The organism is Butyrivibrio sp. CB08, from assembly GCF_003625485.1.
GTDB lineage: Bacteria > Bacillota > Clostridia > Lachnospirales > Lachnospiraceae > Butyrivibrio.
This window is the reverse complement of sequence record NZ_RAIR01000004.1, coordinates 1-57,671: the sequence shown is the minus strand read 5'-3', so window position 1 is coordinate 57,671 and position 57,671 is coordinate 1. Positions and strand designations below refer to the sequence as shown.

52 protein-coding genes and 1 riboswitch (1 of these 53 running past the window's edge) are annotated in these 57,671 nt (G+C 46.0%); of the genes, 47 read left to right on the top strand and 5 right to left on the bottom strand.

Annotated features, from left to right (window positions below; translation table 11 throughout):
- From D6855_RS08350 to D6855_RS08265, 18 genes are all read left to right on the top strand, one after another.
- On the top strand, window positions 1-174 hold the final stretch of the coding sequence (locus tag D6855_RS08350; RefSeq protein WP_120739954.1) for a lipopolysaccharide biosynthesis protein. 1,356 nt of this gene lie to the left of the window's left edge; 174 of the gene's 1,530 nt are visible here — the last part of the coding sequence; the start codon falls outside the window, past its left edge; the stop codon is at window positions 172-174.
- Window positions 175-178: 4 nt separating this feature from the next.
- Window positions 179-1,291, top strand: a complete 1,113-nt coding sequence (locus tag D6855_RS08345; RefSeq protein WP_120739952.1) for a glycoside hydrolase family 88 protein — start codon at window positions 179-181, stop codon at window positions 1,289-1,291.
- A gap of 19 nt (window positions 1,292-1,310) precedes the next feature.
- A complete protein-coding gene (locus tag D6855_RS08340; protein ID WP_120739950.1) occupies window positions 1,311-2,681 on the top strand; it encodes a sodium-dependent transporter in 1,371 nt (456 codons plus the stop codon).
- Window positions 2,682-2,811: 130 nt separating this feature from the next.
- Complete coding sequence (locus D6855_RS08335; RefSeq protein ID WP_120739948.1) at window positions 2,812-3,069, top strand: hypothetical protein; 258 nt, start codon at window positions 2,812-2,814, stop codon at window positions 3,067-3,069.
- 112 nt (window positions 3,070-3,181) lie between these two features.
- Window positions 3,182-3,574, top strand: coding sequence for a pyridoxamine 5'-phosphate oxidase family protein (locus D6855_RS08330; RefSeq protein ID WP_120739946.1), 393 nt, complete (start codon window positions 3,182-3,184; stop codon window positions 3,572-3,574).
- Window positions 3,575-3,837: 263 nt separating this feature from the next.
- Window positions 3,838-5,289 (top strand): ABC transporter permease, encoded by a 1,452-nt coding sequence (locus D6855_RS16920; protein ID WP_243111841.1) that lies wholly within the window; start codon window positions 3,838-3,840, stop codon window positions 5,287-5,289.
- A gap of 14 nt (window positions 5,290-5,303) precedes the next feature.
- Window positions 5,304-6,230, top strand: coding sequence for a carbohydrate ABC transporter permease (locus D6855_RS08320; protein WP_120739944.1), 927 nt, complete (start codon window positions 5,304-5,306; stop codon window positions 6,228-6,230).
- Window positions 6,231-6,310: 80 nt separating this feature from the next.
- Window positions 6,311-7,957: a DUF3502 domain-containing protein gene (locus tag D6855_RS08315; protein WP_158589494.1), complete on the top strand. Its 1,647-nt coding sequence runs from the start codon at window positions 6,311-6,313 to the stop codon at window positions 7,955-7,957.
- Window positions 7,958-8,021: 64 nt separating this feature from the next.
- Complete coding sequence (locus D6855_RS08310; RefSeq protein ID WP_120739941.1) at window positions 8,022-9,023, top strand: LacI family DNA-binding transcriptional regulator; 1,002 nt, start codon at window positions 8,022-8,024, stop codon at window positions 9,021-9,023.
- On the top strand, window positions 9,023-10,360 hold the full coding sequence (locus D6855_RS08305) for a glycoside hydrolase family 30 protein (RefSeq protein WP_120739939.1): 1,338 nt from the start codon (window positions 9,023-9,025) through the stop codon (window positions 10,358-10,360). Before D6855_RS08310 ends, D6855_RS08305 begins: the two co-directional genes overlap by 1 nt.
- Before the next feature lie 12 nt (window positions 10,361-10,372).
- Window positions 10,373-11,410 (top strand): 16S rRNA (cytosine(1402)-N(4))-methyltransferase RsmH, encoded by a 1,038-nt coding sequence (rsmH, locus tag D6855_RS08300; RefSeq protein WP_120739937.1) that lies wholly within the window; start codon window positions 10,373-10,375, stop codon window positions 11,408-11,410.
- Entirely contained in the window at window positions 11,407-12,747 is a 1,341-nt protein-coding gene (locus tag D6855_RS08295) for an MATE family efflux transporter (RefSeq protein ID WP_120739935.1), read from the top strand. Before rsmH ends, D6855_RS08295 begins: the two co-directional genes overlap by 4 nt.
- A 105-nt stretch (window positions 12,748-12,852) precedes the next feature.
- Window positions 12,853-13,731: a ParB/RepB/Spo0J family partition protein gene (locus tag D6855_RS08290; protein WP_120739933.1), complete on the top strand. Its 879-nt coding sequence runs from the start codon at window positions 12,853-12,855 to the stop codon at window positions 13,729-13,731.
- A gap of 83 nt (window positions 13,732-13,814) precedes the next feature.
- A complete protein-coding gene (gene cysK / locus D6855_RS08285; RefSeq protein ID WP_120739931.1) occupies window positions 13,815-14,756 on the top strand; it encodes a cysteine synthase A in 942 nt (313 codons plus the stop codon).
- A gap of 252 nt (window positions 14,757-15,008) precedes the next feature.
- Window positions 15,009-15,437 carry a hypothetical protein gene (locus D6855_RS08280; protein WP_120739929.1) on the top strand — a complete coding sequence of 143 codons (429 nt, stop codon included), beginning with the start codon at window positions 15,009-15,011 and terminating at the stop codon, window positions 15,435-15,437.
- 48 nt (window positions 15,438-15,485) lie between these two features.
- Complete coding sequence (locus D6855_RS17130) at window positions 15,486-16,157, top strand: J domain-containing protein (protein WP_120739927.1); 672 nt, start codon at window positions 15,486-15,488, stop codon at window positions 16,155-16,157.
- A 375-nt stretch (window positions 16,158-16,532) separates the two neighbouring features.
- Window positions 16,533-17,294 (top strand): inositol monophosphatase family protein, encoded by a 762-nt coding sequence (locus D6855_RS08270; protein WP_120739925.1) that lies wholly within the window; start codon window positions 16,533-16,535, stop codon window positions 17,292-17,294.
- A gap of 3 nt (window positions 17,295-17,297) precedes the next feature.
- On the top strand, window positions 17,298-18,419 hold the full coding sequence (locus D6855_RS08265; protein ID WP_120739923.1) for a galactitol-1-phosphate 5-dehydrogenase: 1,122 nt from the start codon (window positions 17,298-17,300) through the stop codon (window positions 18,417-18,419).
- Between the two features lie 43 nt (window positions 18,420-18,462).
- Here D6855_RS08265 and D6855_RS08260 read toward each other — a convergent pair whose 3' ends face one another.
- Window positions 18,463-19,602 (bottom strand): GGDEF domain-containing protein, encoded by a 1,140-nt coding sequence (locus D6855_RS08260; protein WP_120739921.1) that lies wholly within the window; start codon window positions 19,600-19,602, stop codon window positions 18,463-18,465.
- Window positions 19,603-19,802: 200 nt separating this feature from the next.
- On the opposite strand from D6855_RS08260, the gene D6855_RS08255 reads away from it, so the two are divergent.
- The 24 genes from D6855_RS08255 to D6855_RS08140 all read left to right on the top strand — a co-directional run bounded on the left by D6855_RS08255 (window position 19,803) and on the right by D6855_RS08140 (window position 46,123).
- Complete coding sequence (locus D6855_RS08255) at window positions 19,803-20,900, top strand: TRAP transporter substrate-binding protein (RefSeq protein ID WP_120739919.1); 1,098 nt, start codon at window positions 19,803-19,805, stop codon at window positions 20,898-20,900.
- A gap of 92 nt (window positions 20,901-20,992) precedes the next feature.
- Window positions 20,993-21,517 carry a TRAP transporter small permease gene (locus tag D6855_RS08250; protein WP_120739917.1) on the top strand — a complete coding sequence of 175 codons (525 nt, stop codon included), beginning with the start codon at window positions 20,993-20,995 and terminating at the stop codon, window positions 21,515-21,517.
- Window positions 21,517-22,812: a TRAP transporter large permease gene (locus D6855_RS08245; protein WP_120739915.1), complete on the top strand. Its 1,296-nt coding sequence runs from the start codon at window positions 21,517-21,519 to the stop codon at window positions 22,810-22,812. Before D6855_RS08250 ends, D6855_RS08245 begins: the two co-directional genes overlap by 1 nt.
- A gap of 22 nt (window positions 22,813-22,834) precedes the next feature.
- A complete protein-coding gene (locus D6855_RS08240) occupies window positions 22,835-23,305 on the top strand; it encodes a YcxB family protein (RefSeq protein ID WP_120739913.1) in 471 nt (156 codons plus the stop codon).
- Window positions 23,306-23,382: 77 nt separating this feature from the next.
- Window positions 23,383-24,891 carry a histidine kinase gene (locus tag D6855_RS08235; RefSeq protein WP_120739911.1) on the top strand — a complete coding sequence of 503 codons (1,509 nt, stop codon included), beginning with the start codon at window positions 23,383-23,385 and terminating at the stop codon, window positions 24,889-24,891.
- 28 nt (window positions 24,892-24,919) lie between these two features.
- A complete protein-coding gene (locus tag D6855_RS08230) occupies window positions 24,920-25,720 on the top strand; it encodes a response regulator transcription factor (RefSeq protein WP_120739909.1) in 801 nt (266 codons plus the stop codon).
- A complete protein-coding gene (locus D6855_RS08225) occupies window positions 25,720-26,733 on the top strand; it encodes a TRAP transporter substrate-binding protein (protein WP_120739907.1) in 1,014 nt (337 codons plus the stop codon). The genes D6855_RS08230 and D6855_RS08225 overlap by 1 nt, the downstream gene beginning before the upstream one ends.
- A gap of 27 nt (window positions 26,734-26,760) precedes the next feature.
- Window positions 26,761-26,964, top strand: a riboswitch (cobalamin riboswitch).
- Between the two features lie 671 nt (window positions 26,965-27,635).
- Entirely contained in the window at window positions 27,636-28,766 is a 1,131-nt protein-coding gene (locus tag D6855_RS08220) for a sirohydrochlorin cobaltochelatase (protein WP_442861348.1), read from the top strand.
- Window positions 28,753-30,360 (top strand): ABC transporter substrate-binding protein, encoded by a 1,608-nt coding sequence (locus tag D6855_RS08215; RefSeq protein WP_158589493.1) that lies wholly within the window; start codon window positions 28,753-28,755, stop codon window positions 30,358-30,360. Before D6855_RS08220 ends, D6855_RS08215 begins: the two co-directional genes overlap by 14 nt.
- A gap of 10 nt (window positions 30,361-30,370) precedes the next feature.
- Window positions 30,371-31,888: a cobyric acid synthase gene (locus D6855_RS08210; protein WP_120739903.1), complete on the top strand. Its 1,518-nt coding sequence runs from the start codon at window positions 30,371-30,373 to the stop codon at window positions 31,886-31,888.
- 1 nt (window position 31,889) lies between these two features.
- Window positions 31,890-32,513 (top strand): precorrin-8X methylmutase, encoded by a 624-nt coding sequence (locus tag D6855_RS08205; protein WP_120739901.1) that lies wholly within the window; start codon window positions 31,890-31,892, stop codon window positions 32,511-32,513.
- Window positions 32,514-32,527: 14 nt separating this feature from the next.
- Entirely contained in the window at window positions 32,528-33,724 is a 1,197-nt protein-coding gene (gene cbiD / locus D6855_RS08200) for a cobalt-precorrin-5B (C(1))-methyltransferase CbiD (protein WP_243111839.1), read from the top strand.
- Between the two features lie 25 nt (window positions 33,725-33,749).
- Window positions 33,750-34,511, top strand: coding sequence for a precorrin-4 C(11)-methyltransferase (gene cobM / locus D6855_RS08195; RefSeq protein ID WP_120739897.1), 762 nt, complete (start codon window positions 33,750-33,752; stop codon window positions 34,509-34,511).
- Complete coding sequence (locus D6855_RS08190) at window positions 34,511-35,533, top strand: FecCD family ABC transporter permease (RefSeq protein ID WP_120739895.1); 1,023 nt, start codon at window positions 34,511-34,513, stop codon at window positions 35,531-35,533. Before cobM ends, D6855_RS08190 begins: the two co-directional genes overlap by 1 nt.
- Window positions 35,520-36,518: an ATP-binding cassette domain-containing protein gene (locus D6855_RS08185; RefSeq protein ID WP_120739893.1), complete on the top strand. Its 999-nt coding sequence runs from the start codon at window positions 35,520-35,522 to the stop codon at window positions 36,516-36,518. Before D6855_RS08190 ends, D6855_RS08185 begins: the two co-directional genes overlap by 14 nt.
- A complete protein-coding gene (locus D6855_RS08180) occupies window positions 36,505-37,551 on the top strand; it encodes a cobalt-precorrin 5A hydrolase (RefSeq protein ID WP_120739891.1) in 1,047 nt (348 codons plus the stop codon). The genes D6855_RS08185 and D6855_RS08180 overlap by 14 nt, the downstream gene beginning before the upstream one ends.
- Before the next feature lie 4 nt (window positions 37,552-37,555).
- Complete coding sequence (gene cobJ / locus D6855_RS08175) at window positions 37,556-38,302, top strand: precorrin-3B C(17)-methyltransferase (RefSeq protein WP_120739889.1); 747 nt, start codon at window positions 37,556-37,558, stop codon at window positions 38,300-38,302.
- Between the two features lie 9 nt (window positions 38,303-38,311).
- Window positions 38,312-40,300 (top strand): precorrin-6A reductase, encoded by a 1,989-nt coding sequence (cobK, locus tag D6855_RS08170; protein WP_120739887.1) that lies wholly within the window; start codon window positions 38,312-38,314, stop codon window positions 40,298-40,300.
- Between the two features lie 7 nt (window positions 40,301-40,307).
- Window positions 40,308-41,648, top strand: a complete 1,341-nt coding sequence (locus tag D6855_RS08165) for a cobyrinate a,c-diamide synthase (protein ID WP_120739885.1) — start codon at window positions 40,308-40,310, stop codon at window positions 41,646-41,648.
- 2 nt (window positions 41,649-41,650) lie between these two features.
- On the top strand, window positions 41,651-42,709 hold the full coding sequence (gene cobT, locus D6855_RS08160) for a nicotinate-nucleotide--dimethylbenzimidazole phosphoribosyltransferase (protein WP_120739883.1): 1,059 nt from the start codon (window positions 41,651-41,653) through the stop codon (window positions 42,707-42,709).
- Window positions 42,709-43,278, top strand: coding sequence for a bifunctional adenosylcobinamide kinase/adenosylcobinamide-phosphate guanylyltransferase (locus tag D6855_RS08155; RefSeq protein ID WP_120739881.1), 570 nt, complete (start codon window positions 42,709-42,711; stop codon window positions 43,276-43,278). The genes cobT and D6855_RS08155 overlap by 1 nt, the downstream gene beginning before the upstream one ends.
- A complete protein-coding gene (locus D6855_RS08150) occupies window positions 43,265-44,044 on the top strand; it encodes an adenosylcobinamide-GDP ribazoletransferase (protein WP_158589492.1) in 780 nt (259 codons plus the stop codon). Before D6855_RS08155 ends, D6855_RS08150 begins: the two co-directional genes overlap by 14 nt.
- Window positions 44,045-44,067: 23 nt before the next feature.
- Window positions 44,068-45,078, top strand: a complete 1,011-nt coding sequence (gene cbiB, locus D6855_RS08145; protein WP_442861347.1) for an adenosylcobinamide-phosphate synthase CbiB — start codon at window positions 44,068-44,070, stop codon at window positions 45,076-45,078.
- Window positions 45,062-46,123, top strand: a complete 1,062-nt coding sequence (locus tag D6855_RS08140; RefSeq protein ID WP_120739875.1) for a pyridoxal phosphate-dependent aminotransferase — start codon at window positions 45,062-45,064, stop codon at window positions 46,121-46,123. The genes cbiB and D6855_RS08140 overlap by 17 nt, the downstream gene beginning before the upstream one ends.
- A 1-nt stretch (window position 46,124) precedes the next feature.
- On the opposite strand, the gene rhaD is transcribed toward D6855_RS08140, so the two are convergent.
- From rhaD to rhaB, 3 genes are read right to left on the bottom strand one after another with little or no spacing between them, the layout of a single operon-like run.
- A complete protein-coding gene (gene rhaD / locus D6855_RS08135) occupies window positions 46,125-46,949 on the bottom strand; it encodes a rhamnulose-1-phosphate aldolase (protein WP_120739873.1) in 825 nt (274 codons plus the stop codon).
- A gap of 25 nt (window positions 46,950-46,974) precedes the next feature.
- A complete protein-coding gene (locus D6855_RS08130; RefSeq protein ID WP_120739871.1) occupies window positions 46,975-48,237 on the bottom strand; it encodes an L-rhamnose isomerase in 1,263 nt (420 codons plus the stop codon).
- Between the two features lie 18 nt (window positions 48,238-48,255).
- Complete coding sequence (rhaB, locus tag D6855_RS08125) at window positions 48,256-49,704, bottom strand: rhamnulokinase (RefSeq protein ID WP_120739869.1); 1,449 nt, start codon at window positions 49,702-49,704, stop codon at window positions 48,256-48,258.
- Between the two features lie 141 nt (window positions 49,705-49,845).
- Between rhaB and D6855_RS08120 the strand changes: the two genes are divergently transcribed.
- Entirely contained in the window at window positions 49,846-50,814 is a 969-nt protein-coding gene (locus D6855_RS08120) for an AraC family transcriptional regulator (RefSeq protein WP_120739867.1), read from the top strand.
- Here D6855_RS08120 and D6855_RS08115 read toward each other — a convergent pair.
- Window positions 50,806-51,450 carry a phosphoribosyltransferase gene (locus D6855_RS08115; RefSeq protein ID WP_120739865.1) on the bottom strand — a complete coding sequence of 215 codons (645 nt, stop codon included), beginning with the start codon at window positions 51,448-51,450 and terminating at the stop codon, window positions 50,806-50,808. The two genes, D6855_RS08120 and D6855_RS08115, sit on opposite strands and share 9 nt — an antisense overlap.
- A 169-nt stretch (window positions 51,451-51,619) precedes the next feature.
- Here D6855_RS08115 and D6855_RS08110 point away from each other — a divergent pair, with 169 nt between their 5' ends.
- The 4 genes from D6855_RS08110 (at window position 51,620) to D6855_RS08095 (ending at window position 57,553) form a co-directional block, all read left to right on the top strand.
- Window positions 51,620-52,606 carry a diaminopimelate dehydrogenase gene (locus D6855_RS08110; RefSeq protein ID WP_120739863.1) on the top strand — a complete coding sequence of 329 codons (987 nt, stop codon included), beginning with the start codon at window positions 51,620-51,622 and terminating at the stop codon, window positions 52,604-52,606.
- Between the two features lie 79 nt (window positions 52,607-52,685).
- Window positions 52,686-53,963 carry an O-acetylhomoserine aminocarboxypropyltransferase/cysteine synthase family protein gene (locus D6855_RS08105; protein ID WP_120739861.1) on the top strand — a complete coding sequence of 426 codons (1,278 nt, stop codon included), beginning with the start codon at window positions 52,686-52,688 and terminating at the stop codon, window positions 53,961-53,963.
- A gap of 32 nt (window positions 53,964-53,995) precedes the next feature.
- A complete protein-coding gene (locus D6855_RS08100; protein ID WP_120739859.1) occupies window positions 53,996-55,114 on the top strand; it encodes an aldo/keto reductase in 1,119 nt (372 codons plus the stop codon).
- Window positions 55,115-55,630: 516 nt separating this feature from the next.
- Window positions 55,631-57,553, top strand: coding sequence for a carboxylesterase/lipase family protein (locus tag D6855_RS08095; RefSeq protein WP_243111838.1), 1,923 nt, complete (start codon window positions 55,631-55,633; stop codon window positions 57,551-57,553).
- Window positions 57,554-57,671 lie beyond the last annotated feature (118 nt).

The window sequence follows — 57,671 nt, the reverse complement described above, 5'->3', positions numbered from 1 at the left end:
TGCAGATATATTTCAGGCATCGTTCTTTCAGAGCTTAATTTTGTGAACTTCTTTATAATGGTAATTGTAATAACTGTCATCTTTAACGGCGTGTATTTTATCCTCTACGGCAGATCTGAAGAGTTTAAGTATGTTTACGCAAGGGTAAAGGACAAGCTTTCAAAAAGAGGGTGAGCATATGGATGAGCGCTATATTGGACTTGTAAAAGAGACTATTGCAGAGCTTGATGACATCATGAATGTCTCCATAAAGAATCAGGTTAAGGACGTAATAAAGAGTGCCATGGGAAGGTCTGTAAGGACCAAGGATCCCATGTTCTGGCCTGCAGGAATGCTGATACTGGGCCTTGTGGAAGCAAGGAAAAGACTTCTTGATGAAAAGGCAGTACTGGATTGTGCTCCGGAGCCGGAAACAGAAGAGATAAGCGCCCTTGTATCTGAGATCGACGCTTCGATTTCCAGGCATATCTCTCTTTGGAATGACAAGTATGGCAGCAGGATAGATTACATAGACGATGCTCTTTCAGGAGCTGCTCTTGTTAAGCTTTATCAGCAGCTTGAGGGCGAGGGCAAGTCTGGTGGAGCACTGGCTTCTGCCTGTAAGACAGCCTGCAACAGGATATTTGGGTATCTCACCACAGCTCCAAGAGACAGAATGGGCTCCGTGGTTTATAACGCTGAGCGAAGCAGCAGTGTCTTTGCAGACGGTGCTGGTCAGGTTGCCATGTTCCTGGGACTCTATGGAAGATGCTTTGGAGATAAGAGCGGAACAGGCTTTGGAGAGCTTCAGCTTCTAAACTTCATGAAGTACGGCTGTGATATCAGAAGCGGTCTTCCTTACCATGGATACACCATCACTGAGGATGACAGCGAGGGAGCAGGCTATTCCATAGAAAAGAAGGGAGTCCTGTCCTGGGGAAGAGCCGCAGGATGGCTTCTTATGGGACTTGGTGAATGCAGGACTGTACCTGAACTTAGGATATGGCATGAAGAACTGTCGAAGATTCTTTTGACCTATCAGAAGGCTGACGGCGGGTATGCGTGGCAGATTCAGGCCACAGACGGCCCCCTTGATACATCTGCAACAGGTATGATAGTATACGGACTTTGGGACCAGGAGCTTGAAGGAGATTTTAGTCACACTATAGATGCCCTTTGGGCAAGCATTAAAAATGATAAGGTTATGAACTGCCTGTCATCCTGCGATGACTTTGGAGTTCATTATCAGAGCTATGGGCACTACCCATGGGGACAGGGTGCAGTTCTTGCGGCTCTGTCAAAAATAAAATAGATTTTGGAGGCATTTAGTTTTGGAACATAATAAAAAGAGAGGTTCCTTCTCAGGAAGAATTGGTTTTGTATTATCTGCGGCGGGAGCCTCTGTAGGACTGGGTAATATATGGAGATTCCCTTATCTGTGCGCTAAGTACGGTGGGGGAATTTTTCTTGCGATCTATATTATTCTGGCACTGACATTTGGTTACACCATGATCATGGCGGAGACAGCCATCGGAAGAAACACCAAGAAGAGTCCTGTAGGCGCATACAATGCGCTCACCACAAAAAAGCATATCCGTATTGGCGGCTGGATCAATGCAATTATCCCTATTCTCATCGTGCCTTACTATTCAGTAATTGGCGGATGGGTATGTAAGTATCTGTTTGAGTACATCACTAATGATGTTAATTCAATCGCTTCAGAAGGTTTCTTTACTGACTTTATCACCAACGGTTCAGAGTCAGAGTTGTGGTTTTTGATATTTGCCATGATGGTACTTACCATCATCTTCATGGGAGTAAGAAGAGGAATTGAGTCTGTATCCAAGATAATGATGCCAGTTCTTGCAGTCCTGGCAGTTATTATCTGCATCTATTCAGTGACAAGACCTGGAGCGTTAGAGGGAGTTAAGTACTGCCTTATCCCTGACGTATCAAGGTTCTCAATGATGGCCTTTGTGTCAGCCATGGGGCAGATGTTCTACTCTCTGTCAATCGCCATGGGTATCCTTATCACCTTTGGATCCTATGTAAAAAAAGATGTCAGCATCGAGCAGTCAACAGAGCACGTTGAGATCTTCGATACCGCCATCGCTATCATCGCCAGCCTTATGATCATTCCTGCTGTGTTCGCGTTCTCCGGCGGCAGCGCAGATACCCTTAAGGCCGGTCCATCACTTATGTTTATTACAATGCCCAACATCTTTGCCAGCATGGGCTTTGGTAAGATAATTGGAATCCTGTTCTTCCTGCTTGTGTTATTTGCAGCTCTTACCAGCGCTATAGCACTCTTGGAGAGTGCAGTTTCAACCTTCTACGATGAATTCAAGTGGTCCAGAGCTTTTGGAACCAGCGTAATGGGTGTGATCATGGTAGTCCTTGGATCCCTGTCCTCTCTTGGATATGGTCCCCTTGCAAACATGACTATCATCGGAATGCAGTTCCTTGATTTCTTTGACTTCCTTACCAACTCAGTGATGATGCCAATTGCAGCGCTCTTCACCTGTATTCTTGTAGTCCGCTACATGACTATTCCGGTTCTGGAAGAAGAAGTGCAGGCAGGCGGTCACCCCTTCAAGCGCAAGAAGATGTTCAGCTTCATGATCCAGTACCTCTGCCCAGTGTTTGTACTGATTATCCTTGTAAGTTCCATCGCCAACGTATTTGGCCTTATTCAGTTCTGATATAGTAAACGCGAAGCCCTGGCCCAGACCCTTGCAATCCAGATAGTAACGTGGTATATTATATGTAGTAATTAAAACTACATGCGACGAATTACAAAACTACGTCGAGCATATAACTGGAGGTTTGGGGATGAATACAAAAGAGCTTAAGAAGTATTTTAAGGAGCATCTGGTTCCTTCAAAACTTTATAAGATTGGTGGCTCACACAAGAACAGGATCTGCCTTGATAAGACAGAGAATGGATGGGCTGTATACTTCCAGGATAAGAAGGAAAAGATCGGTGTTATGAACTTTGTAGATGAGGCTTCTGCTTGCAGCCGTATGAAGGATGAGCTCAGAAAGCTTATGGAGCAGATGTACGGAGTAACATGGGCACCAGCAAGATAAGGGTTGAAAAGAGTCTCATAGAAATATAAACTTTAAGAGGAACCGTAAGGCTCCTCTTTTTCTATGGTGGGGCGTGATAGCATAAATTGTTTAATGAAAGGATGGGACAGATATGGAGAGAGTTACTCAGTTTCTTAAGGATGCAGGAACATACTTTTTAGCAACAGTTGATGGGGATCAGCCAAGGGTAAGACCTTTTGGTACAGCTCATATCTTTGAGGGTAAGTTATATATTCAGACTGGTAAGGTTAAGGATGTTTCCAAGCAGATCCACGCTAATCCAAAGGTTGAGATTTGTGCTTTTAAGGATGGTCAGTGGCTTAGGGTGGCAGGAGAGCTTGTAGAGGATGATCGCATTGAGGCTAAGCAGTCCATGCTCGATGCATATCCATCACTTCAGGGAATGTACAAGGCTGATGATGGCAATACAGAAGTGTTCTACTTCAAGAATGCCACAGCTACATTCAGTTCATTTACAAGTGCACCAGAGACAGTAAAGTTCTAAGGCTTATTGAGAATAGTTATGTGAAATAGTAAGAGATGCAGGTTCAGGTTTGAATCCGCATCTCTTTTGTTTAGCTAGAAATAGTTTATGTTAAAATAAAAACGTTTTTGTGGATTTTGGAGATTTTTTATTTGTTTAAATGTGGAAAATGCCAAAAATGACCGGAACATATTGTCAAAGTTGTATGCATTATGCTAGTATCTGTTTACAACATAATAAAAACGTTTTTATTCACGAGTTTACTAGTCTTCGGGAGGATATATATGAAAAACAGATGGATATCTGGTAATCGATGGATATCGGGAATAAGTGCTTTCATTCTTATTTTTTCTCTCCCATTTATGAACTGGATAAAAGTAGTCAATCTGGTTTCTCTCTTTTCCAGGATTGGCGTGACAAAAGAGATGGCAGGAGACCTGCTTACAGGTTACAGCCTGTACAATCTTTTGTCCTTTGTCCAGTATGCAAACCAGGGTGTTCTGGGACTGCCAGCGATGGTACTTCTGATCCTTATGGCTGCAGCAATTTATTTCAATGTAGCCTTCATCATCAGAACCTTTATGGCAGGCAGGAATGGAAGAGGAAAAGGTGAGCTTTCGTATTTAGCTGCTGCTAAGTGTGCTTTTCTTTTTAGCTTTATCACAGCACTTGCAACAATAGCATTTGTTATCTTTTCTAACATCAGATTTAAGATGACGGGATTTCTTCCCTCTGCAGTGGTGTTTATAGTGCTGGCCATTTCTCTGGCAGCGTATATTTACATCAAGATCCTTGAGAAGAAGGAGAGGGAGAAATACAGAGAGCATGGACTTTTAGTGGAGCTTAAGAGAAACTGGGTACTGTTTGTCATGCTGATACCGACCTTTATCTACTTCATGATAAACAACTACCTTCCAATGCTGGGTGTATACTTCGCATTCACTTCTTTTAACTTCAGAGACGGTCTCTGGTCCAGTCCTTTTACCGGATTTAAGAACTTCGAGTTCCTGATAAAGGCAGACCTTTTCAGACTCACCAAGAACACAGTCCTCTACAACGTTGTGTTTATTGGTATTGGCAATGTACTTCAGATCATTTTTGCGATACTTGTCAGCAGAGTCACAGTGAAATGGTTCAAGAAAACCTCACAGACACTGATGTTCATGCCATATTTCGTATCGTTTGTTATTTTAAAAGTTATTGTCTACAACGTATTTGAGTACCAGTACGGACTTATCAACAACATAATCACAGGTTTTGGTGGTGACAGGATCGACTTTTACAACACCCCATCCTACTGGCCATTCCTCATAACCTTCTTCTATCTCTGGAAGAATATCGGATACGGAATGGTAGTTTATCTGGCAACTATCATGGGTATCGACAATGAGATCTATGAGGCAGCAAGAGTTGATGGAGCCAATGACCTTCAGCAGATCTGGTACATTACACTGCCACACATCAAGCCAACCTTCATAATCCTCCTTCTGTACGCACTTGGAAGCATCATGAAGGGCCAGTTCGAGCTGTTCTATCAGCTCATTGGTAACAACGGAGTACTGTTTAACGCAACGGATATCTTTGACACCTATGTTTACAGGATCACCATGACACAGCCACTTTCCATCGGTCTTGGAACTGCAGCAGGTCTTTATCAGTCCCTGTTCGGATTCCTTATCATCGTTCTTGTGAACTACGTTGTTAAAAAGAGAAATCCTGAGTACGCACTGTTCTAAGAAAGGAGGAAGATATGGCAAAAGATTTAGACTACGAACCATCATCGCCAAAGACCATTAAAAAGTCCACAGGGACCAAGGTCTTTGAAGCAATAGCATACATACTTCTTGCTATCGGATCCTTAGTGTGCGTGCTCCCGTTCATAATCATCGTTTCAGGATCCTTCACGGACAACTCAACGATCCTGATAAAGGGTTATTCACTACTTCCTAGGGATTTCACATTTTCTGCCTATGAGACGATTTTTAGGTCTCCCAAGGATATACTTCAGGCCTATAAGATGACCTTCTACTATACGATTGTGGGCACAGGCCTTGGACTTATGATGATAACTTTAACGGGCTATGTCATCTCAAGAAAAGAGTTTAAGTACAGAAACACAGTATCATTCCTTATTTACTTCACCAGCATATTTGGCGGAGGAATGATCCCATGGTATCTCATGTATGCCAATGTACTTAATCTGAAAGGCTCAACACTGGCTATCTGGTTCCCTGCTCTTATGAGCCCCTTCCTCGTAATCCTGATGAGGACCTTCATTGTTGGAGCGGTTCCAGATGCCATCACAGAGTCTGCCAAGATAGACGGCGCGGGTCACTTTACGATCTTCTTCAGAATCGTTCTTCCTGTCCTTAAGCCGGGACTTGCTACAGTAGGCTTGTTCCTTGCTCTTGGTTACTGGAACGACTGGTACAGATCATCAATGTTTAGCACCAATTCATCCACCTGGCAGCTTCAGTTCTATCTGTACGACCTGTTAAATGCAACAACAGCCATGAAGCAGATGGCAAGTAACGTCAGCATGAAGACAGCTGACCTTCCAACTGAGTCAGTTAAGCTTGCGATGGCAGTTGTAGCTACAGGACCTGTACTTTTGTTTTATCCGTTTGTTCAGAGATTCTTCGTTTCAGGAATCACTGTTGGTGCAGTAAAAGGATGATAAGTGCCTGGTTTTTACCAGGTATTTACCCAAAAATAAAAACGTTTTCATTTTCATATTTATCAAAAAGGAGGCAAAATATGAAGAAAAAAGTTTTAAGTATGTTATTGTCAATGGCAATGGTTGCCGGGGTTATCACAGGTTGTGGTTCAGCAGCGCAGTCAGCAGCTGATCAGCTCGAGGCTGAGGGAGTAACAGAGATCCCACAGACTGAGGCTACAACAGAGGCTACTACAGAAGAGGCAGCTCCAGCTGAGGCAAAAGAGCTTGACCTCTCCGAGCAGGTTGACCTGGTATTCTACGTAATGGGCGATGCTCCACAGGATGAAGAGCTTGTAGAGGCAGCTCTCAATGAGAAGCTTCTTGAGAAGTGCAACGCTACAGTAGATATGCAGTTTTCAACATGGACAGATTTCCAGCAGAAGTATGCTAACGAGATCACAGCTCAGAGCGCAGACCTTATCTACATCGCTAACTGGCTCAACTATGGACAGCTTGCAAGTAGCGGCGCTTTCGAAGAGCTTGATGAGATGCTTGACAGCGTAGCACCAGAGCTTAAGGCTACTGTAGGTGATGGCGCTCTTAACATGTGCAAGGTTGATGGCAAGATCTATGCTGTTCCTAACACATGGGCTGAGTATGTATGTAATGGTGTTAAGTACAGAGAGGACCTTCGCGCTAAGTATGATCTTCCTGTACCAGATTCCCTTGAGAACCTTGAGGCTTACCTTCTTGGAATCAAAGAGAATGAGCCTAACCAGGGACTTCTTACAGTAACAACAGAAGAGAGCCAGGGACTTAAAACTGGTTTCGACGCAGCTTGGGCTCTTAACTTCAAGTATTCATGGGTAGCTAACAACGGTCTTGATTACGGTCTTGCAGCTAACTATGACACACCTACAGATGTATATGATTACTGGTATTCAGACGATTTCGTAGACGACATGAAGCTCATGAAGAAGTGGGCAGATCTTGGCTTCTGGAGCAAGAGTGCACTTTCTGATACAAACAACTCTGATGCTTACAAGAATGGTCTTTGCGTAGCAGAGGTTGCTGGTCAGAACCCTAACAAGCAGGTTACAGCTATTGCAGACTTTGAGAATGCTGGACAGGGCTGGGAGTCAGCATATGTAGCTTACGGTGAGACAAACGGAATCATCTTCCCTGGACATGCAACACAGAACGGAACAGCTATCGTAAGAGGTTGCAAGAATCCTGAGAGAGCACTTCTTGTACTTCAGACACTTCTTTGTGACGACGAAGTTAACTCTATCCTTCAGTATGGTATCAAGGGCACACACTACGACGTAGTTGATGGCATTTACAAGAACCTTCAGGAAGAAGCTGGTGAGACACCTACATTCCCTTACGAAGGATTCAACACATGGAACATCAGAAATGGCGAGACCAAGCTTCCTCAGAAGACAGACGTGGCTCTTCAGGAGATGTTTGATAAGTACGCTGTTCTTGGTGAAAAGACAAAGTTCCCTAACGTAAACATTTATGACGGCTTTGCTGAAAACTATGATTCTTACAGCGCTGAGAGATCAGCAGTAAGTAACGTAATGAGACAGTACCTTGCTCCTCTTGAGGCAGGTCTTGTAGACGATGTTGATGCAGCAGTAGATGAGTTCAGAAACAAGATGAAAGAAGCTGGCATCGACAAGTGCCGTGAAGAGTACACCAAGCAGTGGGTAGCATACTGCGAAGAGTACGACTACAAGTAATAATGAAGCCTCTTCTGAGAATTGTTGTGTGGTATAATATCAGAGTGAAAGAGGTAAAAACGTTTTGGAAAATAAAAAAATCACAATAAAAGATGTGGCTAGAGAAGCGGGAGTATCCATTTCTACTGTTTCCAACGCCTTAAATAACGTGAATGTCCTTCATCCTGATACCAAGGAGAGGATCCTTGAGGTGGCTAAGCGCCTCAACTACACTCCAAACCTCAATGGAAGAAACTTAAAGGCCCAGGCAACTGGTGTTCTGGGCCTGTTTCTTGGAGCTATAAGAGGTCCTTACTATGGAGAACTTTCAGACTCCATATACAATGCCTGCAAGGACAAGGGATACGAGCTGGAGATCTTCCTTAGCTCAGATCCCAAGCACATCATGCAGAATATTATGGGATACAGGGTTGATGGTGCCATAATCTTAAACTCAGCAATTGCAGGAGAGCAGGAGGAGATCCTTAAAAATCAGGGAATTCCTACTGTTTACATAGACAGGATCCTTATTGGTGACAAGTCCTCCAGCGTTGTGTTTGATTCCTACAACGGCGGACAGAAGGCAGCCAAGTTCCTATTAGAGCTTGGGCACAAGAGATTCATGTTCATTGAAGGTGAACTTTCAAACTATGATGCCAATGAACGTAAGAAGGGCTTTTTTGACGAACTTAAAAAAGCCGGAATTACTATAGATGATGACTATATTTTAAGAGGTGAGTTTGAGCGAAATGCAGCTTACAACTCAGTAACTGATTTCCTTGAATCAGGCAAACCTCTTCCGGATGCATGTTTTGCAGCCAACGACCTCAGTGCCATAGGTGCTTCAGAGGCCTTCAGGGACGGAGGAGTAAGCGTACCTGATCAGGTAAATGTCATAGGCTGTGATGATATTGAGCTCACCAGGCTTGTGAGCCCATCTATCACCACTATCCGCACCTTCTTTGAAAAGCAGGGTGTCATAGCAGTAGATAAACTCGTCAAGATGATCAATGGAGAGTCAGGCGAACTTATAACCTTAAATGGAAGGATAATACCGCGCGAGTCCACAAAAGCAAAGGATTCGTAATGAAAAATATAACAATAATCGAGACAGATACCAGCAGAGGCCTTTTCTGGGCCAAAAGAGATGCTGGAGAAGTCACTGCTGCTAAGGAAATGAAGCAGCTTGTCATCTATCCCGATGAGAAGGAGACCACCATAAGGGGCTTTGGCGGCGCTTTTACAGAGGCTGCAGCCCACACCTACATGGGTCTTACCGATGAGAACAAAGATAGTCTCATTGCCGACCTTTTTGGAGAGGATGGTCTTCGATACAACATGGGCCGTATTCACATGAACAGCTGTGATTTCGCCCTCGGTAACTACACCTATATCGAAGAAGGGGATGAGACCTTAGAGACCTTTGATATCTCCCATGACAAGGAAGAGATCATTCCCATGATAGAGGCAGCTACTAAAAAGCTTGGCAGACAGCCAGTTCTTATGATGGCTCCCTGGTCACCACCACCTTTTATGAAGACCAATGGTGAGATGAACCACGGAGGCAAGCTCAAGGACGAGTACAAAGAGCTATGGGCAAGATACTTCGTTAAGTTCATTGAGGAGTATCGCAGTATCGGCTTTGAAATCTCTTTTACCTCCATACAGAATGAGCCCATGGCCACACAGACCTGGGACTCCTGCGTATATACAGCCAAGGACGAGGCGGAGTTTGTAGTGGACTACCTGGGACCAGCTCTTGAGAAGGCGGGTCTTCTTGATAAGATGAAGATCTTTGTCTGGGATCACAACAAGGAGATCTCTTACGTGAGACTTAAAGAGATCCTTGAAAGGGAAGGAGCAGACAGGTACGTTTCAGGCTGCGCAGTTCACTGGTACACAGGAGATCACTTTGAAAACCTGGGACTTATAAGGAAACACTTTCCGGGAAAAGAGATCTTTTTTACCGAAGGCTGTGTTGAGTATTCAAGGCTTTCAGATGCCAGCGACGTGCACAACGCCGAGATGTACGGTCACCAGATGATCGGCAATTTAAAGGGCGGATGCTCAGCAATACTGGACTGGAACCTGATAGTTGACTATCTTGGCGGCCCAAACCACGTAGGAAACTATTGCGATGCGCCCATCAAAGCTTTAGAATCGGGTAAGGAATACGAGAAAAAACTGTCCTACTACTACATTGGACATTTGACCAGATATATCAAGGAAGGCGCAAGGCTCATCTGGAGCAGCTGCTATACAGACAAGCTGGACACAGCAGCCTTCTTAAATCCAGACGGAGAGCGTGTGGTAGTGGTTATGAATAAGAGCGATCAGGAGCTTCCTGTTGATCTTAGGGAAGGGGACGAGACAGTAGGGCTTAACTTGATGCCTCACTCGATCCAGACAGTAATCTTATCTTGAGAGGTTAAGGCTTTGGAAGAGCACAAGAGAAGAGTTCATTACTCTGGTAAGTACCCGAGAAAATTTGAAGAGAAGTATAAAGAAAAGGACCCTTTGAAGTATGCGGACACAGTAGCCCGTGTTATTTCCAAGGGTTCTACTCCTGCCGGGATGCATATTTCCATAATGGTAAAAGAGATCCTGGAGGTACTTAAAATACAGCCCGGAGAGCAGGGGCTTGACTGTACGCTGGGATACGGCGGACACACAAGAAAGATGCTTGAGGCGCTTGACGGAAAAGGCTGTGTTTACGGCCTTGACGTCGATCCAATTGAATCGAAAAAGACAGTGGAGAGACTTAGGGAAGCTGGATTTGGTGAGGACATCTTCAGATTCAGGCTCATCAACTTCGCAAACATAGATCAGGTCGCTGCTGAAGCTGGCAAGTTTGATTTTGTCCTTGCGGACCTTGGAGTTTCTTCAATGCAGATAGATGATCCTTCGAGAGGCTTTTCATACAAGATTGATGGGCCTCTTGATCTGCGCCTTGACCCTGAACACGGGGAGTCAGCTGCAGAGAGGCTTCACAAGATAACCAGGGATGAGTTTAAGGGTATGCTTATAGAAAACTCAGATGAGCCATACGCCGATGAAATCTCTGACAAAGTATTTAACCTGATGAAAAAGGGAGATCCCATGGACACAACAACAGCCCTAAGAAAGGCTGTTGAGGCAGCTCTTTGGAAGGTTCCCAAGGAAGAGAAGGCAGACGCTGTTAAAAAGAGCTGTGCCAGAGTATTCCAGGCTCTCAGAATAGATGTTAACAGTGAGTTTGAAGTGCTGTATTCATTTTTGGAAAAGCTTCCGGATATCCTTAATTCCGGAGCAAGAGTAGCGATCCTCACATTCCACTCAGGAGAGGACAGGCTTGTTAAGAAGTCCTTTAAGGCTCTTAAAAAAGCCGGAATTTACAGCGACATCTCAGATGATGTCACAAGACCTTCAGGGGAAGAGATAAGACTTAACCCAAGAAGTAAATCAACAAAGCTTAGATGGGCAGTTAAGGCATGATAGATAATAAGCAGTTTTACAAAAACTTAATCAGAATAGCGCTGCCAATTGCGCTCCAGAGCCTTATGCTGGCGCTGGTTGCAGCCTGTGATGCTCTGATGCTTGGAAGAGTGGCTCAGGCCCAGATGACGGCGGTTTCTCTGGCTACTCAGATTCAGTTCGTTCAAAATATGATTCTTTCTTCTGCTACGGCAGCAGGGGCCATTCTTGGAGCCCAGTATTGGGGCAAGGGTGACAAGCATACCCTGGAGAATATCTTTAACCTGATGCTGATGTTCTGCGGAGCAGTTTCTATTCTTTTCTTTGTGGCGTGCGAGTTTTATCCCGGATTTCTCATGAACATATTTGCGGGGGACGCTGAACTTATCAGTATAGGATGTACCTACCTTCGTATAGCTGGATGGTCATATCTTATTACTGGTATTTCCCAGTGCTACCTCACTATCATGAAGGTAACAGAGAATGTAAAGGCCGGCGCTGCTATAAGCTCTGCAGCGGTAGTAATAAATATCATTTTCAATGCAATCTTCATCTTTGGTCTTTTTGGAATTCCCAAGATGGAGGCAAAAGGAGCAGCCCTTGCAACGACCATAGCAAGAATAGCGGAGCTTCTTCTCTGCATCGGTCTGTCTTCAAAAAGCGGATATATACGCCCTGCACTTCAGAGATTCTTTAAAGTCCCAGGAGTACTTATTGGAGACTTCTTTAAGCAGTGTCTTCCTCTCATGGGAGGAGCTATGTGCTGGGGTGTTGGATTTACCTCATATACAGCCATAATGGGACACATGGGTGTGGACGCTGCAGCAGCCAATTCGGTGGCGGCTGTAGTTAGAGACCTGGTGTGTTGCATGTGTAACGGTATTGGAAGCGCAGCCGGAATTATTGTTGGGAACGAGCTTGGAGCAGGAAAACTTGAGCTTGGCAAAAAGTATGGACTTAAGCTCACAAAGATCTCTTTTGTCATTGGCTTTATCTCAACGGGAATCGTCCTTGCAGTTACACCTGCTGTAGTTCACGGAGTAATCCTTACTGACAAAGCAAGATATTACCTCATTTGGATGATGGTGATCATGTCCTTCTACATGATAGGAAGGAGCGTAAATACAGTAACTATAAATGGAGTCCTTGACGGCGGAGGAGATACCATTTTTGACCTTTATAGCCTTGTGGTGTGCATGTGGATGATAGCTATACCATTGGCTCTATGCGGGGCATTTGTTTTTCACTGGTCACCCCTTGCGGTGTACGCCTGCACCTGCCTTGATGAAGTTGGCAAGATTCCCTGGGTTATGATAAGACTCAGGAAATATAAGTGGGTCAAAGACCTTACAAGATAGAATATAAGCCACTTTATGGCTCATAAGTGGAAAGAGTAACGACTATGGGATATAATCAATTCATAGTCGTTATTTTGTTTGTTTGTATCTGTGAAAGGAAACGTTATGGCAAAAAAGACAGAGTTCGAAGAGTGGTTGCAACAAGAGATAGAGAGTCAGAAGGGACTTTACGTTCCTGTGACTGCAAGCATTTTTGAAAGACTGCTTATAACGAAGCTCCCATGCACGAGCATTCATCCAAATCCTGAGGATGAGTTCTGCTTCCCTGAAGTAGGACCAAGTTTCAGGATCATTTCAGAATATGTAAATGAGTTCAGAGAAAACAAGGATAAGGGCCTTCCTCCTGTGCAGGAGCCTCTTATGGTTGGAAAGGTTCATCCAAGTGGATATATGCTGATCAACGGACATCACAGATGGGCAGCTGCCATGAAGTCTGACATCAAAAAGGTGCCTGTAAAGATCATCAACATGACTACAGATGCAGATATCAAGCGCATGATCGAGGACTCCAAGCACGACAAGAGAGTTACGCTGGACCTTGATGAGGTTGTATTTAGAGATGCCAATGACCCTTATATCGAGAAAGTTCCGGGCCTTCGAGGAAAAGGTAAGAACAAGAAGCGCATGAGACTTGGTATACCAGCTCTTTTCCGCCACTTCAATACCCACGGCTACGATATATGGGTTTACTCAGCTAATTACTATTCAATTGACGACGTTAAGCGCTACTTCCGCAGATACTCTGTAAACGTTGACGGTATCATCACCGGTACTTCCAAGAAGAAGGTTACAGAGTCAGAAGCTGAGAAGACAATGGCTAAGCTTATCGCCAACAAGTACGGCCAGACGGTTCACATTGATAACGATATGGTTCTTGTGACCCACAGCCAGTCCAAGGACTTTGAGGAGATCCCTCTTGAGGCCACTGGCGCTGACTGGTCAAAAGAGATAATGGATAAAAGCAAAAGTTATATCAGCCTATAAGTATTGGTTTATTTTGCTCTTTGTGATGCCGTGCTATGATTACATCATCAAAACAAAAACAAATTGTTTGGGAGGAATACATTATGGCAGACATCAAACAGAGCTCACTTGAACTTATCGGTGGAACACCACTTCTTAAATTAAACGGATACAGCAAGAAGGCAGGAGTAACAGGTGCAAACATCCTTGCAAAGCTTGAGTACCTCAATCCTGCTGGATCAGTTAAGGACAGAGTTGCACTTAGCATGATCGAGGATGCTGAAAAGAGTGGAAAGATCAAACCAGGCGCAACAATCATTGAGCCCACAAGTGGAAATACAGGAATCGGACTTGCAGCAGTTGCAGCAGCAAAGGGTTACAGAGCAATCCTTACACTTCCTGATACAATGAGCGTTGAGCGCAGAACAATCCTTAAGGCTTACGGCGCAGAGCTGGTACTTACAGAAGGTGCCAAGGGCATGAAGGGCGCCATCGCCAAGGCTGAGGAACTTGAAAAAGAGATCGAGGGAGCAGTTATCCTCGGACAGTTTGTAAACCCAGCTAACCCAGCTATCCACAAAGCTACAACAGGTCCAGAGATCTGGAAGCAGACAGATGGAAAAGTTGATATCTTCATCGCAGGTGTTGGTACTGGCGGAACCATCACAGGTGTTGGCGAGTACTTAAAAGAGCAGAATCCTGACGTTAAGGTTATCGCAGTTGAGCCAGCTACAAGCCCTGTTCTTTCACAGGGAACAGCAGGTGCACATAAGATCCAGGGTATCGGTGCAGGATTTGTTCCAGATACACTTAACACCAAGGTTTATGACGAGATCATTCCTATCGAGAATGAGGATGCATTTGCAGAGGGCAAGAGATTTGCAGTATCAGAGGGAATCCTTGTAGGAATCTCATCAGGTGCAGCACTTAAGGCAGCTACCATCGTAGCAAGCCGCCCAGAGAACCAGGGCAAGAACATCGTAGTTCTTCTTCCTGACTCAGGTGACAGATATCTCTCAACAGCTCTTTTTGCAGATCCAGAGTGATAAGAAGCCATAAGGTTACCCTACCTACCATTATAAAAGCCAAAGTTTTTGCCAATTTACACGTGTAAAGAATACTCCGGGGCTCATCCGCTCCGGAGTATTTTTGCGTGCAGGATTTAGGTTGTTTTAAGGTGAACCTGATAACATGTTCAAATCAGCAAAATAAGACACACTTTTTTGCGAAATAAATCATTTATAGTTTGGCCATAATAAGGTAGAATTTGGGAAAGGAATTGAAACAGAGGCATGAAAATGAAGAATAATTTAAAACAGATACGATTTGTCCTTCAGGGCTTTATGATGAGACTTCTGTATGGACGAAATGGGTTTGATAATCTCGCAAGACTTTGCTATGGTTTATCCATGATCCTTCTGGTAGTAAATATATTTGCTTCAAGCGTTATAATTTACTTTACCTGGATCGGACTATTTGCATATTCGATGTTCAGGACTTTTTCAAAGAACATTACAAAGAGATATGCAGAGAATAAAAAGTATCTGGAGATGACAAATGGCATCAGAAAAAGAGCCGGGCTTGTAAAGCTTCAGTGGAGAGACCGCAAGACAAGCAGGTATTATATCTGCAAGAGTTGTCATCAGCAGATAAGAGTTCCAAAGGGAAAGGGCAGGATAGAGATCAGATGCCCTAAGTGCAGCGAGAGATTTATTAAGAGGACATGATAAGAGCCTCGAGGTGATGTATATGGCCTTTGGCCATGGGGGAAGGAAATGGTACGAGATCCTTACAAGGTGCTGGGAGTAGCTCCTGGCGCATCAGACGAAGAAATTAAAAAAGCATATAGAACGCTGGCTAAGAAATACCACCCAGACTTAAATCCAGGGGATGAGGTGGCAGCAGAGCGCATGAACGAAGTTAATGCGGCTTACGACATCCTGTCAAAGCCCCACACAGCAAGACATGCTTCGGGTTATGGACCAGGATCAAGCTACGGATCTGGAACAAGCTATGGCCCTGGATCAAGCCGTGGAACAGGATATGGTTCTGAAACTGGTTATGGTTCAGGCTATGGCAGCGCTACGGGTACAGATGGCTATTATTCAAGCAGTAATACTTCCGGATCAGGCTATGGCGGTAACGGTGGCTATGGCTTTGGCGGAAATGGCTATGGCAACTGGCAAACCAGCGGCGAGAATCCTTTCGAGGACTTTGGAACCTTCTTCGGTTTTGGCCCATTTGGATTCTTCCGTTTTGGTAACTTCAGTAACACCAGAAATGGCCACTACTATGGCAATGGCTACAACAATGGCAGCAATGGGGCCAATGGAAATAGTAACTGGAACACTCCTGCAACAGGCAGCAGCATCTTTGGTAAGCTCTTTAAGTGGTTCCTGATATATGAAGTTATATCGATTCTCCTGAAGTTTGTATTCTTCTTCTAAGAGTTTTTTTCATTAAATATTTTGGCAGTTCTCTGCCTGGAATGGGACCAAAAAAGTCATTACAGACCAGAAAGCTAGTTTCTTGCTTCTGGTCTGTAATTTTTTTACTCTGAAAAATTGAAATATCGATAAAATCAGACCAATTACTGTTATATTGTCGTCTGGTCCGTAATATAATAGTGATAGACGGTGGTTCTCAACGTCAAAAAAGTGATTTTACGGACCAGGAGAGACAAAACTGCGGATTGGTCCGTAAAACAATAAAATAACAAGTGTTATAGGGCGAAAAACTACGGATCAGAAGACATGTTTTGAGTATTTGGTCCGTAAACAGGCCTCAAAGATACAATCAGAACATGGCAAAGCGAGGAAAATATGAGCAAAAAACTGCTAGAAGATATCTGCAGCATAGTCAGATCCTGCGGAGAGATAATAAAAAACGCTGACAGAGAGCACATAGCCATTGATGAAAAGACAGGGCTTGCGAATTTTGTCACAGAGTATGACAAGAAGATAGAGGCTATTCTTAGAAAAGAGCTCCTGGCCCTGGTTCCAGATGCCAGGTTTATTGGGGAAGAGGGCGACCAGGCGGAGTTTGATAAGGAGCATAAATTCTTTATCGTGGACCCGATTGATGGAACCACGAATTTCATCAAGGACTACAGGATGAGCTGCATCTCAGTGGCGCTCATTGAGGGCGGCGAGGCTAAGATCGGCGTAGTTTATAACCCATACTCAGATGAGATGTTTACTGCTATAGCCGGAGAGGGCGCTTACTGCAACGGAAAGAGGATTCACGTTTCCGATGAGCCTCTTGAAAATGGACTGGTGCTCTTTGGAGCGGCTCCATATTATGAAGAACTCTACGAGGAGACTTTCAAAAGAGCCTTTGAATACTTTAAGAGAGGACTGGATCTTAGAAGAAGCGGTTCCGCAGCCATCGACCTTTGCACCATCGCGGCTGGAAGAGCAGAGCTTTACTTTGAGCTAAGGCTCTATCCATGGGATCACGCTGCTGGTTCCCTCATGGTAAAGGAAGCCGGAGGAGTAGTGACAACCGTAGATGGAGAGCCACTTCCCTATGACAGACCATCATCAGTTCTTGCTACCAACAAACGTATAGCAAAGGAGCTTTGAGCAATGAAAGCACAGGTTTTATACGGAATAGACAACTTAAAATATGCGGAGGTGGATATCCCGGCCCCCAAGGCAGGCGAAGCCCTTATTGAGCTTAGCTGCTGCGGTATCTGCGGATCTGACGTTCCAAGGATATTTAAGACCGGTGCTCACAATATGCCACTTATCCCAGGCCACGAGATGACAGGCAGGGTAAAAGAGTGCGCGGACAGACCTGAGCTTGTGGGCAAAAGAGTTGGAATCTTTCCTCTCATACCTTGCAAGGAATGCCCTCAGTGCAAAGCAGGACACTATGAAATGTGCGAAAACTACAACTACCTGGGCTCAAGGTGTGATGGTGGCTTTGCAGAATATGTCACAGCTCCTGTATGGAATCTTCTCCCTATACCTGAGGAGGTATCAGATGAAGACGCCGCTATGTTAGAGCCCATGAGCGTTGCAGTTCACGCCATAAGAAATGTGGGACTCATAGAGGGCGGTCTTGGTGACAAAAGCGCACCTGAAAAAACGCAAAAAGAAAACATCAGTATCGTTGTCTGCGGTCTTGGAACTATAGGGCTTCTGACAGCTCTTTTCCTAAAGGATGCAGGATACACGAAGGTTTATTGTATTGGCAACAAGGATATCCAGAAGAAAAAGCTTCTGGAAATGGGATATAAGGAAGAACAGTTCTTTGACGTAAGATATGGAGATCCTGTAGCCTTCATTAAGAAAACTACAGGGGCAGGAGCTGACTACTACTTCGAATGTATCGGAAGACCAGAGAGCTATGAGCAGGCAATCAAGTGCACAGCGCCTCTTGGCCGTGTTATGCTGGTTGGTAATCCTGCTTCAGATATGGACCTTACCAGAGAGACTTACTGGAAGATCCTGAGAAACCAGATGAGTCTTACAGGAACCTGGAACTCTGCATTTAGCGGAATTGATGGTGATGAATCTGACAAAAATGCCATGGACGACTGGCGCTATGTGATCAGCCGTCTGGAAGACTTTGCAAAAGAGAAATCGGCTTTCCATCCAGGAAACCTTGTAACCCACAGCTTCTCCATTGCTGACATGCCAAAGGGCCTTGATATCATGCACCGCAAGTCAGAAGACTATATTAAGATCATGATAAAATACTGATACAAATAGAAAACGGAGCATCTCGATGGGATGCTCCGTTTTTTTAACTCTTTGCAAGTTCTGCGATATGGTTCTTTTGCTTTTCTTCGTACATGTTGTCGTCCATGTGTTTTAAGAAATCATCCAGAGTTTCGATGTTCTGGTCGAATAAGCTGTAGCCCATGGAAAGCGACAGTTTGTACTGTCTTCCCTCTGTTTCGTTGAACAGATCAACCTCGTCGTGGAGGCTCTTTAGGATGTTGTTCATCTCTTTTTCAGAAGTATCAGTTACAAGGATGATGAACTCATCGCCGGCAAACCTTGTAGCTATGGCCTTGTCAGGCTTGGCAAAGGTGATGACTCTCGCTACATCGATAAGGGCTTCGTCTCCTGCGTGGTGTCCGAAGTTGTCGTTGATGCTCTTGAAATAGTCAACGTCTATCATGATTCCGCCGACCGTCTTCTTCTCCTTAGACAGGTTCTCCAGCTGGTAATCCAGATAGGCTCTGTTGTACAGGCCTGTCAGCTTATCAAGATATGAGAACTCGTTTTGAAGCGACATGTAGATCGCTGTAAGTCCAACTGAAATTGAAACCCAGATAAGTGATATGCCGTAGAAAATAACCTGAAGGGCACATCCAATAACTATGGGGCCAACCATGAGGTAAAGCGGGAAGAAGCGAACCTTTCCGTAACGTTCCTCGAATTTCTTTAAAATATACACGCTAAAGATAATATAGCCGGTGTCTACGATGTAATACAGATAGCTGGCTGGAAGCCGTGAGTAAACGTTGTTGGCATCGATTGTATAAATGATAGGAACGAAGTTGTTTACGAGAGCAATCACTGCTAGAAGTACAGCAGGAATAAAAGCGTAGGTGTAGATCTTCTTTACCCTTACCTTGGAACGGTAGAGCTTAAGGTCTTCATAGAGACACCAGGATGCTATAAAGAATGGGTTGGCCATAAAGCAATAGGTGTTGCCGATCATGTTGATGGCTTTCATAAGCTTTCCTGGTTTTCCGTCACTGTAAAATACAAAGAAGTCCACGACACAGGCAATCATTGTAAGAAAGGTGATCGCTGAAAATATCTTGTATTCTGAGTGGGTTGAATCTGCTCTTCTGATGCGGCTTGATATAAGCATGGCCACGAGAAGCATAAGCCCGATATAATCCGAAGTTGCTACAGCAAGTATGTTCATTTATGTCCTCCCTGAAGGATCAGGATTTAATCTCAAATTAGTATACACATTATTATACATTACTTTTGCTGACATTAAAAATATGCTATTCAATGCTAATAATGTCCGATTTAATGATTTGTTTATACAATTTATAATCTGTTTATCAAAGGACAGAAATTGTCCTAACATTTTTTCTTTTAACTAAAGGGAGGTTAAAAATGAAGAGAAGATTTTTATCAGTAGTTTTAACAGCTGCTATGGTTCTTTCCATGACAGCATGTGGTGTTACAGCACCAGAAGCTCCAGCAGAAGCACCTGCAGCTGAGGCACCAGCAGCAGAGGCTCCAGCAGCAGAAGCACCTGCAGCAGAAGCACCTGCAGCAGAGCCAGCAGCAGACGCTATCACACTTGTTATGGCAGAGGTTAACCCTCTTGACACAATCGTTGGTATGACAGACCAGAAGTTCAAGGAAGAAGTTGAGGCTAGATCAAACGGATCAATCATCATCGACCTTCAGGCAAGTGGTGTTCTTGGATCAGAGAACGACGTACTTGACTCAATGCTCGGTGGCGGCGGCACAATCGATATGTCACGTATCTCAGCTTTCGCTCTTACAAGCTACGGCGGACAGAAGTCAATGCTTCTTTCACTTCCATACATCTTCACAAGCCGTGAGCATTTCTGGAAATTCGCTACATCTGACCTTGCTCAGGAATTCCTTCAGGAGCCTTCAGAGAACGGTTCAGGCGTAAGAGGTCTTTACTATGGTGAGGAAGGTTTCCGTCATTTCTTCACAGTTAACGAGATCACAGATATCAACTCATTCAAGGGCATGAAGCTTCGTGTTTCTAACGACCCTATCATGAATGGTCTTGTTGAAGGTCTTGGCGCTTCTCCTACAGTAGTATCATTTGGTGAGCTTTACTCAGCTCTTCAGACTGGTGTTGTTGATGGTGCTGAGCAGCCTATCGCTAACTACAAGTCAAATGCATTCCCTGAGGTTGCACCTTACATGATCCTTGACGGACACACACTTGGTGCTATCCAGGTTGTTATCACAGACGAAGCTTGGAACAAGCTCTCAGCTGACCAGCAGCAGATCCTTATGGATGCAGGTAAGGCAGCTTCTGAGTACAACAGATCAATCTCAGAGAGCAAGGAGAAAGAGGTTCTTGACGAGCTTAAGGCTGATGGCGTAACAATCATCGAAGTTGATGACATCACACCTTGGCAGGAAGCAGTTAAGCCTGTTATCGAAGAGAACATCAAGGGTCTTGAGGACTACTACCAGAAGCTCGTTGACCTTGGTAAGTAATTCAAATTGAAATAAAGACAAAAAATGGTCGGAGTGGTGCTTTGCACCACTCTGATTTATAACAGCTTATCTTGTAAATTACCGGAGGTATTATGGATTCTTTCTTCAAAACGGTGGACAAGATCAAGCCAGCATATGATGTGACTTACAAAGTTGTTTTATTTGTTTGTAAGCTCCTTCTGGTGGCAGACATTCTGATCACCAGCATGAGCGTACTTGGAAGATACGTTTCTTTTGTACCAGACCCATCATGGAGTGAGGAGGTTGTCCTCACTCTCATGTCATATATGGCAGTATTATCTGCTGCTCTGGCCATCAGACGCGGTGCCCACATCCGTATGACTGCTCTTGACAGATATCTACCCAAAAAACTATTACAGATTTTGGATTTGCTTTCAGATGCATTTGTCCTTGGACTTGCATTTGTAATGATGATAGTGGGGTGGCGTTACGCTACTACACTGGGAGCAAAGGGTGTGTACGTATCACTTCCAAAGCTTTCCAGATTTTGGATGTACTTCCCAATTCCGGTTGCTGGAGTTGCCATGATCATCTTTGAGCTTGAGGCAATCTACAACCACATCAAGAGACTTACAGGAAGGGAGGTAGATGCATAATGACACCTAATACAGCTGCCATAGCAATTCTCCTTGTAAGCTTTCTTGTAATGATCTTTTTAAGATTCCAGATCGCTTACGCGGTTGCACTTTCATCTATTTTCTGTCTCCTTTATCAGGGACTTCCACTTAATACTGTTTGTCAGCAGATGGTAAAAGGTATCAGCTCTTTTTCTCTTATGGCTGTTCCGTTCTTCATTACCATGGGCTGTATCATGGGTGAAGGTGGTATTTCAGAAAAACTTATTGCCCTGGCTGATTCCTGCGTAGGCTGGATGACCGGTGGCATGGCCATGGTTAATATCGTGGCATCATACTTCTTTGGTGGTATTTCAGGATCAGCTGCTGCTGATACAGCATCACTTGGAAGTATCCTTATCCCTATGATGGTTGAGCAGGGATATGATGATGATTTCTCAACAGCGGTAACAATTACATCATCCTGTGAGGGACTTCTTGTTCCTCCAAGCCACAACATGGTTATCTATGCCATGAGTGCTGGTGGTGTATCTGTAGGAAGCCTGTTCCTTGCTGGATATATTCCAGGAGCACTTCTTGCTCTTTCGCTGATGATCGGATCATTTATCATTTCCAAGAGACGTCACTATCCAAAGGGTGATCCATTTAGCTTAAAGAAGTTCCTCAAGCAGCTTAGTATTTCTTTCTGGGCTCTTGCTGCTATCGTTATCGTAGTTATCGGTGTTGTAGGTGGTGTGTTCACTGCCACAGAGTCCGCTGCTATCGCTGTTATCTACAGTCTTATTGTCAGCGTATTCATCTACAAGGGACTTGATCTCAAGGGAGTTTGGAATGTACTTGAGAAGTGTGTAGACACTCTTTCAATCGTTATGATCCTTATCTCCACATCAAGTATCTTTGGATACTGTCTTACAACACTTCACGTGCCAGACCTTGCAGCTAACGCTATCATCGGTCTTACACGTAACCCAATTCTTATTGCACTTTTACTTAACCTGATACTTCTTGTACTTGGCTGTATCATGGATATGGCTCCGATCATCCTGATCGCTACACCTATCCTTCTGCCAATCGCAACATCAATTGGCATCAACCCAATACAGTTTGGTATAATGATCATACTTAATTGCGGTATCGGACTTTTAACACCTCCTGTAGGTGCGGTTCTCTTTATCGGATCTGCTGTTGGTAAGGTTAAGATGGAGAAGGTAGTTAAGGCGACACTTCCATTCTATCTTTGCATGATCGCCGTTCTTATGCTTCTTACATTTATACCTGAGCTCAGTATGTTCCTTCCGAACCTGATCAATAAGTAATATTTTGCTGGAAGGTTTTTCTATGGAATACAAGTATATGTGCGATGTTAAGCCAGCTGATATCTGGAAGATGGCTATGGTGCGCACTTATAAATCACCAATTGGTTTGGTCAACATTGTGTTTACAGTGGCCATGATCCTGTTAACACTAAAGTTTTTTGGCACGTCTTCAGATCTTTTGCGGATACTTATGATCTTTGGATGCCTTGTTTTCCCTGTTATTCAGCCTCTTGCCACCTATGGCATGAGCGTTAAACAGCTGGAGGACCTGCCAAAGAACATGGAGCTTACCTTTAATGATAAGGGAGTTCATGTCGAGACTTCTGACAAGTCAGAGGATATCAAGTGGAACAGGATAGCCAATGCCATTAAGAGAAACAACATGATCGTTGTTATGTCGGATGACAGCCACGGATATATGTTTACCAACAGAGTCCTGGGAGACCAGAAGGAGGAGTTCTACAACTTCCTTTGCAGCAAGATACGAGGCTAGTTTTAAATAGTATTTTAAAAGAGGCGGCGCTATAATTATTGATATAACTATAACGCAGCCTCTTATTTTATTACTTTATGAAAAAGATACGTACTTTCTGGGAAACACTCACCATTAAAAATAAAATAAAGTACTTCACCGTCAGCGTATTTATTGCGATCCTTGCAGCTATTCTTTTCGATGTCTGGATCGTCAAACTCTTCATGATGGACTTTAACGACATCATGGTGGACAACGCTGGAAGCGGTATGATCGTAAACGCCATCGATAAAGAGACAGAGGCCTTTGATACCTATGTCCACGGCTCTGACCCTGATGATACGGCGGAGTGGGACGCTGCAGTCCAGGCTACCTATGATGCCATTTACGCTGTTCCTCTTAGCTATCAGCATCTTGGCCCAGAGAGATTTGCAATCCTTCAGTCCCTTAGAACATCCTATGACACCTACTGCAAGTACAGGAATCAGGTGGTTTCGGACTATCAGGCTGAGAAGATGTATATCGATAAGCTCTACGATGTTTACAGCATGCAGGACTATTTATCGCTTTACGCACAGCGCTTTGTGGAAGTGACCATGAGAGAGGGCAATGCCAGCTACCTTAAGATGACGCCTCTTGTTCTTTATGTGCCATTTCTTGTGGCGGCTCTTGGTATAGTTCTTTTCATTGTGATCATACAGATCTCCAAGATGATGAACAGGTCCATTACTGAGCCGGTACTTAAGCTTGCATCTTCCTCCAAGAAGATCGCGGCCAACGACTTCTTTATAGAAGATATTGAGGTTGAGAATCAGGACGAGATTGGAGACCTGGTAACAGCTTTTAATAAGATGAAGTTCGCAACAGGAGAATACATCAAGGCTCTTGAGGAAAAGAGAGAAGCCTTAGATCAGCTTCACGTCCAGGAGCTTGAGACTCTCGAGATCGAAAAACAGCTTGAGACCATGAATCTTGAGCTTTTAAAGAGCCAGATCAATCCACATTTCCTGTTTAATACATTGAATGTTATAGCGGGTATGGCTAACCTTGAGGATGCTGCCACCACTGAGCAGATGATAGAGGCCTTAAGCTCGCTGTTTAGATATAACTTAAAGACCCAGGCCAAAGAGGCCCTTCTGTCCCAGGAGCTCAAGGTTTCCAGGGATTATATGTACCTTCAGAAGATGAGATTTGGTGGGCGAGTAGAGTTTGAGGTTGACTGTGAAGTCGACGAGAACTCAGTTATCGTTCCTACCTTTACCTTCCAGCCGATCCTGGAAAACGCCATTATCCACGGCATTTCTCCAAAGGTTGAAGGCGGCAAGGTGTTTATCAAGGTCCGCCAGCAGGATGACATGCTCCTTATAGACGTTGGAGATACAGGTATCGGAATGGACGCTCAGACCCTTGAGAGCATCAGAAAGCAGCTTGCAGGCGGCGAAGATGTATCGCTTGATGAAGATATCGTAGGTATCGGACTTGGTAATATCAACAGGCGAATCCGCGCCATGTACCCAGGCAGCAGCTTTGAAATAGACAGTGAGAAGGACAAGGGAACCACTATTAAGATACAGCTTCCACTCCAGGGAGCAGAGATAAATGACTGACGCAGGCGCCAGTAAATAGGAGAACACTATGTACAGAATTCTTGTGGCTGACGACGAGCCCATCGAGAGACAGGTCATAAACAAAAAGATAATGGGATTCTTTCCTGACCAGGTCACTGTTTTCATGGCGGAAAATGGCATTGAGGCAGTGAGCGTCTTTGAGGATAACAATTGCCAGATTGCCATCCTTGACATCGAGATGCCAGGAATGAACGGCCTTGACGCAGCTTCAGAGATAAGAAAAGCGCATCCTGAATGCAGCATAATTTTCCTCACTGCTTTTGATGAGTTTACTTATGCCAAAAGAGCTATCGAAGTAAGGGCACTGGATTACCTGTTAAAGCCAGGCTCTGATGAGGATCTCATAAATGTCATCGAGGAAGCCATGAGGCTTGCGGACAGACAGGAAGAGCTGGAGGAAGGAGCTGACCCCTGTGAAGGCCTTGAAGGTACCGACACAGATATCTCTTTTGCCCAGGAAACAAGGGACGGCGAAGAGATCGCTTCTAATATTATTGTAGGGGAAGTCACCAGATACATTGAGAATAACTATAAGGAAGACATCGCCCTTCAGGACGTGGCTGGGCTCTTTGGCTATTCAGATGTGTACTTCTGCAAGCTCTTTAAGCAGAACTTTGGCAAGAACTTTATTACCTACTTAAACGAGTTTAGGATGGACAAGGCAAAAGAGCTTTTAGCTGACCCTCAGATAAACATTAAGGACGTAAGTATCGAGTCTGGATACCGGGATGCCAACTACTTTACAAGAGTATTCAAGCGCATGGTGGGCATGACCCCCAGCGAATATAGAAACGGAGTTTTGGGATAATGAACAGAAAATGGGGATACGCTGTGGTGGTAATTGCAGCTGTTTTGGTGTTGCTACTGGCCGGCGGAAGGATATTCTCTTTTTTCAAAAAGAATAATGAAGAGGCTCCTGAGTACGTTCTTTTGTATGCGGAGAACCAAATAGAGGACTACCCCACAACCCAGGGTGCCAAGCGCTTCGCAGACCTGGTCTACGAGCAGACTGATGGAAGGATACAGATCCTTGTTAAGCACGACGCAGAGCTTGGAAGTGAAAGCCAGGTAATTGAGCAGATGCGCTATGGCGGAGTTGCTTTTGCCAGAGTATCGCTCTCCCAGCTTGCTGAGGTTGTTCCGGAGATGAATGTTTTGCAGGTGCCTTACCTGTACAGCGATTCAAGCCACATGTGGAGGGTTCTTGATGGTGAGATCGGAGATGAGTTTCTGTCAAAGACTCTTACCTACGACCTGGTGGGACTGTCCTGGTACGACGCAGGTGCAAGAAACTTCTACACCACAAGGCCTGTGACATGCCTTGAGGATCTTAAGGGCATGACCATAAGAGTCCAGGAGTCAGACATGATGGCGGACATGGTATCAGCCCTTGGAGCGAATCCAGTTAAGATCGTTTACGCGGAAGTCTACTCAGCTCTTGAGCAGGGGCTTGTAGACGGCGCTGAGAACAACTGGCCATCCTACGAGGCCATGAAGCATTACAACGTTGCAAGGTACTACACCTTGGATGAGCACACAAGAGTTCCGGAGCTGCAGATCTGTTCCAAGGCCGTGTGGGACAAGCTCTCAGCAGAGGACCAGCAGATCCTTACAGAGTGCGCAAGGCAGTCAGCCCTCTATGAGAGGGAGCTTTGGCAGGAGAGGGAAAAGAGCTCTCAGAAGATCGCAGAGGACAGCGGCGTAACTACTATTGAACTCTCTCCTGAAGAGAAAGAGAAATTCAGGACCGCCATGGCCAGTGTTTACGAGAAATACTGCGGCGACCAGATGGATATACTGCAGAAGATAATGGAATATTAAGGTTTGTTGTGCTATTATATGCGTAAACATATATAGAAAGCGGAAGGTGCCTGCGGGATTTTAAGTCCTATGCAGGTGAAAAGGGAAGCAGGTGCAAGTCCTGCGCGATCTCGTCACCGTGATTCGGAAGTTTTCTTTCGTAACCACTGGAGAAGTCCGGGAAGGGAAAGAATGCGCGGCTAATTAGCCAAGACGATCAGTCGGGAGACCTGCCTGTCGCTGTACATGGGTGACCGGGCCACGAGGAATTGGCTGTACGAATGGACTTAAGGCAAGAGAGAAACTCTTTTGTCGGTTTTATGATGTCTGTTTACAGCCTCTGCCTAAAAAGCAGAGGTTTTTTATTTGTGCGGCTTTTCGTCCTGGGATCCATGATAAAGAGCCTTTTTTAAGGCGAGGATACTGGAGGAAATATTATGAAAAAGAAACTGATCACAATTATGCTTACTGCAACCATGGCAATGGCGCTTGTTGCAGGATGCGGACAGAAGGAAGCGCCTGCGAAGCCACAGGAGGCAGCAGTAGAAGAGACTGCAGAGGCTTCTACAGAAGAAGCTACTGAGGCTACAGAACCAGCAGAAGAGCCAGCTGAGGGCGCTCTTGCAGATGGAATATACACAGCAAAGTTCACAACAGACAGCAGCATGTTCCACATCAACGAGGCTTACGGCGACAGAGGAACACTTACAGTCAAGGACGGAGAGATGACACTTCACATCACTCTTCCATCCAAGAACATCGTAAATCTTTTCCCTGGAACAGCTGATGACGCGCAGAAAGAAGGCGCAGAGCTCCTTCAGCCAACAACAGATACAGTTACCTACGAAGATGGAACAACTGAGGAAGTTAACGGCTTTGACGTTCCTGTACCAGTTCTTGATGAGGAGTTTGATCTTGCGCTTATCGGAACAAAGGGCAAGTGGTACGACCACAAGGTTATGGTTTCTGAGGTTTCAGGTGACGAGGACCAGGCAGCAGCTGACGAAGTTGCAGAGCTCATCGATGCGATCTATGTTCAGAAGTGGACAGAGGAGACAGATTCTCTCTGTGCACAGGCAAAGGAGGCATGGGATAAATTGACAGACACACAGAAGGCCCTTGTTGAGGGTGACGACGCAGATCCAGATTACTTTGGAAGAGACACAGGTGATGCCAGCAAGGATGATCCATTAAATGCAGATGGCATCGGTGAAAAAGAGCTTTTAGTTGTAAGCTTTGGTACATCCTTTAATGACAGCAGAGCTAATGATATCGGCGGAATCGAGAAGGCTCTTGCAGCAGCTTATCCTGATTATTCAGTAAGACGTGCTTTCACAGCTCAGATCATCATCAACCACGTTAATGCAAGAGACGGCGAGAAGATCGACAACGTTGACCAGGCTCTCCAGAGAGCAGTTGATAACGGGGTAAAAGAGCTAGTTGTTCAGCCTACACTTCTTATGCACGGCGCTGAGTACGATGAGCTTGTGGAGACTCTTGAGGGATACAAGGATAAGTTTGATAAGGTAGTAGTTGCTGAGCCACTTCTTGGTAAGGTTGGCGCTGACGCTAAAGAGATCAACGACGACAAGAAGGCAGTTGCTGAGGCTATCACAGCTGAGGCGGTTAAGACAGCTGGATTTGCAACTCTTGCAGATGCAGAAAAAGACGGCGTGGCATTTGTATTCATGGGACATGGAACTTCTCACACAGCTAAGGTTACATATTCTCAGATGCAGACACAGATGGATCAGCTTGGTAACACAAACGTATTCATCGGAACAGTTGAGGGCGAGCCAGAAGAGACAGCTCTTGAGAACGTCATCGAGGCAGTAAAGGCAGCAGGCTACAAGAAGGTTGTTCTTCGTCCACTTATGGTTGTTGCTGGTGACCATGCTAACAACGATATGGCTGGTGACGACGATGACTCATGGAAGAGCGGATTCGAGGCAGCAGATGCCTTTGATGAGATAACATGTCAGATTGCTGGACTTGGAAGCATTGAAGATGTCCAGAAGGTTTATGTGGAGCATACAGCTAGTGCGATCAAGTAATGTACTTAAAAGATGCAGTTTACTAATTGCATTCATATGTATTCTGATGCTTACAGGATGCGGCAGAATTCCAGATGGGGAATATGCCGCATCTGTTACTCTTACGGGAGGAAGCGGAAGAGCCTACGTGGAGAGCCCATGTAAGGTCACTGTTTCGGGGCAGACAATAACAGCTGATATTGTATGGAGTAGCCCCAATTATGACTTTATGATGGTTGATGGGGTCAGATATGAACCGGTAAATTCGGAAGGAAATTCCGAGTTTATCATTCCTGTTAAACTGGGAAAAGAGATGTCGGTTCAGGCGGACACTACTGCAATGAGTACGCCGCATCTTATAGACTATACCCTTAAGTTTGAAGTGATCGATGGGGGTGAAGCTGATCCTGAGGCTAGTGGAGAAGGCGCCTTGGAGGAAGCGGAGAGCAAAGTTGAGGCGGCTATCGATGAAGCGGAAAGCCTTTTGGAGCATGAGGAGTCTGAAGAAGATATTGTTGGTTTTATAACTGAGAGGCTTGGCAAAAAGATAGTTTCAACAGATGATATCACCTATGCCACAGGCTTTAAGATCTACAGACTTGAGGGAGATTACGTGCTGATCTCAGTCAGGGATAGCAGGTATTACCTGATAATTCCTGAAGATACCACGGTTTCAGGGCTGCCAGAACTTGGAGAGGGGATAGTATCGCTTTCTCCAATTGGTGATCCTGACGTGGAACTGGTCGCAGTGAGAAGGCCAATAGACAGCATCTACCTTGCTGCCAGTGCGGTAATGTGCCAGTTTGACGCTATTGATGCAATAGATCTAATCAAGCTTTCTGGAACCCAGAGGGACGACTGGTACGTTGATGCTGCGAAGGATGCCATGGATGCGGGATCTCTTTTGTATGGCGGAAAGTACAGTGCTCCTGACTACGAGATGATGGTGGATAAGGACGTAGATCTTGCCATTGATAATACCATGATCCTCCATAGTCCCAAGGTTATCGAAAAGCTTGAAAAACTTGGGATTCCTACTTTTGTGGACTGGTCGAGCTATGAGGAGAGTATCCTTGGAAGGCTTGAGTGGATCAAGGTTTATGGCGTGCTGTCCGGAAAAGAGGACGAGGCAGCGAAAGTTTTTTTACAGCAAAAGCAGATGGTAGAAGCGGTGGACGCTGGTGCCCTTAAGGGGAAGAGCGTTGCGGTGTTCTCAGTAAATACAAGGCACCAGATCTGCACCAAGAAGGGTAACGACTACCTGGTTAAGATAATCGAGGCTGCAGGCGGAACTTACCTTATGCCCGAGGGTGTTTCTGACGACAACAACCAGTCCCAGGTAACCATCAGCGTTGAGGCATTTTATCAGTACGCAAGGGAAGCGGATATCCTTATCTATAATGCAGTTATTGAGGATGCCCCGGGGTCACTATCGGACCTGGCGGGCATGGATTCTACTTTTGGAGACTTTGAGGCAGTTAAGAGCGGAGAAGTATATGTTGTGAGCGGATCCTTGTATCAGCTTGCAAGTAAGAGCGGAAGTATAGCGCAAAGTGTTGGTGAAGTCCTTTCAGGCGAAAAGGAAAAGACGGATTATATCTATAAACTTAAGTGACAGGAGTAAGATGGCAAGGAACCTGATGATACAGGGCACCATGTCCGGTGCAGGTAAGAGCATATTGACGGCGGGCATCCTGAGAGTTCTCGCTCAGGATGGCTATAAAGTTGCGCCCTTTAAGTCCCAGAACATGGCCCTTAACTCCTTTGTCACCAGAGATGGCAGGGAGATTGGAAGAGCCCAGGCTCTCCAGGCCTTTGCGGCAGGGATGGAACCCAGCGCGGACATGAATCCAATTCTTCTTAAGCCCACAGGTCAGACCGCTTCTCAGGTTATTGTAAATGGTCTTCCTGTTGGAGACATGAGGGCTGCAGATTATTTTGGGAAAAAGAAAGAGTTCATTCCGGAAATTCTTGGAGCCTACGAGAGGCTCTCAGAGCGCTCTGACATTGTGGTCATTGAAGGGGCAGGAAGCCCTGTTGAGATAAACCTTCGGGAAAATGACATAGTAAATATGGGCTTTGCCCAGATGGTGGATGCGCCGGTCCTTCTTGTTGGAAACATTGATCCCGGCGGAGTCTTTGCCCAGCTCCTTGGAACAGTGCAGCTGATGAGTGCGCAGGAGCGAGCAAGGGTTAAGGGACTTATCATCAATAAGTTCAGGGGCGATAAGAAGCTTCTTGATCCGGGTCTATCCATGTTTAAGGAGTACTGCGATATTCCTTTTGTGGGAGTTGTGCCCTATGCAGACTTTGAGCTTGAAGAGGAGGATTCTCTTTCGGAGAAGCTTGCAGTTAGTGGGGGATTTGTAAGAGGCGGATCGGCCGGAGCAGGCAACGTTATCAGGATCGCTGTTGTAAGGCTGCCTTACATCAGCAATTACACGGATTTTGACATCTTTGAGAAGGTTCCTGACGCTGAGCTTATATATACGGATTCAGTGGAAGCTGTTAAGGCCGCAGATATGGTTATCCTGCCTGGAACCAAGAACACTTCTAATGACCTTAAATGGCTACAGGAGAAAGGCTTTGATAAGGCTATTTTTGAAGCCAGAGAAAAGGGCTCCCTTATTGTGGGTATCTGCGGAGGATTCCAGATGCTGGGGCAGAGGATCACAGGAGAAGATGTGGCAGCAGGGGCTTCTGCTGGGCAAGATAATAGAGCTGTAAGTTCTGCTGAGCTGAAGGGCCTTGGGCTCCTTCCTGTTGAGACTGTGTTTATGGATGAGAAGACCCTGGTGCAGAATGAAGGCGTGCTAGGCGGTGCGTCAGGAGAGTTCGCATCTCTAAATGGTGTGGCCTACAGGGGATATGAGATCCATATGGGACAGAGCTTTGGCGTGGCAGGAGAGGTTATCTGCGATGGGAACGTCCTTGGTACATACATCCACGGCTTTTTTGACAGCGCTGAAGTTACAGGAAAAGTCCTTGATATCATTTCGAAAAAGAAGGGCATTGGCAGTGTCTGCGATGGCCGCTTGGACCTTTGGACCTACAGGGAAAGAGAGCTGGATAAGCTTGCAGTCGTTGTAAGAAACAGCCTTGATATGGACTACATATATAGAGTTATCGAAGGGAAAGCATAAGGTGATAAAAAACATTCTTCCTTCAGAAATTGAAAAAGAGAGCTTCAGGATAATCAGGTCTGAGCTCAAAGAGATGGGAAAAGAGATCCCGGCTGAGGTAGAGCCTACCGTTGTCCGGGTGATCCACACCACAGCTGACTTTGAATATGCAGACACTATGCGGTTTTCGGACGGTGCAGTAGGTAAAATAAAGGATGCACTAAGAGCCGGAGCCCACATAGTGACTGACACAAACATGGCTTTAACCGGGATCAGCAAGAAGACTTTGGAAAAGTTCGGAGGTCAGGTCCACTGCTTTATGGCAGATGAGGACGTGGCAGCTGAGGCCAAAGAGAGGCAGGTCACAAGAGCTATCGTCAGCATGGAGAAAGCTGCGAGGCTCGGTGTTCCTACCATTTTCGCAATTGGGAACGCACCCACAGCTCTTTTGCGAATAAGAGAGTTATATGACAAAGAGGGACTAAGGCCTGAGGCTGTGATCGCAGTTCCTGTGGGATTTGTGAACGTGGTGGAGGCCAAAGAGCTGATCCTTGATATGGACGTTCCATACATCGTTAACGTTGGCAGAAAGGGCGGCAGCACAGTGGCTGCGGCAATCTGCAATTCCATTCTCTACAACATGTGATGAAAGGTTATAAAGTGAGCGAGCTTTATATAGAAAAGGGCGGAAAAAAGTTAAGATGTGGATACACCACCGGTAGCTGCGCTGCAGCTGCTTCCAAGGCTGCGCTCATCATGCTCCTTGACGGGACAGAGGTAAGGAACGTTAAGATAATCACTCCCAAGGGTATAGAGTATGTTGCGGAGATAGAGGATATTACGAGGGACGAGGCAGCTAGGGCGGTGAGCTGCGCTGTTGTTAAGGACGGCGGAGATGACCCGGACGCCACAAATGGGATGAAGATCTACGCCACAGTCACCATCGCGGAGACTGCTGCAGATGGGGAATCCGCAGATTTCCAGGCGGATGGAGAGAACGTTGTTGAAATCGACGGCGGCGAAGGCATTGGCAGGGTCACAAGACCTGGCCTTGACCAGCCCATCGGAGAAGCAGCCATAAATTCTGTTCCAAGGAAGATGATCACTGAGGCAGTGATGGAGGTGCTTAAAGAGAGGAACCTGTCAGGCCTTAAGGTCAGCATTGTAATAAGCGCCCCAGAGGGACAGGTTGTTGCAGAAAAGACCTTTAATCCCAAGCTAGGAATTGTAGGGGGAATATCGATACTTGGAACCACCGGGATCGTAGAGCCTATGAGTGACGAGGCTATCCTTGCAACCATAAAGGCAGAGATCAGCATAAGGAAAGCGGAAGGCAACAAAGTGCTCCTTATGGCTCCTGGTAACTACGGCCTTAAGTTCCTTGCTGATACATACGGCGTCTTAGAAGACATGGCTGTTATGTGCTCAAATTTTGTGTATGACACTTTGGAGTACGCAAGGGAGGCCGGGTTTAAGGAAGTTCTCTTTGTGGGACATCTGGGTAAGCTAGTTAAGGTTGCAGGGGGAGTTAAGAACACCCACTCGGCCTATGGAGACCGCAGGATGGAGATACTTGCTGAGGCTACGAGATCTCTTTTGCCAGAAGGTGACGGGCCTATTCTTGATGACATTTTAAGCTGCGTCATGACAGATGAGGCGGTCAGGATAATAACTGAGGCGGGGCTTAAAGAGCCCGTGTTTAGCGAGATAGCAAGGCGCATCAAGGGGTGCATGGAAGACTGGATGGATGGCCAGGTTAAGGTTGAGACCATTGTCTTTAGTAACGATTACACGAAGCTCGTTGAGACAGATGGCGCGGCGGATATGATGGAGCGCCTTAAGAGCGCTGCAGACTAAGAATTTAGCCAGAAAGGCAGGAAATATGGTTCATTTTGTTGGAGCGGGTCCAGGAGCAGAGGACCTAATTACCATCAGGGGAAAAGAGCTTTTGGAGAAGGCGGATGTGATCATCTACGCCGGATCACTGGTTAACCCCGGGCTTTTAAAATATGCAAAAGAAGGGTGCGAAATCCATGACAGTGCAAAGCTCACCCTGGGTGAAGTGGTGGAAATTGCTTCTGGCGCTTGCGAACAGGGTAAAGACGTTGTAAGGCTCCACACGGGAGATCCCAGTATCTACGGCGCTATCAGGGAGCAGATGGATGCTTTCGATGAGCTTCATATCAGCTATGATGTGACCCCTGGAGTTAGCTCTTTTTGCGGCGCGGCAGCGGCACTTAACCTTGAATATACGCTTCCTACCGTAAGTCAGAGCGTCATAATAACCAGAATGGACGGAAGGACTGCGGTTCCGGAAAAAGAGTCGCTGGAGGCCCTCTCAGAGCATGAATCAACCATGGTGTTCTTTTTATCAGCTGGAGATACCAAAAGGCTCTCAGAGAGGCTCATTGCAGCAGGGAGAAGACCTGGTACGCCCTGCGCCATAGTGTACAAGGCCACATGGCCTGATGAAAAGAAATTCAGGTGTACCCTTGAGACTTTGCCTGAGGTTGCAGCTGAAAATGGCATTGAAAAGACGGCCCTCATCATCGTTGGAGATGTGGTAGAGCCTTCAGAATATGAAAAATCCAAGCTTTACGACCCGGGATTTACCACGGGCTATAGAAAAGGAACAGACAGTTAATGGAAAAGGAAAGGAAGATTAGAAGAATACTGGTCTTTGGAGTGCTGATCATCCTGGTGATCCTGGGCTTTGTCCTTAGTATCACCATTGGAAATGTGAAGATCAGTGCATCAGAGGCTCTTTCCATCCTTACAGGGCAGGAAACAGGCAAAAACGCAGCCATAATACTGGATCTAAGACTCCCAAGGGCGCTAATGACCTTTATTCTTGGAGGCGCTCTTGCGGTGTCCGGATTTCTTTTACAGACCTACTTCTCAAACCCTATCGCAGGACCCTACATCCTGGGCATTTCATCAGGTGCCAAGATGGCTGTGGCTCTTATGCTGATCTTTGTAGTGGGTTCTACAGGAAGAGCAAGCAGCATAATGCTGGTACTGGCGGCTTTTGTGGGCGCTGTGATCTCAACCTTTTTCATTATCATGATATCGAGAGTTGTGCGGAATATGGGAATTCTACTGGCTGCAGGCATCATGATCGGTTATATCTGCAGCGCCATTACGGAGTTTCTCATTGCTTTTGCGGATGATTCGGACATAGTTAATCTCCACGGCTGGTCCCAGGGAAGCTTTTCGGGAACAGACATGGGGACTGTGAAATATGCGGCAGTTATCGTATTTATGACATTTATTCTTGTGATGATGCTAAGTAAGGCTCTGGATGCCTTCAGGCTTGGTGAGACCTATGCTCGTAGCGTTGGTGTTAACGTTAAGCTGTGCAGGGTTCTGGTAATCCTGTTTTCAAGCATTCTGTCGGCCTGCGTGACTGCATTTGCTGGGCCTATTTCCTTTATTGGAATTGCTGTGCCATTTCTTGTAAGGGAGCTTTTAAAGAGCTCAAAGCCTATTGTTCTGGTACCGGCAAGTTTTCTGGCTGGATCAGTATTCTGCATGTTTAGTGACCTTTTGGCAAGGCAGATGTTTGCGCCAACAGAGCTCAATATCTCAGCAGTTACGTCACTTTTTGGAGCACCCATCGTCATCTACATGATGGTAAGGAGGAGGGGCAGCCATGAAGCTTACTGATGTCCAGGCGGGATATAACAGAAAAATAGTGGTAGGTGGCGTTTCTCTTGAGATAGGACAGGGGGAGATAATTACCCTTATAGGTCCAAACGGAGGCGGAAAGTCTACCCTCATTAAGACTATTTCCGGCGCTCTAAGCCTCATTGGCGGAACGGTCACTATTGGAGAGCAGGATATTACCTCTCTTTCAGCAAAAGAGATCTCGAAGACCATGTCAGTTGTGACAACGGAGCGGGTAAAACCTCAGCTCATGACCTGCAGGGATGTGGTGCTGTCAGGAAGACTGCCATTTACTGGAGGATTTGGACTCTTTGGAGCTGCAGACCAGGAGGAGACTGATAAGGCTCTGGAACTTATGAATATAAGGCATTTGGCTGACAGACCTTTTTCTGATATGAGTGACGGCCAAAAGCAAAGAACTCTTATAGCAAGGGCTATATGTCAGAGCCCAAAGTACCTTGTAATGGATGAGCCAACTTCATATATGGATATCAAGCACAGGCTTGAACTTATGAAGGTTTTAAAGAAGCTCACAGAGAGTGGAATAACGATTGTTATGTCTCTTCACGAGCTGGAGCTTGCCCTGGAGGTGTCTGACAGACTGCTTTTAGTATACGATGATGGTCATGTCAAGGTTGAGACTCCGACCAGTGTTATCGCAGATGGACTCTTAAAGGGCCTCTTTGATCTTGATGATGAGATGTATAGAAAGGTGCTGTCAGGACTTGGGCATGATGGCGGAAGGCACTCTGGATATTTTGTGAACAGAGCCTGCGAGTTCTATCCATGCCACGATGTACCAGATGACAAATTCAGCTGCATGTTCTGCTATTGTCCTCTCTTTGATGTAGAGGACTGCGGCGGAGAGTACTTTATGACGGATAAGGGCGTTAAGAACTGTAGGAACTGTACTTTTGTCCACTATAGGGATAATTACACCAATGTGATAAAAAAGCTCAAGGAAAAGATGTATGGAACAGATTAGTCTGGGAAAATACAAGTTAATATGCTTTACAGACCGAGGACGGGAAGTGATGGAGAGGATCTGTCAGGGGCTCTGTGAGCTTGATGGAGGTCGGAGCTCTGCGAATGATCACACATTAGAAGTTGCTGAAGTTGCTGGCGGACTTGATGACTGGACCAGGGATTCGTTTGTAACTGGGAACACCTTGATCTTTGTTGGGGCCTGTGGGATTGCTGTAAGAGCTATAGCTCCTTATGTGGCTGATAAGGCCACAGATCCAGGGGTTCTGGTGATTGATGAAAACGCATGTTATGTTATTCCTGTGCTGTCTGGGCACCTTGGAGGAGCTGTGGATGAGGCGAAAAAGATCGCTGGGATCCTTGGAGCGGAAGCTGTTTTAACAACTGCCACAGATGTAAGGGGTGAATTTGCAGTTGATGTTTTTGCCAAAGACAATGAACTTGTGATCAGCGATATGAAACTTGCAAAAGAATTTACTGCAAGACTTCTTGCAACAGGAAATGGGACTTTTGTAGTAGATGATGAGTATAAAAAAGAAATTGTTATTGGCAGCGTGCCAGAGAGTTTAAGTGCTTCAAAAGAAACATGTGATATTTATATTTCGCCTGCTATTTATGGCGGTGATAAGCTCCAGCTGATTCCAAAAACGATTGTTATTGGAATGGGTTGCAAAAAAGACAAGGGCAGCGACGAGCTGATCTCCTTCGCAAGGAAGTGTCTTTCAGAGATTGGGATAGATGAAAGAGCAGTGAAAGCTGTTGTTTCAGTAGACGTTAAGAGTAAGGAGCAGGGGCTTATCGATACTGCCAGATTCTTTGGGGCAGAGTTTAAGACTTTTAGTGAGGAGGAGCTATCTGCTGTTAAGGGAGATTTTACAGGCTCTGATTTTGTTAAGGCAACAGTGGGCGTTGATAATGTTTGCGAGAGGTCTGTGATGGCCTATGGATGCAGCAGGATCATTAAGAGGAAGACTTCTGAAAATGGAATGACTTTTGCTGCTGGAGTAATAGTTAAAGAACTTAGATGGAGATAAAAACATGATCGAAGGAAAGCTGTTTGTTGTGGGAATTGGTCCTGGCAGTTTGGAAGATATGACCATAAGAGCCCATAGAGCTCTTGAAAACTGTGATGTTATCGCAGGTTATACCGTGTACTGTGACCTTGTCAGGCCACATTTTCAGGATAAGGAATATATCAGCACTCCCATGATGAGGGAAGAAGAGAGGGTAAAACTTGCCCTTGAAAAGGCTGCATCAGGAAACAGAGTATGCCTTGTGTGCAGCGGAGATGCAGGAGTTTATGGCCTTGCAGGTCTTGCTGTTTCCATGGGCCAGGATTTTGAGGGTGACCAGATAGATGTTGAAATAATCCCTGGGGTTACAGCTGCCATAAGCGGAGCGGCTCTTCTTGGAGCACCACTTATCCATGACTTTTGTCTTGTGAGTTTAAGTGACAGGTTAACTCCCTGGGAGCTTATCGAAAAGAGATTATTATCAGCTGCAGAAGCTGACATGACTATAGTTTTGTATAACCCTGAAAGCAAGAGCAGAGCTGGATATTTAAAGAAAGCGTGTGATATTTTATTAAAGACGTGTGACGGAAACAGGGTCTGCGGAGTTGCAGGAGAGATAGGTCGTGATGGTGAGAAGTATCAGGTCATGACCCTGACAGAACTTCGTGACTATCAGGCAGATATGTTCACCACAGTGTTTATTGGAAGCGCTGGAACAAGAAGAGTTGGGGATAAGATGGTAACCCCAAGAGGATATGAGAGCGAGAAGTAAGGAGAGGCTATGGCAGATAAGATCCTCATATTTGGTGGAACTACAGAGGGAAGAGAACTGGCTGATGCTTTGAAAAAAGCAGGGATTCCCCATGTGGTCAGCGTTGCAACAGAATATGGCAGGGAGATCGAGGTAAATAGCGGAGAAGACAGCCTTCTGGTGGGCAGAAAGTCCAAGGAAGATATAGTAGCAGTCCTGTTTTCGGGCGAGTACAGCCTTGTGGTAGACGCCACACACCCCTTTGCCACAGCGGCTTCCAAAGAGATTGCTGGAGCCTGTGATGAAGCTTCATGTGAATATCTAAGGCTTAGAAGGCCTGTTGATGACTGGAGCGCGGGAGATGGTATCGTAACTGTCTCTTCAGTGTCAGAAGCAGCAAAGGTCCTTGATAAAGAAACTGGAAATATCCTGGTCCTTACTGGTAGCAGGGATTTAAAGGAACTCCTGTCTGGAATAAGCGACAGATCAAGAGTTTATGTGAGGGTTCTTCCAAGTGTTGAGAGCCTTGAGAAATGTCAGGAGATGGAGCTTTCTGGCAGGCAGATAATAGCAATGCAGGGACCATTCTCCCAGAGGATGAATGAGGCCCTTATTAAAGAGGTCGATGCATCAGTTATTCTTACCAAGGAAAGCGGCACCAGCGGCGGTTTTGAGGAGAAGCTATCCGCAGCCAGCGCCTGCGGCATAAAGTGCGTAGTCATCGCGAATCCTGAGAAGGAGAGCGCTGGCACGGGCGAAAGCTGTGCTTCTGTGGCGGAAGTACTGGACAGGATACTTGAGAACGCAGGGCCAAAAGATGCCATGGCGATCACTCTTGCGGGCATGGGACCTGGCGGAAGACAGTACTGGACGACAGAATTTGCTGAGGCTTTTGATGAAGCGGATGTGATATTTGGAGCTAAGACAGTTCTGGCTGAGCTTGAAGGCGAAGGCGGTAAGAAGCTTTCAGTTCCTGTTGTGCCCATGTTTGGCCCTGATGAAATCTGCAACCACCTTGCTGAGCATCCAGAGTTTAAGCGCCCCATGGTGATTTATTCTGGCGATATTTCTCTTTGCAGCGGTGCTAAGAAAGGCGCAGAAGCTTTCCGGGCAAAAGGCTTTGAAGTCAGGAAGATATCTGGCATATCCTCGGTAGTTCTTTTTGCAAACAGGCTCTCTCTTGGGCTTGAAGACGTTTTAGTCGTCAGCGCCCATGGAAGAAAGTGCAACGTAGCTGGTTTTGCCAGAGAAAATGAGAACCTTATCGTGCTTCCATCTGACCTTGAGGATGCGGCCAGGATAATAGGGGAGCTTGATCCAGAATTCAGAGTTACAGCCGGCGTAAATCTTGGCACAGACGATGAGAAGGTCTTCGAAGTAAGTGACGTAGCGGAACTAAAGTCCATGCAGGGAAAAGTTCTTTTGAATATAAGTAATCCTGGAGCTGCGAAGCATCTGATAAATGCAGGGCTTCGGGACGATGAGATAACAAGGGGCGATGTCCCCATGACCAAGGAAGAGATAAGAGCTCTGTCTGTGAGAAGGCTGGGACTTAGAAAGGGAGCGGTTCTTTGGGATGTTGGAGCTGGAACAGGCTCTATTTCCCTTGAGGCAGCACTTCTTGATCCTTCAATAGAGGTTTATGCAATAGAGAAAAAGTCTGAGGCGGTGGATCTTTTAAAGGCAAACAAGGATAAATTTGGTCTTTCTAACATGACTGTTATCCCGGGAGAGGCGCCACAGGCCCTTAAGGAGCTGCCTGCACCGGACAGCGTGTTTGTTGGCGGCAGTGGAAAGCACCTGGATGAAATTCTTGAAACTGCAAGAAGCGCCAACCCCAAGGTGAAGATCGTGGTCAACTGTGTCACCCTTGAGACCATGACGGAGACCATTTCAGTGCTTGATAAAATGGGCATTTCAGACCCCGATATCATTCAGGTCAGTGTGAGTCGCTACCAGAAAAGAGGAGCTTATCACATGGCTGATGCCCAGAACCCTGTATTTATCATAAGTTTTTGAGGTGTGTATGAGACTTGAAGATCCAAGAATCTTAATATGTGCCCCTGGAAGTGGCAGCGGTAAAACACTGATCACCTGCGGGATTTTAAGGCTCCTCCAAAAGAGAGGTTTAAAGCCCGCTGGCTTTAAGTGTGGCCCTGACTACATTGACCCCATGTTCCATAAGAAGGTCCTTGGGATCCCTTCAGAGAACCTGGATCTGTTCCTTGCTGGAAGCGAGGGTGTTTTACAAAGCATGGCAGAAGGCGCCAAAGGGCGCGATATTTCCGTCATCGAAGGCGTCATGGGCTTTTACGATGGCATGGGGAGCTGCTCCATGGAAGGGTCATCCTATGACCTTTGCGTAAAGACAGGAACTCCCGCCATCATGGTGGTCAACTGCCGTGGTATGAGCAGGTCTGTAATTCCGCTTATCAAGGGCTTTTCAGAGTACGGCGTCGGAGTGATCGAGGGAATCATCCTTAACAACATCTCTCCGATGATCGCATCAGACATTGCTGCTGAGATCAAAAGAGAGCTGGGGATTCCAACGATTGCGGTTCTTCCCAAATTAAAGGGAGAGCTTCTTGGGAGCAGACACTTAGGGCTCATCATGCCTGATGAAGTGCCGGAAGTTTTAGATATTATTGATTACGTGGCAACAGAGCTTGAAAAGAGCTTTGACTATGATACGTTTATGGAGATCGCAGGTAGCGCAAAGGTTATGGATGTGACCATACCTGAGCTGTCACCAGTTACAGATAAGGCCGTCGGAATAGCCATGGATGAGGCTTTCTGCTTCTACTATGAGGATAACCTCAGGTTCCTTGAAAAGCTTGGGGCCAGGATAAAGTTCTTTTCCCCGATCCATGATGAGCATCTGCCTAAGGCACATGGGTACATCTTCGGAGGCGGATATCCGGAGCTGTACTTAAAGGCGCTTTCTGAGAACGAATCCATGAGGCGGGAGATTAAGCAGGCTGCTGATAGCGGAGTTCCTATTCTTGCTGAGTGCGGCGGATTTCTGTATCTTAAGGAATCCTTTATAGGCGTAGATGGCGCAGTTTACGACATGGCAGGAGTTTTGCCAGGGCAGGGCTTTATGACAGAGAAGCTTGGCCACTTTGGATATGTGAATGTGACGGCTAAAGAGGATACGACATACCTTAAGGCTGGCAGGACCGTAAGGGGGCACGAATTCCACTACTGCGATACCACGGATAATGGCGACCTTTGCGAGATGAGTAAGCCCACAGGCAGCAGGTCCTGGGAAGGGTATCAGGCAAAGAATAACGTATTTGCTGGATTTGCCCACCTTTATTACCCATCCTGCCCTGAATTTATAGAGGAATTTTTGAGAAAGATCTAAGAATGTTAACAAGAGAGAAACTATCTAAACTTAATATCGAACCGCCTTCCGCAGCCATTTATCAGGCTTCAAGGGATAAGTGGGATGGAATTTCAAAGCCTATAGACGGCCTTGGAGATTTTGAGAAGGTGGTGGCAAGGATAGCAGCGATCCAGGGGACAGTGGCTCCATCTTTAGATAAGCGCGCCGCAGTCATCATGTGCTCCGACAATGGAGTGGTTGAGGAAGGGATTTCCCAGACTGGAAAAGAGATAACGAAGGCCGTTGCTGCTGCTCTTGGAAGTGGCATTAGTACAGCCTGCACCCTGGGAAGGTCTGCGAAAGTGGATATCATTCCTGTGGATATGGGAATTGACTGCGACGAGACCATCGATGGCGTGATCGATCTAAAGGTAAGAAAGGGCACCAGGAATTTTGTAAAAGAGCCAGCCATGACTGAGGATGAGACTCTACTTGCCATAGAGAGAGGAATTGAGCTTACGAAAGACCTTGCAGCAAAGGGCTACAAAGTAATAGCTACAGGGGAGATGGGAATTGGAAATACCACCACATCTGCAGGGGTGCTGTCAGCTCTTTTGCATGAGGACAGTGAGGAAATCGTTGGAAGAGGCTCAGGTCTTGATGATGCAGGATTATCCAGGAAAAGAGAAGTGGTAAAAGCGGCTGTAAATAAGTACGGAGCTGGAGATGCTCTTGAAATCCTTGCGTGCCTTGGAGGATATGATATAGCTGGGCTTTGCGGACTCTGCATCGGCGCTGCGCTTAGCCACCTTCCTGTTGTGGTTGATGGTGTTATCAGCACCACAGCTGCTCTTGTAGCTGAAAGGCTTGTTCCCGGGGTAAAAGAGTATGTTATCCCCTCCCATGCTGGAAGAGAAAAGGGAAATCTCATGGCGCTTGGGAAGCTTGGGCTTGCACCCCTCATCGAAGGAAACATGGCTCTTGGAGAGGGAACTGGCGCGATCATGCTGTTTCCATTACTTGACGTTGTTATGGACTATTACCTTGGAGGCGCGGAATTTAGCGACTACAGTATTGACGAATACAAGAGGATTAACTGATGATCACACTTGTTGTGGGTGTTCCGAACAGCGGAAAATCAGCTCTTGCTGAATCCCTGGTCATGGAGCAGTCTGAAAGTGACAAGAGAATATACATAGCCACCATGATTCCTTTTGGAGAAGAGGGCGATGCGAGAGTTAAAAAGCATCAAAAGCTCCGTGAAGGGAAAGGCTTTTTTACCGTTGAGGCCCCAGTGGATGTAGCTGGTGCTGCGTCTAAGGTCGCTGGTATTGAGGATTCCACCTTCCTTTTGGAGTGCGTTTCAAACCTTGTGGGAAATGTGATGCATGAGGATGGGGCAGAGGTGCAGACCCAGGGAAAAGAGCCTGTTAAGAGGTCTGACGAAGACGTAGTAAGCAAGGTGGTTTCTGACATCAAGGCTCTTTCAGGAATGTGCAAAAACCTGGTGATAGTCACAAACTCTTTTCCCATGGATGGGGAAGGGTACGATGAGGACACAAGAAGATACGCAAGGCTGGTAGCGCTGGTGAATGAGAAGCTTCGAGACTTGGCAGATAAGATATACGAGTACTCGCAAGGGAAATGGAGGGAGCATGAGCATAATTAAGAGCATTGCTATAGCATTTTCAATGTATTCCAGGATTCCCATGCCCACATTTCAGTGGGAGGACCGGGAGTACAGGCATGCCATAAGCTTCCTGCCCCTGATTGGCGCAGTTGTAGCACTGATCGTAGCTGCTGCGGGATTATTGGAGGGACTTCCGGTGTTTGTGATGACGGCAATCCTGGCGCTGATTCCACTTGTGATCACGGGAGGATTTCACCTTGACGGCTTCATGGATGTCATGGACGCCAAAAGCTCTTTTTCCGATAAGGAGAAGAGCCTTGAGATCATGAAAGACCCTCATATTGGGGCATTTGCTGTAATCGGACTGTTAAAACTATCTCTGGTGTGGCTTGGAGCGCTGTACCTTGTGGTTCACAACTGGAACGCAGGGCGTCAGGACTACGGGATCTATTGCTACGCGGCCGCCTTCATAGCAGTCAGAGCCCTTTGCGGATTGTGGAGCATCCTGCTTCCAAAGGCCAAACCTGATGGAATGCTGGCCAGGGAGACAGGCCAGGCGGATACTGCTGATATCATGATACTGCTTACGCAGTATACGTTTGCTGAGGCTTTGTGGGCGTTTATTGATGTGATTTCATGCATAGGCTGCGGAGTTGCACTTTTTGCCTTTAGCACCTATTACTGGTTTATGTGCAAAAAGAGATTTGGCGGCGTCACGGGTGATACTGCGGGGTACTTTGTGGTAGTGGCTGAGGTGGTGGCACTGGTGGTGCTGGCTGTGGTTGGCGTCGTAGTACGATATTGATCTTGAATAGGAACTTATAAATGATACTGGAACATATACTGGGGTTTGCGTTTGGTGTGGTGCTGGACCGCATAATTGGAGATCCCCATAATTTTCCCCATCCCATACGACTTATTGGGGCGCTTATTGGATGGATGGACAAGAAACTGAATAAAGAAGGTGGCAATCAGGATGGTGCTGCTGCAACGGGTACGGACTCTGCAAACAGGAAGAAGATCTTTCTTGGCGGAGTGACATGGCTTGTGGTGGTTGTGCTTACTGTGCTGGTTACTGCAATTGTTCAGCTTGGAGCCTATCGAATAAACAGGTGGCTTGGAGTTTTTGTAGAAGCGATTTTGACCTGTTACATCCTTGCAGCAAAGAGTCTGTCCGACGAGAGCATGAAAGTCTACAGGGCCATGGAATCAGCCGAAGGCGGGAATCTTACGGAAGCGAGAAAGGCCCTTTCCATGATAGTTGGCCGCGATACGGAAAATCTTGACGAAGCTGGCATAACAAGGGCTGTGGTTGAGACCATCGCCGAGAACACTTCAGATGGCATCATCGCACCCCTTATCTATACATTTATTGGCGGTCCCATTCTTGGATTTGCGTACAAAGCAGTAAACACAATGGATTCCATGCTTGGTTATCACAGTGACAGGTACGAGTACTTTGGCCGCGTGGCAGCTAAGATGGACGACGTCTGGAACTACATCCCGGCAAGGTTATCTGCCCTGATGATGGTTCTGGCAGCATTCATAGGTGGCAGAGACTATAGCGGGAAAAGAGCTTTCGCTATATTTAAGCGTGACCGCTATAATCACAAGTCTCCCAACTCTGCACAGACTGAGAGCGTATGTGCTGGAGCTTTAGGGCTTCGCCTTGGAGGCGATTCCAGCTATTTTGGTAAGATGGTTCATAAGCCCTATATCGGGGATGATACAAGGCCTATTGAAAAGGCAGATATAAAGAGGGCCGCAAGGCTCATGTTTTTGACAGAATACTTGTGGGTAGCGGTGCTACTGGTGATTGGTTATGTTGCATGGCGGTGAGATTTACGACAAAAGAATAGATCTGGATTTTTCTGTGAGCTTAAATCCATATCCATGCCCTGAGGAAGTGAAAAAAGCACTTACCGGGGCCGTCTGCGATGTGGATAAATATCCGGACATGGATCAGAGGAACTTCAGACAGGCTGTTGCCAGAGCTGAGGGAGTAGATGCTTCATGCGTTATCGGAGGAAATGGCGCATCAGAGCTCCTTTCAGCTATTGCAATGTTGCTCAGTCCGAAGAAAGCTCTTTTGCCAGTTCCAAGCTTCTATGGGTATGTTCATGCCCTGGGGATGGTAAGAGAGTGCGAGACTGCAACATATCAGCTTTCAGAGGATGATGATTTCGAGCTTACGATGGATTTTGTAGGTGCTATCACTGAAGATGTGGACCTGGTCATTCTGGGGAATCCCAATAATCCAACGGGAAGATGCGTAAAGAAGGATGTGTTTGAGGCTGTGCTTAAGAGATGTAAGGAAGCAGGCGCGGCTGTTTTAGTGGATGAGTGTTTTTATAAGCTCTCGGATGGACAATCCAGCGCCAGGGCTTACATTGGCCAGTATGACAACCTCTACGTCGTGGACGCCTACACCAAGCTGTTCTCCATACCAGGGGTGAGAGTGGGATCTTGCCTGTCTCAGGCAGCAAACGTTGAAAGATTAAGGCGATTCCTTCCAGAGTGGAACATGTCAGCCTTTGCGGAGGCAGCAGGAGTAGCCTGCGCTAATATTCTGGCAGCAGGAACCAGGCCAGAGGGTTCCGTCGACCCGGCAGCAGGCTCTGCGGATAACTACATACAAAAAAGCCTCGACATGATCCGCGAGGAACGGAGTTTTCTCACATCGAGGCTTCTTAAAAAAGGGATAAAGGTTTTTTATTCGGACACAAACTTTGTACTGCTTAGAGGCAGTAACCTTTACGAGAAGCTCCTTGATAAGCACATCCTCATAAGGGACTGCGCAACCTTTGAGGGGCTGCCAGAAGGCTACTATCGCATCGCAGTAAAAGATCATGTTTCTAATGAAAGGCTGATAGAAGTACTGTAAATTACTTCTCAAATAAGAATCTCTCAGGGAGAGTGACTTTGAAATCCTTAGCAAGGTTTCTGAAATCATCTGGAGTGATGGTCTGTCTCTTTGTTCCGGTCATTGAGAGGGTCTTAACCAGGATCTCTGCGGACTTTTCAACTGTGTGCATGAGACCGAAGGTCAGATCGAAGTCCTCGCCGGCTGCGAACATTCCGTGGTGAGCCCAGATTGCTACGTCATACTTTTCCATGAGTTTGCTGGTTTCTACAGCAATCTCTCTTCCGCCAGGAACCATCCATGGCACAACTCCGATACCATCAGGGAATACAACAGGGCACTCTGTAGCCATTTCCCAGAGCTCTCTTGTGAAGGCCTCGTCTGTAAGAGGAAGAACAAAGGTAAGAGCTATGGTGTTGGCTGGATGTGCGTGGTAGATAACACGGTATCTGCCGTCAGTCTTTTTCTTTTTGACTTCGTGGTTCATAAGGTGTGAAGGAAGCTCTGATGTTGGTCTTCCGCCATTAACAAGGCCCCACATGATGCGGTAATTTTCGCCCTTGTCGTCAACCTCGATAATGCAGAAACTGTCTTCTGGCTTGATGATGACGTTTCTGAAGAACTTGCCAGAACCTGTTACCATGAAGAACTCTCCAGCGAGGTCAGGGACAGTTGTTCCGATTGGCTGCCACTCACGGGCAGAGAGGTCCTCTTTTACCATATCTACTTCTTCAGGCTTCATCCTGTAGGACAGGTTTCCGCCGTTTCTCTCGTGCCAGCCCTGCTCCCAGCCGTCACCCGCCATGCGGATAAAACCTTGTGTAAACTCAGCATCTAAAACTTTCATTTCAAAAATCTCCTATCTAAAATTCTCACACTCTCTTTGAGAGTACGTCTTTTTCATACTTCTCAACTTCTTCAAACCACTGACCATCCTCTGGAGCGCCGCATCTCTTGCAGAACTCGTTCCATACATCGCCAAATGGCATTGTCTTAAGCTCTTCCTGGCTTACAAGGAGCTTGCTGAAATTCTGGGAGTCCTGAAGCTTCTTGAGCTCATCACTTGGTGTCAGAAGGGCATTTAAAAGAGCTTTCTGAGTGTTCCTGTATCCTGTCACCCATGCGCCAATTCTGTTGATGGAAGCGTCGAAGTAGTCGAGAGCCATGAATACAGAGCCTTCTAGTCCGCCACAACGAACAATCTCTTTGGCGATCTCTTTTGTCTCATCATCAAAGAGCACAACGTGGTCAGAATCCCAGCGTACAGGCCTTGTGATGTGAAGAGCGATGTTAGGGAAGAAGGACAGAAGCGCAGGGATCTTGTCGCTTACAACCTCTGTAGGGTGGTAGTGTCCGTTATCCATAAGAGGAATGCACTTATCCATGTGGGTTGCAGCAAAGGTCAGTGTGAACTCAGCGCTTCCAACGGTGTAGGACTCAACTCCGATACCGAATACCTTGGACTCTACGCAGGGCTTAACCTTGTTAAAATCGAAGGGCTCAGAAAGGATCTGCTCGATGGAATCCTTGTATCTGTCACGAGGGCCCTTCCTGTCAGCTGGAACATCCTTAAAGCCGTCTCCGGTCCAGATGTTCATAACGCAGGTCTGGCCAAGCTCCTCGGCAAGATACTGAGAGATCCTGATGCAGGCCTTACCATGCTCGATCCAGAACTTTCTTGTCTCCTCGTTTGGAGAAGCAAGGGTAAGTGGATCGCATTTAGGGTGAGAGAAGAATGTTGGGTTAAAGTCGCATCCAAGGCCTCTCTCCTTGCAGAAATCCACCCATTTCTTGAAGTGCTTGGGCTCGAGCTTGTCTCTGTCTACCCATCCGCCGTTTTCATCATCAAAGATAGCATAGCTGGCGTGAAGATTCATCTTAGCTTTTCCAGGGATAAGTTTTAAAACCTCGTCAATATCAGCCATGAGCTCCTCTGGAGTTCTTGCTCTTCCCGGGTAATTGCCTGTTGTCTGGATTCCACCTGTGAGGGGCTTATTTGGGTCTGTGTCAAAGCCTCTTACATCATCGCCCTGCCAGCAGTGGAGCGCGATCTGAACGTCCTTAATTTTTGAAATGGCAGCTTCTGTATCAATGCCGATAGCTGCGTACTTTTCTTTTGCCTGTTCGTAACTCATTTTGTAATCCTCCCATTTTTATTCGTTAAAAGTCTTTATGTCAAAGCTTTCAAATATACAGTTCCTTGCGGTCTGAAGATCTTCAAACAAACCACCTGTTATCATTTGAATAACGAGATTTCCAATGGCTGTGCCCTCTATGGGACCTGCAAAAACTGGAAGTCCAGTCGCCTTTGCTGTCAGTTCATTGAGGTAATTGTCCTGACATCCGCCTCCGATTATGTTGATGCCTGTGATCTTTTTGCCGGTAATATCTTCAATCTCTTTTATGGTATCTGCGTAGCACTTAGAAAGACCGCTGTATACGCACTGCATGATCTCTCCGACACTTTCAGGAACCTTCTGGCCGTTAGCCTGGCAGTTTTCTTTTATGGCATCGATCATGCTCTCTGGTGAGAGAAAAGAGCTGTCGTTTACGTCAAGTACAGTCTCGAAACCATTGCACTTTCTTGCTTCCTCTATAAGGTCAGGGAAGCTGTAGGTCTTACCCGTAGCGTATTTACTCTTTCTGCCCTCAACGTACTCGCTTCCGTTAAGCTCTCTTCTAATGGACTGGATGATCCAAAGTCCCATGATGTTCTTTAAAAATCTATAGCGGTAGAAGGCTCCGCCCTCGTTGGTCAGGTTCTCTTTTTGAGCGATATCGCTTGTTATTGGAGATGGATTCTCGACTCCAAGAAGGCTCCAGGTTCCACTTGAGAGGTATACAGATGATTCATCCCTTGCTGGAACAGACAGGAAAGCTGAGCCTGTATCGTGGGTCGCGGGTAAAATAACAGTTGATTTAAATCCGGCTTCTTCAGCGATCTCATCGCAAAAATCCCCTACAACAGTTCCTGGAACTGAAAGCTTTCCGAAAAGCTTTTTAGGAAGACCAAGCTTATCTATGATCTCCAAGTCCCACTCTTTATCTGATGCATTTACAAGATTTGATGTGGTGGCGTTGGTGTATTCCTGCTTTCTTACTCCTGTGAGCCTAAAGTTAAAGTAGTCAGGGATCATTAGAAGACTTTCAGCTTCCTCAAGCTGCTCAGGACTTTCCTTCTTAAGAGCCAGGAGCTGATAGATTGTATTAAATGGCTGCTTCTGGATTCCTGTCCTCTGGTACAGCTCTTTTTCAGAGATGAACTTAGACAGCGCTTTATCCATATCAACTGTTCTGTTATCTCTGTAGGCCACAGCGTCGCCCACCATATTTCCTTCTTTATCAAGGAGTACGTAGTCTACTCCCCAGGTATCTATTCCCACAGTTTCGGGGATCATATTTTCTGTTTTGCAGGCCTTTAGACCATCAATGATTCCCTTCCAGAGATTATCTATATCCCATACGAGATGACCGTTTTCCTCCCGCTGTCTGTTCTCGAAGCGGTGGATCTCCTTAAGTTTCATCCTGCCATCTTCAAGCCATCCTATAATGTGCCTTCCGCTGGAGGCTCCGATGTCTATTGCCAGGTAGTACTTGCTCATTGCTATACCTCATCTGATATTTCTAATAATGTGGGCCAATACCCTTTATATCTGTTATAATATAGGACGAGTCATGACCTTTCTAGAACGAAAACTTATCCAAAATAGAACCTTATTTGATATTATTTCACCGGAGTATTTATGAGAAAAGAAATCCTGGACCACATCTACAAGATCACAGAGGAAGAAGAGAAGATCATCGCTGGAGATACTGCTATCTCCAAGGAACTTTATACCTCGGAGGATGAGTTCGTTGTGGACTCAGCCAAGCTACTTGAAAAGGGTAAGTTCATAGCCATAAGACCCCACACGAGGTTCGCTTACTTTCCTGAGCACAGACACAACTACATAGAGATGGTAGTGATGCTACAGGGATCGCTTACCACCAGGATCAAAGACGGAGACAGCATCACATTAAAAACGGGTGATATTCTACTTATGAACCGCCACGCCCGTCATGAGATCATGCCCTGCAGCAGGGATGACCTTGCAATGAACATCATTATTCTTCCGGAGTTCTTTTCAAGAAGCAGCGTATCCTATGACAGGGAGAATATCCTTCGGGACTTTATCATCGCATCACTTTCTGAGAAAAACAGATACAGCGATTTCCTTCTCTATCACGCAGAGGGAGTCATCGCTGTTGAGAATCTTTTGGAGAATCTTATCTGGACCCTTACAGTTCATCCAAATGACATGAACCAGGTGGTTAATGGAACCATGGATCTTCTGCTTATGAATCTGGCAGCTCTTTCCGCTGACACCTTAAAGGACATGAGATCCAAAGGGCAGAATATCACCATTGCGGCCCTTGAGTACATTGATCACAATTATAAGGATGGAAGTTTGGAGGAACTTGCTAAAAAGACAGGGTACACAACAGCACACCTTAGCAGACTTTTAAAAAATAACACCGGTAATAATTTTAAGCAGCTCCTGCAGCAAAGGAAGCTGCAGCAAGCTGCTTATTATTTAGAGAATACTACTCTCACTACAGAGAGGATTATAGAAAACATTGGTTATGAAAACAGTGCATACTTCTACAAGAAGTTTGCAGCCAAGTACGGATGTCCTCCGAGAGAATATAGAAGAAAACACCAGTTATCTTAAAATGCTATAACCGAAGCTGTTTACAAGGGCATCGATTGGCTGTCCACTCTTGCAAAGAGGACACTCTGATGGAGCATAGGAGTGATAGTTTGGAATCTCTTCAGGATGGAAGACTGAAATAACAGGTATTCCTTCAACCTCTTTTACCGCGCTAAAAATAGCACATGCTCCGGAAACAGTTGCGCCGTAGTAGCGAACTCCGTCCATAAGGCCCTCAAGAGTAAGACCTGTAGCAAGGGATCCCATAAGGATCAGTACGTTCTTGCCTCTTATAGCAAGCTGAAGGTTATCTCTGAAGATAATCTGTCCGTTTGGAGCATACTCAGGAGCCAGAACATAGATTGTCTTGTGGGCGTTGTAGTTAAGAACGCCGGCCTTGGTCAGCTCCTCAGCAAGATAGGTTCCTATTACCTCAGTGCCATCGGCGCACAGGATAGTGTCAACAGGAGTGTTGACTGTATAGTGCATCGCCAGGGCATTAGCTACGCCGTGAGCTTCATTGCACCTGGTCTTCAATGTGCCGATTTCCATGTAATTGGTGATATGCGAATGAGTAGTCGCATAGTGTCCAGGAATTATCTTAAGAGCGACAGATGAATTCATGGAAGCTGGAATTTTCGTATAATCACTTAGCATAATTAATCCCCTTTCGATAATTGTTATTTCTTTATATTAATCAGTATAACATAAATCCAATTTCGGAATGTCAACTAGACAAAAAAATCAATAGTATAGGAAGGTAAATGGTTGTATAATACGTTTTAATTGTACGTGATTTATTTTTATACATAGGAGGCAAAAGAAAATGAGTATCAGAATTGGTATCCTGGGTTACGGAAACCTTGGTAAGGGAGTAGAACTTGCAGTTGCTGCAGCACCTGATATGGAGCTGGTAGCTGTTTTCACAAGAAGAGATCCTTCTACACTGACTATTAAGACTGCTGGAGTTCCAGTTGTTTCAGTAGACAATGTAGCAGACTACAAGGACAAGATAGATGTAATGATCCTCTGCGGAGGAAGCGCAACAGACCTTCCAGTGCAGACACCACAGTACGCTAAGATGTTCAATGTTGTTGACAGCTTTGACACACACGCTCGTATTCCTGAGCACTTTGCAAACGTTGACGCAGCAGCAAAAGAGGCTTCAAAGGTTGCAGTTATCTCCTGCGGATGGGATCCAGGAATGTTCTCTCTTGCAAGAGTTTACTCAAATGCAATCCTTCCAGATGGCAACGACTATACATTCTGGGGCAAGGGTGTATCACAGGGCCATTCAGATGCTATTCGCCGCGTAAAGGGTGTCAAGAACGCCAAGCAGTACACAATTCCTGTAGAGAGCGCTCTTGAGGCAGTTAGAAGCGGCAAGAATCCTGAGCTCACCACAAGAGACAAACACACAAGAGAGTGCTTCGTAGTTCTTGAGGACGGCGCAGATGCAGCAGCCGTTGAAAAAGAGATCAAGGAGATGCCAAACTACTTCGCTGATTACGACACAACAGTTCATTTCATCAGCGAGGAAGAGCTTCTTAAGAACCACAGCGGAATGGCTCACGGCGGATTCGTATTCAGAAGTGGCAAGACTGGCGCTGACAAAGAGCACAACCACATCATTGAGTACAGCTTAAAGCTTGATTCAAACCCTGAGTTTACAACCAGTGTACTTGTTGCAGTAGCAAGAGCGGCCTTCAAGATGCACGCAGATGGCGCTAAGGGATGCAAGACAATGCTTGATATCCCACCAGCAATGCTTTCTGAAAAGAGCGGTGAGGAGCTTAGAGCTCACCTTCTGTAAGCCGTACTTTTTCGGAAAATATGGTAAAATAAAACCACTTACGTGTTAGAAAATAGAAACTATTGGAGGCAATAAACAGATGAGTCAGCAGAAAATTGGAACCAAGTGCGTACAGGCGGGCTATACACCCAAGAATGGTGAGCCCAGACAGATACCTATCATTCAGTCAACAACCTTTAAATACGACACCAGCGAGGATATGGGCAAGCTCTTTGACCTTGAGGCCAGCGGATATTTCTACACAAGGCTTCAGAACCCCACTAATGATTATGTGGCAGCCAAGATTGCAGCATTAGAGGGCGGAACAGCAGCCATGCTCACATCTTCAGGACAGGCAGCCAACTTTTTTGCACTGTTTAATATCTGTGAGTGCGGAAGCCACATCGTAGCTTCTTCATCAATATATGGCGGAACCTTCAACCTGATCGCAGTTACCATGGCTAAGATGGGTATCGAGGTTACCTTCGTATCACCTACAGCTACTGATGAGGAGCTGGACGTAGCATTTAGGGACAACACAAGAGCAGTTTTTGGAGAGACTATCGCAAACCCTGCTCTTACAGTTCTTGATATTGAGAGATTTGCAAATGCTGCCCACAGACACGGAGTACCTCTCATTGTTGATAATACTTTCCCTACACCAGTAAACTGCAGACCTATCGAGTGGGGCGCAGACATCGTAACTCACTCAACCACCAAGTACATGGATGGACACGGCGCTGGTGTTGGCGGAGTTATCGTTGATTCCGGTAAGTTCGACTGGATGGCTCATGCAGACAAGTTCCCAGGACTTACACAGCCAGATGATTCTTACCATGGAATCGCTTATGCTGAGAAGTTTGGAAAAGAGGGAGCCTTCATCACCAAGGCTACAGCCCAGCTTATGAGAGACTTTGGAAGCATTCAGTCACCTCAGAACGCATTCATTTTGAATCTCGGACTTGAGTCATTGCACGTTCGTATGCCTAAGCACGTAGAGAACGGACTTGCAGTAGCACAGTTCCTTGAGAAGCACCCTAAGGTAGTTAAGGTCAGCTATCCTGGCCTTGAATCGGATACATATTATGAGCTTGCCAGGAAATACATGCCAAACGGCGGTTGCGGTGTTGTTTCTTTCGAGCTCGAAGGTGGCAGGTCAGCAGCTGAGAGCTTCATGAAGAAGCTGAAGCTGGCAGCCATTGAAACCCATGTTGCAGACGCAAGGACATGCTGTCTCAACCCTGCAACATCAACACACAGGCAGATGACCGACGAGCAGCTTGCAGAAGCTGGAATCCCAGCCGGCCTTGTAAGAATGTCCTGCGGACTTGAGGATAAGGAAGACCTCATCGCGGATCTGGAGCAGGCCCTCGGATAATCGTGCCTTTCCCCTTTTGAAAGGAGATTTTTATGGCACAGGTATTTTTCCCTGAGATGAAAAAGAAACTCGCCTTTGGCGCAATGAGACTCCCAATGGCAAACGGAGCCATCGACACCAAGCAGGTATGTGACATGGTTGATGCCTTTATTGAGAACGGCTTCAACTACTTTGATACAGCCCATGGCTATCACGACGGACTGTCAGAGACTACACTTAGAGAGTGCCTCACAAGCAGGCACGACAGAAGTGAGTACACCCTTACCAACAAGCTCACAGAGCCATACTTTAACAGCAAGGAAGAGATCCGTCCCTTCTTTGAGAAACAGCTTGAGTGGTGCGGTGTAGACTACTTTGACTTCTATCTGATGCACGCCCAGGGAAGAGGTAACTACGACAAGTTCCAAAGGTGCGAGGCCTACGAGGTTGCACAGGAACTTAAGAAAGAGGGCAAGGTTAAGCACGTTGGCCTTTCCTTCCATGATTCAGCAGATTTCCTTGATAAGATCTTAACTGACCACCCAGAGGTTGAGGTTGTTCAGATCCAGTTCAACTACCTTGACTATGAGGATGACAAGGTCCAGAGCAGAAAGTGCTACGAAGTCTGCAAGAAGCATAACAAGCCAATCCTTGTTATGGAGCCTGTTAAGGGCGGAAGTCTTGTAAATCTCTCTGATGAAGCCAGGAAGGTCTACGACGAGCTTGGAGATATGAGCTATGCATCCTATGCGATCCGCTTTGTTGCAGGATTCGACCAGGTTGCGATGGTGCTCTCCGGAATGAGCAGCATTGAGCAGATGAATGACAACATCTCCTACATGAAGGACTTAAAACCTCTTTCAGAAAAAGAGATGGAGGCAGTTCAGAAGGTAACCAGGATCACCAAGGGTCTCGACCTGATCCCATGTACCAACTGCCACTACTGCATCGAAGAGAATCACTGTCCTATGGACATCAGGATTCCTGATCTCTTTAGCTGTCTCAATGACAAGGCAAGTTTTGGACATAACATAGAGGCTAAGTATGCGGAGTATACTACTACCGGTGGAAAGGCTTCAGATTGTGTTAAGTGCGGAATGTGTGAGGCAGTATGTCCTCAGCATTTGCCGATTCGTGATCTTCTTGAAAAAGTTGCAGCGGAGTTCGAATAAACTTGAGCGCCCGGCGAATTCGCCGGGCGCTTTTTGCCTTGTATGATTTTTGTGTGTTAATTTATATATGCCTTGAGATGATTTGTTGACGTCAACCAAACGTTCAGATTACCGTTATTTGCTCATATGAACCATCTCGCTCACTTGGGCGAAATGGTAGGTGCTCTTGCAAGAAAATGGGCTAAAAAGGGGAATGTAGAGAAATGTCACCATAAATTGACTAAGGAAGGTTGAGAAATTCACATAATATAGTCAAAAAATGCTGATTTTATGGTGACAATTATTAAAAAGATTCATTTAGACCCGCGAATCGCAGCGATTTGGAGGGAAAATATGGTGACAATTCTCTGTACTTGCAAATAAGGCCCGCTAACTTTGCATGTTGTAATTCATGAAGGTAGTTCAATTAAATATTGCGGATAGTAGTGCTTTATCTGGTCAAGCAGGCATAGCCTGCCATGTTCTGATGTTGTATAATACAAAGTAATATAAGCGCAGTATTTTCGCGAGGTGCGTATGTTTTACTTCCTGATCATTCTGATAACAATTTTATATATTACTGTTCTGGAATTATCCAAGAACATTCTCATCAGCTGGGTAATCGTAGTTTTAGCCTGCGCTGCCATGATTTTCTACAGGACTTATTGCAAGAAGAAATATGCAGCCAAAAGGGGCAGCGTATTTGGGAACATTCATGGATATGGGCCGGAGAACAGACGCAGGGACATGAAGTTTAGAGCGTTTGCATCTCTTTTCCTATACATTGGTGTGCTTGCAGCAACGTACTTTCTGACACAGCCACCAGTTAAGCGTGTTCCGGTAGTTGATAACAGAAAACCTGATGTGACGGATGTTATCTCCATAGACCAGGGACAGCTTACAGGAGTTTACAACGAAGACCACACAGTCAAGGCCTATGGCGGAATCCCTTATGCCAAGGCTCCTGTTGGAGACCTCAGGTTCAGAGAGCCTCAGGCACCGGATAAGTGGGAAGGGGTTAAGGCCTGCAATCACTTTGGGCCAATGGCTATGCAGCCCCAGAATCCAGTTATCTACGATTCCCTGGCAAGGATCCTTGGTTACCATGATTACCAGATTAAGTTTGGCGATGAATATGTAGAAGAGGTAAGCGAAGACTGCCTATATCTCAACATCTTTGCCCCGGCAAAAGAGACTGATGATCTCCTTCCGGTTGTTATCTACTATCACGGCGGATCCCTCACCACAGGTACGCCGTCCTACAGCGAGTACCGCGGCGAAGACCTGGCCAAGAAAGGCGTTATCTATGTCAACTGTGCATACAGGCTTGGAGTATTTGGCTACTACGCAGCAGATGACCTCAAACAGGAATCACCCAACAAGACCACAGGTAACTACGGCCTTTTGGATCAGATCGCTGTTCTTAAATGGGTCAATGCCAACATCAAGGCCTTTGGCGGAGATCCAAAGAGGATCACCATAGCTGGAGAATCCGCAGGAGCATCCAGTGTTAACGCTCTTTGCGTATCGCCCCTTACCAAGGGGCTTTTCCAGTACGCCATCGCAGAGTCCAGCTCAGTGCTTCCTAAGAAGCCTTTCCACACCTTCAGATCCTACGAGGATGCCCTTAAGGCTGGTGAAGCAGTCAGAAGCGAATTCAGAGTAGAAACCTCCGATGAACTTAGAAACATTCCGGCAAAAGAGCTGGTGACCACCATAACCAAGCACTCTTCCATGACAATTGATGGCTATGCTATTAAGGAGCAGCCATATAAGACCTATGTTAAGGGTAACAACAATGAGAAAGCTCTTTTAAATGGCTTTAATGTAAAGGAAGCAGATGCCTTCATGCTGGACGAGGAGGCCACAAGGGATAACTACGTTGAGCTTCTCGCAGAGGACATGGGAGATTACGCCGAGGAGATGGCAGAGGTTGTTCCATACGACCTTCCTGCCAGAGACCAGCACATCATCATAGATAAGCTTGGAGAGGCCAAGGGCGCCCTTAACGTAGCCTACAGTGCTATGTGGTTTACCTATCCACACTACGTATGGAACAATTACCTTGTAGAGCAGGGAGTTCCGGCCTACGAGTACTATTTCACCAAGACCAACAACGTACTTAGTAATTATCATGCAGGAGAGCTTCCATACGCTTATGGCAATCTCTGGCGCCATCGCGGGCTCTACGATGAGAGCGACTATGAGCTTTCAGAGATCATGCAGAGCTACTGGGTAAACTTTGTATACAACGGAGATCCAAACGGTAACTACCGTCAGGTGGATACACCAGGAGACGGCATTTACAGCACTGAGATAGATGGCAAGGCTCTTCCAACCTGGGAGATGCGCAGTAAGAGTAACGACAAGCTTCTTCAGCTAGATACAACCATCCAGATGGTGGAGGATCCAAACCTCGAAATCTATGAAGTTATCGATAAATACATGGATGAAAAATGAACTACCCTCACCGACTCCACGTCGGAAAGGGTTTCTGTTATGCCGCATGGCGGCATGAACCTGTAGGATGCTCTATGCATCCTGCAGAACAGGGCATGTCCACTATGCCCCTATCCCA

What these genes read in the sequence shown, in the direction of transcription:
- D6855_RS08345 (WP_120739952.1), top strand. Translation starts at nt 179, where the DNA reads ATGGATGAGCGCTATATTGGACTTGTAAAAGAGACTATTGCAGAGCTT.
- D6855_RS08335 (WP_120739948.1), top strand. Translation starts at nt 2,812, where the DNA reads ATGAATACAAAAGAGCTTAAGAAGTATTTTAAGGAGCATCTGGTTCCT.
- D6855_RS08330 (WP_120739946.1), top strand. Translation starts at nt 3,182, where the DNA reads ATGGAGAGAGTTACTCAGTTTCTTAAGGATGCAGGAACATACTTTTTA.
- D6855_RS16920 (WP_243111841.1), top strand. Translation starts at nt 3,838, where the DNA reads ATGAAAAACAGATGGATATCTGGTAATCGATGGATATCGGGAATAAGT.
- D6855_RS08320 (WP_120739944.1), top strand. Translation starts at nt 5,304, where the DNA reads ATGGCAAAAGATTTAGACTACGAACCATCATCGCCAAAGACCATTAAA.
- D6855_RS08315 (WP_158589494.1), top strand. Translation starts at nt 6,311, where the DNA reads ATGAAGAAAAAAGTTTTAAGTATGTTATTGTCAATGGCAATGGTTGCC.
- D6855_RS08305 (WP_120739939.1), top strand. Translation starts at nt 9,023, where the DNA reads ATGAAAAATATAACAATAATCGAGACAGATACCAGCAGAGGCCTTTTC.
- D6855_RS08295 (WP_120739935.1), top strand. Translation starts at nt 11,407, where the DNA reads ATGATAGATAATAAGCAGTTTTACAAAAACTTAATCAGAATAGCGCTG.
- D6855_RS08290 (WP_120739933.1), top strand. Translation starts at nt 12,853, where the DNA reads ATGGCAAAAAAGACAGAGTTCGAAGAGTGGTTGCAACAAGAGATAGAG.
- cysK (WP_120739931.1), top strand. Translation starts at nt 13,815, where the DNA reads ATGGCAGACATCAAACAGAGCTCACTTGAACTTATCGGTGGAACACCA.
- D6855_RS08280 (WP_120739929.1), top strand. Translation starts at nt 15,009, where the DNA reads ATGAAGAATAATTTAAAACAGATACGATTTGTCCTTCAGGGCTTTATG.
- D6855_RS17130 (WP_120739927.1), top strand. Translation starts at nt 15,486, where the DNA reads ATGGTACGAGATCCTTACAAGGTGCTGGGAGTAGCTCCTGGCGCATCA.
- D6855_RS08270 (WP_120739925.1), top strand. Translation starts at nt 16,533, where the DNA reads ATGAGCAAAAAACTGCTAGAAGATATCTGCAGCATAGTCAGATCCTGC.
- D6855_RS08265 (WP_120739923.1), top strand. Translation starts at nt 17,298, where the DNA reads ATGAAAGCACAGGTTTTATACGGAATAGACAACTTAAAATATGCGGAG.
- D6855_RS08260 (WP_120739921.1), bottom strand. Translation starts at nt 19,602, where the DNA reads ATGAACATACTTGCTGTAGCAACTTCGGATTATATCGGGCTTATGCTT.
- D6855_RS08255 (WP_120739919.1), top strand. Translation starts at nt 19,803, where the DNA reads ATGAAGAGAAGATTTTTATCAGTAGTTTTAACAGCTGCTATGGTTCTT.
- D6855_RS08250 (WP_120739917.1), top strand. Translation starts at nt 20,993, where the DNA reads ATGGATTCTTTCTTCAAAACGGTGGACAAGATCAAGCCAGCATATGAT.
- D6855_RS08245 (WP_120739915.1), top strand. Translation starts at nt 21,517, where the DNA reads ATGACACCTAATACAGCTGCCATAGCAATTCTCCTTGTAAGCTTTCTT.
- D6855_RS08240 (WP_120739913.1), top strand. Translation starts at nt 22,835, where the DNA reads ATGGAATACAAGTATATGTGCGATGTTAAGCCAGCTGATATCTGGAAG.
- D6855_RS08235 (WP_120739911.1), top strand. Translation starts at nt 23,383, where the DNA reads ATGAAAAAGATACGTACTTTCTGGGAAACACTCACCATTAAAAATAAA.
- D6855_RS08230 (WP_120739909.1), top strand. Translation starts at nt 24,920, where the DNA reads ATGTACAGAATTCTTGTGGCTGACGACGAGCCCATCGAGAGACAGGTC.
- D6855_RS08225 (WP_120739907.1), top strand. Translation starts at nt 25,720, where the DNA reads ATGAACAGAAAATGGGGATACGCTGTGGTGGTAATTGCAGCTGTTTTG.
- D6855_RS08210 (WP_120739903.1), top strand. Translation starts at nt 30,371, where the DNA reads ATGGCAAGGAACCTGATGATACAGGGCACCATGTCCGGTGCAGGTAAG.
- cobM (WP_120739897.1), top strand. Translation starts at nt 33,750, where the DNA reads ATGGTTCATTTTGTTGGAGCGGGTCCAGGAGCAGAGGACCTAATTACC.
- D6855_RS08190 (WP_120739895.1), top strand. Translation starts at nt 34,511, where the DNA reads ATGGAAAAGGAAAGGAAGATTAGAAGAATACTGGTCTTTGGAGTGCTG.
- D6855_RS08185 (WP_120739893.1), top strand. Translation starts at nt 35,520, where the DNA reads ATGAAGCTTACTGATGTCCAGGCGGGATATAACAGAAAAATAGTGGTA.
- D6855_RS08180 (WP_120739891.1), top strand. Translation starts at nt 36,505, where the DNA reads ATGGAACAGATTAGTCTGGGAAAATACAAGTTAATATGCTTTACAGAC.
- cobJ (WP_120739889.1), top strand. Translation starts at nt 37,556, where the DNA reads ATGATCGAAGGAAAGCTGTTTGTTGTGGGAATTGGTCCTGGCAGTTTG.
- cobK (WP_120739887.1), top strand. Translation starts at nt 38,312, where the DNA reads ATGGCAGATAAGATCCTCATATTTGGTGGAACTACAGAGGGAAGAGAA.
- D6855_RS08165 (WP_120739885.1), top strand. Translation starts at nt 40,308, where the DNA reads ATGAGACTTGAAGATCCAAGAATCTTAATATGTGCCCCTGGAAGTGGC.
- cobT (WP_120739883.1), top strand. Translation starts at nt 41,651, where the DNA reads ATGTTAACAAGAGAGAAACTATCTAAACTTAATATCGAACCGCCTTCC.
- D6855_RS08155 (WP_120739881.1), top strand. Translation starts at nt 42,709, where the DNA reads ATGATCACACTTGTTGTGGGTGTTCCGAACAGCGGAAAATCAGCTCTT.
- D6855_RS08150 (WP_158589492.1), top strand. Translation starts at nt 43,265, where the DNA reads ATGAGCATAATTAAGAGCATTGCTATAGCATTTTCAATGTATTCCAGG.
- D6855_RS08140 (WP_120739875.1), top strand. Translation starts at nt 45,062, where the DNA reads ATGTTGCATGGCGGTGAGATTTACGACAAAAGAATAGATCTGGATTTT.
- rhaD (WP_120739873.1), bottom strand. Translation starts at nt 46,949, where the DNA reads ATGAAAGTTTTAGATGCTGAGTTTACACAAGGTTTTATCCGCATGGCG.
- D6855_RS08130 (WP_120739871.1), bottom strand. Translation starts at nt 48,237, where the DNA reads ATGAGTTACGAACAGGCAAAAGAAAAGTACGCAGCTATCGGCATTGAT.
- rhaB (WP_120739869.1), bottom strand. Translation starts at nt 49,704, where the DNA reads ATGAGCAAGTACTACCTGGCAATAGACATCGGAGCCTCCAGCGGAAGG.
- D6855_RS08120 (WP_120739867.1), top strand. Translation starts at nt 49,846, where the DNA reads ATGAGAAAAGAAATCCTGGACCACATCTACAAGATCACAGAGGAAGAA.
- D6855_RS08115 (WP_120739865.1), bottom strand. Translation starts at nt 51,450, where the DNA reads ATGCTAAGTGATTATACGAAAATTCCAGCTTCCATGAATTCATCTGTC.
- D6855_RS08110 (WP_120739863.1), top strand. Translation starts at nt 51,620, where the DNA reads ATGAGTATCAGAATTGGTATCCTGGGTTACGGAAACCTTGGTAAGGGA.
- D6855_RS08105 (WP_120739861.1), top strand. Translation starts at nt 52,686, where the DNA reads ATGAGTCAGCAGAAAATTGGAACCAAGTGCGTACAGGCGGGCTATACA.
- D6855_RS08100 (WP_120739859.1), top strand. Translation starts at nt 53,996, where the DNA reads ATGGCACAGGTATTTTTCCCTGAGATGAAAAAGAAACTCGCCTTTGGC.
- D6855_RS08095 (WP_243111838.1), top strand. Translation starts at nt 55,631, where the DNA reads ATGTTTTACTTCCTGATCATTCTGATAACAATTTTATATATTACTGTT.